Annotated in this window: 50 protein-coding genes and 3 tRNA genes (2 of these 53 cut by a window edge); 24 read left to right on the top strand and 29 right to left on the bottom strand. The window is 47.9% G+C overall.

The genetic code is table 11. The features are described from left to right. The 6 genes from J3P40_RS03475 to J3P40_RS03450 form a co-directional block, all read left to right on the top strand. On the top strand, positions 1–382 hold the 3' portion of the coding sequence (locus tag J3P40_RS03475; protein ID WP_256002995.1) for a porin family protein. It extends 230 nt beyond the left edge of the window; the window shows 382 of its 612 coding nt (coding positions 231–612); the start codon falls outside the window, past its left edge; it ends in the stop codon at positions 380–382. 97 nt (positions 383–479) lie between these two features. Beyond that, complete coding sequence (locus J3P40_RS03470; protein ID WP_256002993.1) at positions 480–2,180, top strand: glycoside hydrolase family 3 protein; 1,701 nt, start codon at positions 480–482, stop codon at positions 2,178–2,180. Next, positions 2,170–5,391, top strand: a complete 3,222-nt coding sequence (locus J3P40_RS03465) for a UvrD-helicase domain-containing protein (RefSeq protein WP_256002990.1) — start codon at positions 2,170–2,172, stop codon at positions 5,389–5,391. Before J3P40_RS03470 ends, J3P40_RS03465 begins: the two co-directional genes overlap by 11 nt. 10 nt (positions 5,392–5,401) lie before the next feature. Further along, on the top strand, positions 5,402–8,290 hold the full coding sequence (locus J3P40_RS03460; RefSeq protein WP_256002988.1) for a PD-(D/E)XK nuclease family protein: 2,889 nt from the start codon (positions 5,402–5,404) through the stop codon (positions 8,288–8,290). An 81-nt stretch (positions 8,291–8,371) separates the two neighbouring features. Then, positions 8,372–9,358 (top strand): pyruvate dehydrogenase complex E1 component subunit beta, encoded by a 987-nt coding sequence (locus J3P40_RS03455; protein WP_256002987.1) that lies wholly within the window; start codon positions 8,372–8,374, stop codon positions 9,356–9,358. A gap of 91 nt (positions 9,359–9,449) precedes the next feature. Then, positions 9,450–11,771: a Tex family protein gene (locus J3P40_RS03450; protein WP_256007049.1), complete on the top strand. Its 2,322-nt coding sequence runs from the start codon at positions 9,450–9,452 to the stop codon at positions 11,769–11,771. A gap of 3 nt (positions 11,772–11,774) precedes the next feature. On the opposite strand, the gene J3P40_RS03445 is transcribed toward J3P40_RS03450, so the two are convergent. Beyond that, entirely contained in the window at positions 11,775–12,248 is a 474-nt protein-coding gene (locus tag J3P40_RS03445; RefSeq protein ID WP_256002986.1) for an Lrp/AsnC ligand binding domain-containing protein, read from the bottom strand. 153 nt (positions 12,249–12,401) lie between these two features. Here J3P40_RS03445 and J3P40_RS03440 point away from each other — a divergent pair. Continuing rightward, a tRNA-Asp gene (locus J3P40_RS03440) sits at positions 12,402–12,513 on the top strand. Between the two features lie 56 nt (positions 12,514–12,569). Further along, positions 12,570–12,714 (top strand) — tRNA-Asp (locus J3P40_RS03435). Between the two features lie 50 nt (positions 12,715–12,764). On the opposite strand, the gene J3P40_RS03430 is transcribed toward J3P40_RS03435, so the two are convergent. From J3P40_RS03430 to J3P40_RS03410, 5 genes are all read right to left on the bottom strand, one after another. Continuing rightward, positions 12,765–14,033: an amidohydrolase family protein gene (locus J3P40_RS03430; RefSeq protein WP_256002985.1), complete on the bottom strand. Its 1,269-nt coding sequence runs from the start codon at positions 14,031–14,033 to the stop codon at positions 12,765–12,767. 43 nt (positions 14,034–14,076) lie between these two features. Beyond that, positions 14,077–16,803 carry an amidohydrolase family protein gene (locus J3P40_RS03425; protein WP_256002984.1) on the bottom strand — a complete coding sequence of 909 codons (2,727 nt, stop codon included), beginning with the start codon at positions 16,801–16,803 and terminating at the stop codon, positions 14,077–14,079. Between the two features lie 297 nt (positions 16,804–17,100). Next, a tRNA-Ser gene (locus J3P40_RS03420) sits at positions 17,101–17,188 on the bottom strand. A 45-nt stretch (positions 17,189–17,233) separates the two neighbouring features. Further along, positions 17,234–18,664, bottom strand: coding sequence for a pyruvate kinase (gene pyk / locus J3P40_RS03415; protein ID WP_256002983.1), 1,431 nt, complete (start codon positions 18,662–18,664; stop codon positions 17,234–17,236). A 76-nt stretch (positions 18,665–18,740) separates the two neighbouring features. After that, positions 18,741–19,160 carry an IPExxxVDY family protein gene (locus J3P40_RS03410; RefSeq protein ID WP_256002982.1) on the bottom strand — a complete coding sequence of 140 codons (420 nt, stop codon included), beginning with the start codon at positions 19,158–19,160 and terminating at the stop codon, positions 18,741–18,743. A gap of 161 nt (positions 19,161–19,321) precedes the next feature. On the opposite strand from J3P40_RS03410, the gene J3P40_RS03405 reads away from it, so the two are divergent. The 3 genes from J3P40_RS03405 to rnc are packed head-to-tail and all read left to right on the top strand — an operon-like array spanning position 19,322 to position 21,587. Continuing rightward, positions 19,322–19,558, top strand: a complete 237-nt coding sequence (locus J3P40_RS03405) for an acyl carrier protein (RefSeq protein ID WP_008508386.1) — start codon at positions 19,322–19,324, stop codon at positions 19,556–19,558. 28 nt (positions 19,559–19,586) lie between these two features. Next, complete coding sequence (fabF, locus tag J3P40_RS03400) at positions 19,587–20,840, top strand: beta-ketoacyl-ACP synthase II (protein WP_256002981.1); 1,254 nt, start codon at positions 19,587–19,589, stop codon at positions 20,838–20,840. Between the two features lie 18 nt (positions 20,841–20,858). Then, a complete protein-coding gene (gene rnc, locus J3P40_RS03395) occupies positions 20,859–21,587 on the top strand; it encodes a ribonuclease III (RefSeq protein ID WP_256002980.1) in 729 nt (242 codons plus the stop codon). Here rnc and J3P40_RS03390 read toward each other — a convergent pair. After that, the gene (locus J3P40_RS03390) at positions 21,576–22,343 is read right to left on the bottom strand and encodes a hypothetical protein (RefSeq protein WP_256002978.1); all 768 of its coding nucleotides are present in this window, start codon (positions 22,341–22,343) and stop codon (positions 21,576–21,578) included. The two genes, rnc and J3P40_RS03390, sit on opposite strands and share 12 nt — an antisense overlap. Before the next feature lie 114 nt (positions 22,344–22,457). Here J3P40_RS03390 and J3P40_RS03385 point away from each other — a divergent pair, with 114 nt between their 5' ends. Genes J3P40_RS03385 through nadD form a run of 3 tightly spaced genes read left to right on the top strand, consistent with a single transcriptional unit; the run spans position 22,458 to position 24,467 of the window. Next, complete coding sequence (locus tag J3P40_RS03385) at positions 22,458–23,321, top strand: YicC/YloC family endoribonuclease (RefSeq protein ID WP_256007048.1); 864 nt, start codon at positions 22,458–22,460, stop codon at positions 23,319–23,321. Further along, entirely contained in the window at positions 23,321–23,884 is a 564-nt protein-coding gene (gene gmk / locus J3P40_RS03380; RefSeq protein WP_256002977.1) for a guanylate kinase, read from the top strand. The genes J3P40_RS03385 and gmk overlap by 1 nt, the downstream gene beginning before the upstream one ends. A 10-nt stretch (positions 23,885–23,894) precedes the next feature. Continuing rightward, complete coding sequence (nadD, locus tag J3P40_RS03375; RefSeq protein WP_256002976.1) at positions 23,895–24,467, top strand: nicotinate (nicotinamide) nucleotide adenylyltransferase; 573 nt, start codon at positions 23,895–23,897, stop codon at positions 24,465–24,467. Here the strand turns inward: nadD and J3P40_RS03370 are convergent. Beyond that, positions 24,464–25,186, bottom strand: coding sequence for an SAM-dependent methyltransferase (locus J3P40_RS03370; RefSeq protein ID WP_256002975.1), 723 nt, complete (start codon positions 25,184–25,186; stop codon positions 24,464–24,466). The genes nadD and J3P40_RS03370 overlap by 4 nt on opposite strands. A 268-nt stretch (positions 25,187–25,454) precedes the next feature. On the opposite strand from J3P40_RS03370, the gene J3P40_RS03365 reads away from it, so the two are divergent. Then, positions 25,455–26,690 (top strand): DUF6600 domain-containing protein, encoded by a 1,236-nt coding sequence (locus J3P40_RS03365; RefSeq protein ID WP_256002973.1) that lies wholly within the window; start codon positions 25,455–25,457, stop codon positions 26,688–26,690. 92 nt (positions 26,691–26,782) lie between these two features. Further along, positions 26,783–28,363 (top strand): peptide chain release factor 3, encoded by a 1,581-nt coding sequence (locus J3P40_RS03360; protein ID WP_256002971.1) that lies wholly within the window; start codon positions 26,783–26,785, stop codon positions 28,361–28,363. 10 nt (positions 28,364–28,373) lie between these two features. On the opposite strand, the gene argH is transcribed toward J3P40_RS03360, so the two are convergent. The 9 genes from argH to J3P40_RS03315 all read right to left on the bottom strand — a co-directional run bounded on the left by argH (position 28,374) and on the right by J3P40_RS03315 (position 37,455). Further along, positions 28,374–29,705, bottom strand: a complete 1,332-nt coding sequence (gene argH, locus J3P40_RS03355; protein WP_256002970.1) for an argininosuccinate lyase — start codon at positions 29,703–29,705, stop codon at positions 28,374–28,376. A gap of 29 nt (positions 29,706–29,734) precedes the next feature. Further along, complete coding sequence (locus J3P40_RS03350) at positions 29,735–30,805, bottom strand: M20 family metallo-hydrolase (protein WP_256002969.1); 1,071 nt, start codon at positions 30,803–30,805, stop codon at positions 29,735–29,737. A gap of 5 nt (positions 30,806–30,810) precedes the next feature. Then, on the bottom strand, positions 30,811–31,629 hold the full coding sequence (gene proC / locus J3P40_RS03345) for a pyrroline-5-carboxylate reductase (protein ID WP_256002968.1): 819 nt from the start codon (positions 31,627–31,629) through the stop codon (positions 30,811–30,813). A gap of 6 nt (positions 31,630–31,635) precedes the next feature. Beyond that, the gene (argB, locus tag J3P40_RS03340; protein ID WP_256002967.1) at positions 31,636–32,424 is read right to left on the bottom strand and encodes an acetylglutamate kinase; all 789 of its coding nucleotides are present in this window, start codon (positions 32,422–32,424) and stop codon (positions 31,636–31,638) included. Positions 32,425–32,429: 5 nt separating this feature from the next. Beyond that, positions 32,430–33,392 (bottom strand): Rossmann-fold NAD(P)-binding domain-containing protein, encoded by a 963-nt coding sequence (locus J3P40_RS03335; protein WP_256002964.1) that lies wholly within the window; start codon positions 33,390–33,392, stop codon positions 32,430–32,432. Next, on the bottom strand, positions 33,389–34,522 hold the full coding sequence (locus J3P40_RS03330) for an aspartate aminotransferase family protein (protein ID WP_256002961.1): 1,134 nt from the start codon (positions 34,520–34,522) through the stop codon (positions 33,389–33,391). Before J3P40_RS03330 ends, J3P40_RS03335 begins: the two co-directional genes overlap by 4 nt. A gap of 64 nt (positions 34,523–34,586) precedes the next feature. Further along, positions 34,587–35,558, bottom strand: coding sequence for an N-acetyl-gamma-glutamyl-phosphate reductase (argC, locus tag J3P40_RS03325; protein WP_256002959.1), 972 nt, complete (start codon positions 35,556–35,558; stop codon positions 34,587–34,589). Further along, on the bottom strand, positions 35,548–36,741 hold the full coding sequence (gene argG / locus J3P40_RS03320) for an argininosuccinate synthase (protein WP_256002958.1): 1,194 nt from the start codon (positions 36,739–36,741) through the stop codon (positions 35,548–35,550). The genes argC and argG overlap by 11 nt, the downstream gene beginning before the upstream one ends. Before the next feature lie 12 nt (positions 36,742–36,753). Further along, positions 36,754–37,455: a GNAT family N-acetyltransferase gene (locus J3P40_RS03315; protein ID WP_256002957.1), complete on the bottom strand. Its 702-nt coding sequence runs from the start codon at positions 37,453–37,455 to the stop codon at positions 36,754–36,756. Between the two features lie 359 nt (positions 37,456–37,814). Between J3P40_RS03315 and J3P40_RS03310 the strand changes: the two genes are divergently transcribed. The 3 genes from J3P40_RS03310 to J3P40_RS03300 all read left to right on the top strand — a co-directional run bounded on the left by J3P40_RS03310 (position 37,815) and on the right by J3P40_RS03300 (position 40,062). After that, a complete protein-coding gene (locus J3P40_RS03310; protein WP_256002956.1) occupies positions 37,815–38,963 on the top strand; it encodes a M28 family metallopeptidase in 1,149 nt (382 codons plus the stop codon). 82 nt (positions 38,964–39,045) lie between these two features. Beyond that, positions 39,046–39,360, top strand: coding sequence for a YbaB/EbfC family nucleoid-associated protein (locus tag J3P40_RS03305; RefSeq protein WP_256002953.1), 315 nt, complete (start codon positions 39,046–39,048; stop codon positions 39,358–39,360). A gap of 24 nt (positions 39,361–39,384) precedes the next feature. After that, positions 39,385–40,062: a metal-dependent hydrolase gene (locus tag J3P40_RS03300; RefSeq protein ID WP_256002950.1), complete on the top strand. Its 678-nt coding sequence runs from the start codon at positions 39,385–39,387 to the stop codon at positions 40,060–40,062. Between the two features lie 2 nt (positions 40,063–40,064). Here the strand turns inward: J3P40_RS03300 and polA are convergent, their stop codons facing one another. Further along, positions 40,065–42,875 (bottom strand): DNA polymerase I, encoded by a 2,811-nt coding sequence (gene polA, locus J3P40_RS03295; protein WP_256002947.1) that lies wholly within the window; start codon positions 42,873–42,875, stop codon positions 40,065–40,067. A 77-nt stretch (positions 42,876–42,952) separates the two neighbouring features. On the opposite strand from polA, the gene J3P40_RS03290 reads away from it, so the two are divergent. Then, positions 42,953–43,729: a hypothetical protein gene (locus J3P40_RS03290; RefSeq protein ID WP_256002945.1), complete on the top strand. Its 777-nt coding sequence runs from the start codon at positions 42,953–42,955 to the stop codon at positions 43,727–43,729. Positions 43,730–43,799: 70 nt separating this feature from the next. After that, positions 43,800–44,462 (top strand): hypothetical protein, encoded by a 663-nt coding sequence (locus J3P40_RS03285; RefSeq protein ID WP_256002944.1) that lies wholly within the window; start codon positions 43,800–43,802, stop codon positions 44,460–44,462. Between the two features lies 1 nt (position 44,463). Here the strand turns inward: J3P40_RS03285 and J3P40_RS03280 are convergent, their stop codons facing one another. The 3 genes from J3P40_RS03280 to trmB are packed head-to-tail and all read right to left on the bottom strand — an operon-like array spanning position 44,464 to position 46,044. Then, positions 44,464–45,024, bottom strand: coding sequence for a DNA-3-methyladenine glycosylase I (locus J3P40_RS03280; RefSeq protein WP_256002942.1), 561 nt, complete (start codon positions 45,022–45,024; stop codon positions 44,464–44,466). Positions 45,025–45,041: 17 nt separating this feature from the next. Next, entirely contained in the window at positions 45,042–45,374 is a 333-nt protein-coding gene (locus J3P40_RS03275; protein ID WP_256002939.1) for an MGMT family protein, read from the bottom strand. A 19-nt stretch (positions 45,375–45,393) separates the two neighbouring features. Further along, entirely contained in the window at positions 45,394–46,044 is a 651-nt protein-coding gene (gene trmB / locus J3P40_RS03270; RefSeq protein ID WP_256002936.1) for a tRNA (guanosine(46)-N7)-methyltransferase TrmB, read from the bottom strand. Between the two features lie 113 nt (positions 46,045–46,157). Here trmB and fcl point away from each other — a divergent pair, with 113 nt between their 5' ends. After that, the gene (gene fcl, locus J3P40_RS03265; protein ID WP_256002935.1) at positions 46,158–47,087 is read left to right on the top strand and encodes a GDP-L-fucose synthase; all 930 of its coding nucleotides are present in this window, start codon (positions 46,158–46,160) and stop codon (positions 47,085–47,087) included. A gap of 39 nt (positions 47,088–47,126) precedes the next feature. Further along, a complete protein-coding gene (locus J3P40_RS03260; RefSeq protein WP_256002934.1) occupies positions 47,127–48,059 on the top strand; it encodes a hydrogen peroxide-inducible genes activator in 933 nt (310 codons plus the stop codon). Positions 48,060–48,070: 11 nt separating this feature from the next. Here J3P40_RS03260 and J3P40_RS03255 read toward each other — a convergent pair whose 3' ends face one another. From J3P40_RS03255 to J3P40_RS03240, 4 genes are all read right to left on the bottom strand, one after another. Further along, positions 48,071–48,598: an OmpA family protein gene (locus tag J3P40_RS03255; protein WP_256002933.1), complete on the bottom strand. Its 528-nt coding sequence runs from the start codon at positions 48,596–48,598 to the stop codon at positions 48,071–48,073. A 99-nt stretch (positions 48,599–48,697) separates the two neighbouring features. After that, a complete protein-coding gene (locus J3P40_RS03250) occupies positions 48,698–49,303 on the bottom strand; it encodes a superoxide dismutase (RefSeq protein WP_256002932.1) in 606 nt (201 codons plus the stop codon). A 147-nt stretch (positions 49,304–49,450) separates the two neighbouring features. Further along, the gene (locus J3P40_RS03245) at positions 49,451–49,924 is read right to left on the bottom strand and encodes a nucleoside deaminase (RefSeq protein WP_256002931.1); all 474 of its coding nucleotides are present in this window, start codon (positions 49,922–49,924) and stop codon (positions 49,451–49,453) included. 38 nt (positions 49,925–49,962) lie between these two features. Beyond that, the gene (locus J3P40_RS03240; protein ID WP_256002929.1) at positions 49,963–52,509 is read right to left on the bottom strand and encodes a hypothetical protein; all 2,547 of its coding nucleotides are present in this window, start codon (positions 52,507–52,509) and stop codon (positions 49,963–49,965) included. A 301-nt stretch (positions 52,510–52,810) separates the two neighbouring features. Between J3P40_RS03240 and J3P40_RS03235 the strand changes: the two genes are divergently transcribed. Further along, positions 52,811–53,995: a class I SAM-dependent rRNA methyltransferase gene (locus J3P40_RS03235; protein ID WP_256002926.1), complete on the top strand. Its 1,185-nt coding sequence runs from the start codon at positions 52,811–52,813 to the stop codon at positions 53,993–53,995. Positions 53,996–54,019: 24 nt separating this feature from the next. Here the strand turns inward: J3P40_RS03235 and J3P40_RS03230 are convergent, their stop codons facing one another. From J3P40_RS03230 to J3P40_RS03215, 4 genes are all read right to left on the bottom strand, one after another. Beyond that, positions 54,020–54,259 (bottom strand): DUF6814 family protein, encoded by a 240-nt coding sequence (locus tag J3P40_RS03230; RefSeq protein WP_256002924.1) that lies wholly within the window; start codon positions 54,257–54,259, stop codon positions 54,020–54,022. A gap of 9 nt (positions 54,260–54,268) precedes the next feature. Beyond that, on the bottom strand, positions 54,269–55,798 hold the full coding sequence (locus tag J3P40_RS03225; RefSeq protein ID WP_256002922.1) for an MFS transporter: 1,530 nt from the start codon (positions 55,796–55,798) through the stop codon (positions 54,269–54,271). A 96-nt stretch (positions 55,799–55,894) separates the two neighbouring features. Further along, positions 55,895–56,950, bottom strand: coding sequence for a nucleoid-associated protein (locus J3P40_RS03220; protein WP_256002919.1), 1,056 nt, complete (start codon positions 56,948–56,950; stop codon positions 55,895–55,897). After that, positions 56,950–57,671: the 3' portion of a TerC family protein gene (locus J3P40_RS03215; protein ID WP_256002917.1), read on the bottom strand. The gene runs 79 nt beyond the window's last position; the window shows 722 of its 801 coding nt (coding positions 80–801); the start codon falls outside the window, past its right edge; it ends in the stop codon at positions 56,950–56,952. Before J3P40_RS03215 ends, J3P40_RS03220 begins: the two co-directional genes overlap by 1 nt.

Raw genomic sequence — 57,671 nt, 5'->3', positions numbered from 1 at the left:
GAAAGGTTTTAAAGTTGACAATGCCTTGGGCGAGTACAGAACAACGACTCACTTTATTGACGTGCCGATCCTGGCATCAATTAATCTCGGCGGAAGTGGACTCAACTTGGTAGCTGGCCCGCAGGTGTCTTTCCTTTTGTCTACTAAAAACAAGTTCGAAAATGACTTCGGTTCGGTAGAGCAGGAAATTGAGGAAGATAGCGACCGCTTTAAGAAAAGCCTGCTAGGTGGTGTCATCGGACTTCGTTACGACATCAACAACCAGTGGGATATCCACGGCCGTTATGCGCTTGACTTCCAGAAAAATAATGAGGACGGCACCAGTCAGACACCTGAATTCAAAAATCAGGTATTTTCCATCGGTCTGGGACTTAAATTTTAAGACAATCCCAATCAACATCAAAAGCCGCCTGATCAGCGGCTTTTTTTATAAATTTGGATCAGGACAATTCCTACCCGTAACGACATCGACATACACAATGGATTTCAAATACATTATAGCCCTTTCCACATTAATCACTGCATTCTTTTCCGCTGGCGCTCAAAGCAGCTATCTGCAGGCCTTAGAGACGCCCAACCCCTGGGTCGACTCTGTCTTTAAAAGCTTAAACAAAACAGAAAAAATTGCCCAACTTTTCTTTGTCCGGGCACATACGAACCGTGGAAAGGCCTATGAAGACTCCGTGGCAAAGGTCATAAAACGCGAGCGTATCGGGGGGCTTGTCTTCTTTCAAGGCGGGCCAGGACGGCAAGCTGTACTCACCAACACCTATCAGTCTTTAGCCGAAGTACCCTTGCTGATTATGTCTGACGGCGAGTGGGGACTTGGTATGCGGCTTGACAGCACCATCGCCTATCCTTATCAGATGGCTTTAGGCGCTATCCAGCAACCTCAGCTGCTATACAGAATGGGTCAGGAAATCGCAAAAGATTACAAACGTATCGGTATGCACATGAACCTCGCGCCGGATGTTGACATAAATAACAATATCAACAATCCAGTGATCAATTACCGCTCTTTCGGCGACAACAAGTACCATGTCACCGCCCGGGCAGGCGCCTATATGAAAGGTATGCAGGATGGCGGATTACTAGTTACACTTAAACACTTCCCCGGCCATGGTGATACCGACGTCGATTCACATTATGACCTTCCGCTGCTCCCGTTTTCCAGAGAACGGCTCGACAGTTTGGAAATATACCCGTTCCGGGAACTCATTCAGGCGGGCGCGGCCGGCGTTATGATCGCACACATGAACATTCCTGCGCTAGACCCCACCAAGAATATTCCCTCCACGCTCTCCCGGCCTATCGTACAGGGCATTCTAAAAGACGGTCTGGGATTTAAAGGCCTCGTAGTTACGGATGCAATGGAAATGAAAGGCGTTGTGAAACATTTCCCCGAAGGAGAGGCTGATGTGATGAGCATTGTAGCCGGAAACGACATTTTGGAACTTTCTGAAAACAGCAGAAGAGGCATACGAATGGTCCGCCGGGCGGTTCGGCAGGAGCGTATTCCCATGGAGCGGATCGATGAAAGCGTAAAGAAAATCCTTACCGCCAAGTACTGGGCCGGTCTTCACACCAGAGATACTATAAACGAGCATCATGTTTATGATGACGTAAACCGTGCAGAGAGTATCCATCTGCGAAAGGAACTCGCCAACGCGGCAATGACCATGGTGAAAGGAAAAAGCTATATAAATACCCTCTCCTCGGCCAAACGGACCGTCATCGTCGCTGTCGGCACCCCTGACGAGACGCTGTTCCAGCGCGAGCTCCGCTCGTACTACAGCGGATCCACCACCTACCGGCTCGATAAAAATGCCTCCGCAAACCAGATTTCGGCCGTTATGAGGAACATCGGGACTCAGGACCAGATCATCGTTAGCATTCATGACACTCGAGTTAGGCCCGGTAACAATATTCCACTCAGCGCCGACCTTAAGATGTTCATCCGCGACATGGCCGCAAGGAAGGCATCGTTTGCTTTGTTTGCCAATCCCTATAACTTGGCCGTGCTTCCGGGGCTTGAACAGGCAGGAGCTCTTCTGCTCGCCTATCAGAAAGAGGATTTTATGCAACAGGCAGCGGCAGACGTGTTTAAAAATAAACTAGTGCCTACAGGTAAACTTCCGGTGACCATCAACGCTTATTTTAAAGCAGGCGATGGCGAATAAACCTCTAAAAATACTTCAGGCATCTGCGGGCTCCGGTAAAACCTTCAGCCTCACGGCACATTATCTCACCCTCCTGCTTTCTGGCGAAAACAAATACAGGGAAATACTTGCCGTAACTTTTACAAACAAAGCCACAGAGGAGATGAAAACCCGGATACTGGACGTACTTGAGGGCTTTGCCCGTGGAGAGCCCCGATACGACAGCTACCGTGAAATTGTGTTAAAAGCACACCCTAAACTGGACGCAGCAGAACTGCGCGACCGGGCCGACCGTATTTATCGCAAGATACTGCACGACTATAGCCGCTTCTCTGTCAGCACGATTGATGGCTTCGTGCAAAAGGTGATCCGCGGATTTGCCTTTGAACTCGGTCTCGATACATCCTACAACCTGGAAATGAACTATGAAAAGGTTAAGGAAGAGCTGGTCAGCAAGCTTGACGAAGCACTGGACCACAACAAGCAGTTGCTCCAATGGATTATCGATCTGGCTATCGAACGGATCAGTGATAACAAGAGCTGGAACTATAAGACGGAACTCTACAATCTCATCGGTGAGATATTTAAGGAACGTTTTCAGTCTTTCGAAGATGCGGTGTCTGCTATGGGTGACAATGAAATAGACGCCTTGTTTAAACGCTATATTGACGTCAATAAAGAAGCCATCAAAAACTTTGAGGGGGAACTCACGAACCTCGCCATAGAAGCGCAGGATATCTTCAACCGTTTCGGAGTTGAAAAGGAACACCTCAACAGGAAATCGCAGAGTCCGCTGGCCAAAATCCCGATGATTATTGGCGGTGACCTTTCAAAGATCGAGGCGCTTTTTAACTTTGTTGACGACCCGGATATATGGTTCCAGAAAAACACGAGGCTCGACGAAGTGTATGCAGCGCTGAACCCCGTACTCAAAAAAATTCAGACATATTATACGACCCACCTGCCGCAGTACACACTTGCCCTGGCGTTCAATAAAAACTTATATTACCTGCGCCTGATGCAGGAGATCGCCGTTTTACTGAAGTTGTACAGAGAAGAAAACGATAACCTGCTTATCAGCGACGCACAGAAATTGATCTCCGGTATAACCGACGATGCCGGCGACAATCCGTCATTTATCTGGGAGAAAGTGGGCACGCGCTACCGGAACTTTCTATTCGACGAATTTCAGGATACCTCGACCAGCCAGTGGAACAGCTTTCGCTCTTTGCTCACCAATGCGATTGCCACGCCGACAGAGCATCTGATCGACCACCTGATTGTTGGTGACACCAAACAATCGATATACCGCTGGCGCAATGGCGACTGGAATATTCTGCACAGTCAGGCCCGGCTCGACGTTGGGGCCGACAGGGTACTGGAAGAAAGCCTGGAAGAGAACTACCGCAGCGCTGAAAACATCATTACATTCAATAATTTCTTGTACGTGCAGGTGCCGCGCCTCCTGCAGGAGGACTTAAACGCTACTATACAAACTAGACCGTCTGCAATCTGCGAATGGTGGCAGCAGAAAGGGTTTGAGCAGATCATCACCTCCATATATTCAACCGCGGTACAGCAGACTGCCAAATCCACGCCTATGGGCGGCACCATCCGCATTCGCAAAATCGGGAAAGAAGATGCCGACGCAGGTCAGCGCTTTTCTGAAAGTGTATTCCGGGATATTGCGCTCGATGAGTTGGTAAAAGAGATCAGCCACCTAAAAACAGATCTGGGCTATGCAGCAAAAGACATCGCCATTCTGGTGCGGTCAAATACGGAGGCTGTACTGACCGTAAAAAAGCTCATGAGCCAGGGAATTGAGGTGATTTCCGGTGAAGCGTTGATGGTTTCGGCCAATTCAGCCATTCAGCTTATAGTCGAAACGCTAAGGGTGTTCACCGGCGTCGACACACAAACCGCTCTGCACAAAGCGAACTGCATTGCATTATATCATGCCCTTAAGGCTGAGAGCCTGAATGCGAGCCATTATATGGGCTTAAATAACATATCGCTTAGCAATTTGCATCATGTTTTGCCTGCCGCACTTTGCACGAACTGGCAAAGCTGGATACAGCTGCCACTGCCGGAGCTCGTTGAGATGCTCATAGAGGCGTATGGACTGAGCGAAATGGAAGAACATTTACCCTATTTGCTCGCATTTCGGGATCTGGCCGGCAATGCAGGAAAGCTAGGTGAAAAAGGGATTGTCGCTTTTCTGGAATGGTGGAGCCAGGAAGGCATCACAAAATCACTCCCCTCTCCGGAGACTGCAGACGCCGTCCAGGTCATCACTATCCATAAGTCGAAGGGACTTGCGTTCCGTGCTGTTTTTATTCCTTTCTGTACTTGGGAGATCAAGGGCAAAGCAAACAGTATCTTCTGGGTTTCTTCTACCAATACGGCCTATAGCGAACTAAGAGGTATCCCGTTGCGGTACAGCGAAAGCCTAAGCAACTCGGTCGTCGCGCAGGCCTATTACGAGGAACTCTTTTATAATTATATGGACGCGTTGAACATGCTGTACGTGGCCACTACAAGAGCGAAAGACTACCTTTCTATCGGCACCATGGTTAAAAAGGACACGGCTAAGTTAAGCACAGTAGGTGACGTGCTGAACAATATTTTTCAACACGAATTTGACGAGAACAACGTCTATGAAATCGTCGATGTGGTTCCCGAACGGGATACTCAAACGCACGATGCGACTAAGATCAAGCTCGACCATTATCCGGTGTCGACCCGTCTTTCGAGTTTGTACCTCGACACGCAGGAGCGGCACTTGAAGCATCTCCTGAATATGGATAAGTCCAGCAGGCGGGGATCGCTGCTTCATGATGTCCTGGCCAATGCCACGACCGCGCAGCAGGTTGAGGATTACCTGTCAGTGCTCGCGCTCGATGGGATCGTTCAGGAGACGGAAAGTGAAGAATTGAAAATGGCTGCGCAAAAGGTGCTGAGCAATCCTGATCTCCAGGCTATACTTAACAGGCCTTCTGAAAGTATTACCGAGAAAAATATCATCGACCCGCAGGGCAAGATACACAGGCCAGATCTTGTCCTCTTCAATGGGGATCAGGTGGTCATTCTCGACTACAAATTTACGCTGACAGAAGCGGCAGAACACCTGCAGCAGGTTTTGAAGTACAAGTCGCTCTTTACCCAAATGGGCTATTCCAAGGTCGACGGGTACCTATTTTATGCGGTAACCGGCCAATTAAGACCCATTTAGTTTGAACAGCATGAAACCATTTTTACAGGAAGTTGCAGAAGATCTTACTGCCCGTTTCCCCAACCAGTTGCAGCATTGCGCCATCATTTTCAACAATAAGCGACCTGCAGTATATATGCAGAAGTATATGGCCGACATCATCCGGAAGCCATTCTTTAGTCCCGCATTTTTCACAATACAGGAATTCTTTGCCAGATCGACCCAACTTAAAACGGCCGACTTCTATATGCAGTTTTTCACCCTGCACAGAATCTATAATGCGCTGCTGAAGGAAGAAGGTGTGGAACCACTCAGCGGCAGTAAGTTTTTCCCGCTTGGGAAGATCATGCTGGCCGACTTTGCGCAGATCGATATAGACCTTGTAGATGCGAATAAACTTTACAGAGATATGGAAGATATCTCTGTAATCAACAAAGAATTTGACTACCTCAGTCCGGAGCAATACCAATTCCTGGCACAATTCTGGACCTCTTATTCAGAAGGCAAACACAAAAAGCAACAAGAGCTTTTTATCAGAATGTGGCGCAGAATGCCTAAACTGTATCATCGCTTTCATGAAGCGCTTACGGCACAGGGTAGCATTACTACGGGGCAGGTGTACCGGCAGCTGGCTGAGGATCCTGCACTGATCGCCAGGCTTTGTCAGGATTTCCAGAAAGGACAGATTGTCTTCGCCGGATTTAACGCGCTAAGCCGTGCCGAGATGCAGATATTCAAGATCCTCCAGGACATGGAAAAAGCGCTCTTCTATTTCGATGCAGACCCCTATTACCTGGACGACACCCTGCAGGAGGCCGGATTGTTTCTACGCAGAAATATTCACCAGCTTGAGTTGAAAAATGAGTTTGCCAACAGCCCCGGAATGATAAACACGCAATCCCACGAAGTCAATGTATATCGGGTGCAGGGACAAAGTGCCCAGGCAAAAATACTCAACACCATCCTCGAGTCCGACTACCGCGATAACCGCGAGGTCGGTTCTACCGCTGTGGTGCTGGCGGATGAATCCTTGCTTATTCCGTCACTGCAGACAGTTCCGGCAGAGTTTGAGGGATCAACGATCGACTTGAATGTGACCATGGGATTCGCGCTCGCCGCCTCAAGCGTGTTTGGTTTGGCCGACCTCTGGTTGAGCTGCCAGTTGGAAATTCACAAATCCGGAGCGGTCTCCTATAAAAACCTGTCCGCATTTATGACTCATCCGCTTACCGGACTTAGTCAGACAATGCGCGATAAGATTAATACCGCCCTCCTGCTCGAAAAAGAAATCGAAGTTCCTCAGGAAAGGCTGCTTCGGCAAAAAGGGCTCTTTGAAGTCTTCTTCAGAAGTGTTCCCGGCCCTGAAACGCGCTCAGCAGAGATCCCGCCAGTAAATCTCATTACACCGCTTCTAGACATAATTAACTTTCTGCTACAGCGCCTTTCAAGTTCCGGGAGATTAAGGAAAATAGATGCGGAACTTTTCGTCAAAACCATCCAGGAGTTAAACAGATTACATGACACCTTATCAAAGTATCTGCAGGAGGAAGAGCTCAGCTTTACTGTTTCCTTGGTGCGTAAGGCACTAATGAGCATTTCCGTACCGCTCAGCGGTGATCCGCTGAAAGGCATACAAGTGATGGGGCTGCTGGAGACACGAAACCTCAATTTCGATAAAGTGGTGTTTCTGGGATTCAACGAAGGTATTGTACCCAAGGCGTCTACCGGGACCAGCTTCATTCCCGATAGCCTGCGAAGAGTCTACGGGCTGCCTGTCCTTGAAAATCAGGATGCGATCTCGGCTTATATGGTTTACCGGCTGATACAACGGGCTGGCAACATCAACTTCGTGTATAACAGCCTAACCGACGAGTCGGCTTCAGGCGAACCAAGCAGGATTTTGAAACAACTCGCTTATGAAAGCGGGTTTAAATTCAATTATTATTCGCTCGACTTGAATGTGCGGACTGAACCGCAGCGGGAGATACAGATTGAAAAACAAGGTAATGCCGCCATACAGGCTAGTCTGCAGCGGTATTTGAGTCATCAGCGCACGCTTTCGCCATCGGCGCTGACCCAATACATCCTCAACCCAATCGATTTCTTTTTTAACTATATCGCGGGCATCCGGGAGCCCAAAGAGGTCACCTCCGTCGTAGAAGCGAATGAGGTAGGCTCCATTCTACATAAGGTGATGGAATACTTCTATGAAGATGCGCTTGGCCAGGAAATAACTGCCGAAGTGCTTCAGGTAAAAAGAAAGCAAATTCCGGCGCTGACCGAAAAAGCCTTTGCCGCAGTTATTTTCAATGACCCGCGCAGAACTGTAGCGTTTAAGGGGATGCAAAAAGTCATTCTTGCTATTGTGGAGGCTTATGTCAACATCATTGCCGACCAGGATGCCTCCCAGGCTCCTTTTCACATCCTGAGTCTGGAACAAAAAGTAGAAGCTGAGATCAGCTTTTCCCTTCATGGCAAAGAAGCGAGTATCAAAATTGGCGGAATAATCGACCGGGTTGATTATAAAGACGGCGTAACCAGGATCGTTGACTATAAGACGGGCAGCGACAAACTGAGCTACAAAGACATTCCCGGGCTGTTTGATACGGACGGAAAATACGTCAACAAGGCACTGGTGCAGACATTGCTGTACACCTGCATCTATGAAATCTCCTCCGGCAAGAAAGCTGTCGAACCAAACCTGTACATCGTAAAAACGATGAGCCAGGAAGGTGTCTGGTTCAAGTCGGGCCGTCAGACCCTCACTGGCGCATACCTGGAAGAAGTTAAACAGCAATTCATGGAAGGCCTCAGGGAGAAACTCTCCGAACTGTTCGGCTCCCCTTATTTCCGGGTAAGTCTGATCGAAGACAACTACAAGTATTCGATCTACAAAACCCTGTTTGGCAGGCAGGTCTGAGCAAACGAAAAGCCTGTCTTGAAGCTTGCATTTGAAAGCAATTTTATCTAAGTTTGCCCACAATAAACATTTGAATATACAATGAGAGAGATTCAATTCAGAGAAGCTTTACGTGAGGCCCTTAGTGAAGAAATGCGTAAGAACGAAAACGTGTTTTTGATGGGTGAAGAAGTTGCGCAATATAATGGAGCTTATAAGGTTAGTCAGGGTATGCTTGACGAATTTGGCGATAAACGCGTAATCGACACCCCTATTGCTGAGCTTGGTTTCGCAGGTATTGGTATTGGTGCTGCAATGAATGGTCTTATTCCGGTTGTCGAGTTTATGACATTCAACTTCTCTCTTGTTGCTATCGACCAGATTATTAACGGCGCAGCCAAAATGCTTTCCATGAGCGGCGGGCAGTTTTCGGTACCGATCGTATTCCGCGGCCCTACTGGCAATGCCGGTCAACTGGGGGCACAGCACTCACAAAACTTTGAGAACTGGTATGCAAACTGTCCAGGTCTTAAGGTGGTTGTTCCCGCTACACCATATGACGCCAAAGGCTTGTTAAAGCAATCTATCCTTGATCCTGATCCGGTGATCTTCATGGAATCTGAGGTAATGTACGGTGACAAAGGTGAGGTGCCTGAAGGTGAGTATTACCTCCCACTCGGCAAAGCCAATATCGTTAAGGAAGGCAGCGATGTAACGTTGGTTACTTTCGGTAAAATGCTGAGCCGTGTGGTTAACCCAGCGGTAGAGCTGCTGACAAAAGAGGGCGTTAATGTTGAGGTCATCGACCTGCGTACCGTACGTCCTATTGACTACGAGACAATCATCAACTCTGTTAAAAAAACCAACCGTTTGGTTATTGTTGAAGAAGCATGGCCGCTGGCGTCAATATCTTCAGAAATCGCGTTCAATGTGCAAAAGAACGCCTTCGATTACCTGGATGCACCGGTGCTTCGCATCACCTGCGCTGATGTGCCGCTGCCATACGCACCTACACTCATCGCAGCAAGTTTACCTAACGCAGAGAAGGTAGTGAAGGCTGTAAAAGAAGTGATGTACGTCACTAAATAACGCCAATTACTTAAAGAAAATATAATCCCGCTGGTGCAAGCCGGCGGGATTTTTTCGTTAATTTTGGCGCCATCTTATGTCAATTGAAAAAATGAGCAATCACACCAAGATCATCGCAGCAGAACTGAATTTGACCGTTCAGCAGATTGAAGCGACTACCTCGTTACTAGATGAAGGGGCAACGGTACCCTTCATCTCCCGATACCGGAAAGAAATGACCGGTAGTCTGGATGAAGTTCAGATAGCGTTGATCCGCGACCGGGTGCAGCAGCTGAGGGATCTTGATAAGCGCCGCGAAGCCATTTTAAAAGCACTGACGGCATTGGATAAGCTGAGCCCCGAACTTGAAAAACAGATCAATGCAGCAGTAACCATTGCAGAAATAGAAGACATTTACCTGCCTTATAAGCCCAAGCGCAAAACACGTGCTTCCGAGGCAAGAAAGAAGGGTCTTGAACCCTTGGCAACACTGATATTTCAGCAGGGCAAACAGGATCCTGTAGCTGAAGCTGAAGGATTTATCAATGTCAACCTCGGCGTACCTGCTGCCGAAGAGGCTCTGGCCGGTGCACGCGACATCATAGCAGAATGGATAAATGAGGACGCCGAGGCCCGCTCCCGTATGCGCGCCTACTATCAGCAGCACGCCGTGATCAGGTCGGCCGTAGTTAAAGATAAGGCCGATACCGGCATTAAATACAAAGACTATTTTGAATGGTCTGAACCTCTGAAGTCTGCGCCCTCCCATCGCATTCTGGCAATGCGGAGAGGCGAACACGAAGAGGTGCTTAAATTGGAGATAGCGCCTGAAGAAGCGGGCGCTATCGATATCCTGAACAGACTTTTTATAAAGTCTGTTCATGCCAATTCCAGACAAGTAAAACTGGCTTTGGATGACAGCTTCAAGCGTTTGCTGGGTCCTGCCATGGAAACCGAGGTCAGAAACTTTTCCAAGGAAAAAGCCGATCGGGAGGCCATTCATGTATTTGCCGAAAATGCCCGTCAGCTTTTGCTGGCCGCACCCATGGGGCAGAGAAACGTACTTGCAATAGATCCTGGATTTAGAACCGGCTGCAAGGTCGTTTGCCTCGACAAACAGGGCAAATTACTTAAAAATGCAGCTATATTTCCGCACAACGGGCAGCGTGGCGTAGCAGAGGCCGCAAGTACAATTAAAAGGCTCTGTGAAGAGCATGACATAGAGGCAATTGCAATTGGTAACGGTACTGCCGGCAGGGAAACCGAAGCTTTCATACGACAGCTCGGCCTGCAAGGCGTTACCATAGTAATGGTCAATGAAAGCGGCGCTTCAATATACTCTGCCTCAGATGTTGCCCGGCAAGAATTCCCCGATTACGATGTCACTGTGCGTGGGGCGATATCAATTGGCAGAAGGCTTATGGACCCACTCGCCGAACTGGTCAAGATAGATCCGAAGTCAATCGGAGTTGGGCAATATCAGCATGATGTAGATCAGAATAAATTACAGCAATCTCTGGATGATACGGTGATGAGCTGCGTGAATGCCGTAGGCGTCGAATTGAATACCTCATCCAAACAGCTTTTATCCTATGTCTCCGGGCTAGGCCCGCAACTGGCGCAAAATATCGTGAATTACCGGAATGAGCATGGCCCTTTTAAGAATCGCGAGAGTCTGAAAAAAGTTCCTCGCCTGGGAGAAAAAGCTTTCGAACAGGCCGCAGGATTTCTGAGAATAAGAAATGCCGACCATGTGCTGGACTCTAGTGCCGTGCACCCCGAGCGTTATGCGCTGGTTGGAAAAATGGCACGCGACCTGAACTGTACCGTGGCACAGCTTATCCGCGACCAGGCCCTGCGCAGGCAAATTAAACTTGAGCAGTATGTAACTGAAGAAACCGGCCTTCCTACGTTGAACGATATCATAGCCGAACTCGACAAACCTGGCCGGGATCCTCGTGAACAGTTTGAGGCGTTCAGTTTTACAGAAGGGGTTAATAGTATAACGGATTTGAAGCCCGGAATGAAATTGCCCGGTATTGTAACCAACATCACCAATTTCGGCGCTTTTGTAGATATCGGTGTGCACCAAGACGGTCTCGTACACACCAGTTTGCTTTCCGACAAGTTCATCACGAACGCTTCCGAAGTCGTTAAAGTGCACCAAAAGGTTGAGGTGACAGTAGTTGAGGTAGACGTAGTTCGCAAACGGATCTCCCTTTCAATGAAGCCAGAAGCGCAGGCTAAGCCGAAAGCCAGATCTGAGAGGCATCAAAACAAGACGCCGCAGAGCAACAGCACCAGGCCTCACAGAAGCTCTGGCAAAGCACCGGCAAAACCTCAGCAACAGCGACAATCGGGCGGAAAAGAAAAGCTTCCCGACGGCGACCTACAATTAAAGCTTGCCGCATTGAAAGATCTTTTCGGGAAGTAAGACCTACAGCTCTATCTGACGTTTGATACTCTCTTCAAGGGAGATCAAGGTCTCTGTACGCTGTATGCCAGCTACCGCCTGTATTTCTTCATTCAGTACATGCCGGAGGTGACTGGTGTCGCGGCAAATGATTTTAGCGAACATGCTATACGCACCAGTTGTATAATGCAACTCCACAACTTCTTTGATCTTGCTCAACTGTGCCACAGCATCTTTATACTGAATGCCCTTTTCCAGATAAATACCTAGGAATGCAGTAATATCATACCCTGCTTTTTGCGGATCGATGATAAGGTGTGAGCCTTTAATAATGCCCATCTCGTGAAGTTTTTTCATTCTCACGTGAATGGTCCCGCCTGATACGATCAGATCTTTTGCGATTTCAGTATAGGGTTTGGTCGCATCGGCCATCAACTGCTTCAGAATCTCAACATCGAGGTTATCAATTTCTAAATTTTGACTTTCTTTTTTTAGCATGGTTTTTACATTTGATAATGATATGCAATATTAATTAATAATATAACAAAAATAAAATTAAATGTTTATAATATTTGCAACACTTTAAGGTTGTTATTACATTTGTATCAAGCAAGCAAATAAAACATGTTCTTTAAACACTTGCAAACATACTGTAGGGTGGTGAAATTGGCAGACACACCTCCTTGTCTCGGTGGTGGAGAGTTCAGGAAATACTGGTTTTGGTACCAACTGCTCCATGAAGGTTCGACTCCTTCCCCTACAGCAATTAAGTTGTATTAACTACCTAAATATACATACTTAATACGTACATATACATACTGTTGGGTGGTGAAATTGGCAGACACACCTTCTTGTCTCGGTGGCGGGGATCAATGGATAAACGCAGTTTATGGGTTGACCACAAATTAATTTTTGAACTGTAGCTAACTACCCCTTGGAGGTTCGAATCCTTCCCCAACAGCCAGTTTTTTTATGAATAATAAGTTAGTTAAAATCGAGTAACCCTGGATGGGGTTACTCTTTTTTCATTTTAGGCACTGCCCGATATTTGTCACTGAACTTTTTGTCCAGTTGCTTATGGAGATTGTCAAGATTGATGTCGCGGCCCTGAATGAAGGCTTGCTCCACACGGTTGGTGCGCATATCAAGTGCATCTCCGGCAGATATAAAAAGCGTCGCGTCCTTTCCAATCTCCAGACTTCCTGTTTTGTCGGCTATTCCCAGTATCTGTGCAGCATTTAAGGTAATCGTCTGAAGCGCCCGCTCTTTATTCAATCCCCAGGCCGATACGGTTCCCGCCATAAACGGCAGGTTTCGCTGCTGCCAGTATCCTTCAACGCTCAGGGCCACGGGTATACCCGCATCCATCAGCATACCCGCCTTTCTGTACGGTAGGTTTACGTCCTCATCCGAACCGGACGGCAAGGCATGAGGCTGACCGATCACTACAGAAACACCGCTAGATTTCAAAAAGTCAGTAATCAGGTAGGCTTCATCGGCACCGGTGATCACAGGGGTTATGTTAAACTTTTTGGCAAATTTTACAGCATCCATGATATCTGTTTGACTATTTGCTGCGATAAACAGCTGTTGTGTACCACTGAAGAGCCGTTTCATCGCTTCAAGCCTGGTATTCACCACCTCAGGCTTGGTCATATCTGCATAGGCCTTTGCTTCAATAAACAGCTGTTCAAGTTCAGCTATCCGGTTCCTGCTCACTTCTTTTATCGCGTCGGCTGCAGAGTTGCCACGCAAATTGTTTCCCCGGAGCCTTAGCGTCGCCGGCCAGTTCACATGCATGGCACCATCAGTGCGTATCGCTGCATCCTCCCAGTTCCAGGCGTCAAGCTGTACAACAGAAGAACTGCCCGTCACCAGGCCACCCTGCGGCGTGATCTGCGCCATAAGCACTCCGTTACTCCGCAGTGTCGCCGGAACCTTCGAATCAGTATTATAGGCCACCAACGACCGGATATGCGGATTAAAGTTTCCCATTTCAGAAAAATCAAGCGTCGCTTTTACAGACTCAAATTCTGCCAGCCCCAGGTTAGTAAGCGGAGCAATGAAGCCCGGGTAAATATGTTTCCCGTTCGCATTAATCAATGTAGATCCGGTCGGGTCAATCCGCACGACTGTAGCATCACCTACACCGGTGATCTTTCCTCTTTCGAAGATCAGGTAGCCATTGTCAATAACGTTACCATTGCCAATATGTAGCATCGCCCCCATAATAATCACCTTCTTATCTTGGCGCGGTGCCGGTGAGATGTTTGCCTGAGCCATACATAACGAACTTAACGAGACAAATAATAACGTATATAAATACCTATTCATGTGAGTGATCCCCTTTCAAATCTTCTTCGTAAAACTCATCCCCTATCGACTCGCAATGAAACAACCTCGAACGTTGCGCCTGCGGACGTTGGGTTTTGTTACCCTTATTTTTACTCTCCTTCATTTTCCCCATAAGCCTTTCCCGCTCCTCCAACTGTCGACGCCTCAACTGAGCATCACGATCTATATCCCAGTACGCAACACCATCTACAAAGGTCATCTCTGCCTTCGCATAAATCGACAGAGGATGGTCTGACCATACCACCAGATCCGCATCTTTCCCTGGTTTCAAACTCCCCACTCTGTCATCAATGTGCAGCATTCTGGCCGGATTCAGGGTAACAAACTTCAGCGCATCGGTTTCACTGACTCCACCATAAAGTACCGCCTTCCCGGCCTCCTGATTTAAGCGGCGCGCCATTTCGGCATCATCTGAATTGAACGCTGTTGTAATACCCACGTTGTGCATAATCTTGCCATTGTAAGGGATAGCTTCGGCAACTTCCATCTTATACGCCCACCAGTCTGAAAATGTAGAAGCATTGATCCCTTTCGCCTTCATTTTATCGGCCACCTTGTAACCCTCCAGAATATGCGTAAAAGTATTGATCCGGAAACCAAGACTATCAGCCACCTTCATGAGCATATTGATTTCAGACTGAACATAGGAATGACAGGTGATAAAGCGCTTGTTGTCCAGAATTTCGACGATGGCATCAAGCTCGAGGTCGCGGCGTACGTTACTGCCCTTCTGCGTCATTGCCTCCTTGTACGCCTTTGCGCGCGTAAACTGATCTACAAAAACCTGCTCTACTCCCATACGCGTCACCGGAAACCGTACACCCGTACCAAAATTGCTTTGCTTCACATTTTCACCCAGGGCAAATTTGATAAAATGATCGCCGTCTGTGTATTTTAGTTCTTCCGGCAGCTTCCCCCAGCGCAGTTTGATCAGCTGCGCCTGTCCACCCACCGGATTAGCCGAACCATGAAGTATATGAGAAGTTGTAACACCGCCAGCCAGCTGCCGGTAGATATTAATATCCTCGGAATTGATAATATCCGCCATGCGAACTTCCGCAGAAGAAGCCTGGGATCCCTCGTTGATTCCGCCTGTCCCTGCAATATGCGAATGCTCGTCGATCAGCCCCGGAGTAATGTGCTTGCCTGTGGCATCAATAACCCGGGCCCCTGATGCGTTCAATGCTTTTCCTACCGCGCTTATCCGGCCGTTCTGAATAAGCACGTCAGCATTCTGCAAGACTCCTTCCTGCTCGTTTGTCCAGACTGTCGCGTTCCGGAGCAGCACATGCTCCATTGTTGGTACAGTAGTATTACCGAAGGCTGTAAAAGGATAAATCATCGGCTCCCTTGGGCGAATCATAGCGGCTGCCAGCGTTGCTGGAGCTACACTCGCCGAATCCTTTTTAGCCGAATCATCCGCAAACACAAGAATGTGTCGCTTACCCTGCACCCAGTTCTCCTGGATAACATTGGCTCTCGTGAACAAACTGTCCGAAGTAATGATAAAATTTGCCAGCTTTCCTTTATCCAGCGTACCCACCTTATCTGAAACGCCAATCATCGCTGCAGGGATCTCGGTGAGCGCCAAAAGCGCCTGCTTTTTAGATAAACCGTGATCGATCGCAAGTAAAAGGTTCATCCAAAAATCTTTTATATTGTCTAGTCCGTGCCCAGTTATAGCGAACTGGATCCCGGCCTTTTCCACAATACCAGGATTAGCCGGCGCCATCTCCCAGCCCTTCATCTGAGCGAGGGTGATATGCCTGCTTTCCAAGGTATCATCCACGTCATAGGCCTTAACAAAATTTAACGGCACGATCAAAGCTGACCCTATAGCTTTCACGGCGTCAATCCGCTGGTATTCGTCGCCGCTGGTTTTAATCAGGTAACTGCGGCCAAATTCTTTCGCTATTTTGTGGGCCCGCAATACATTTTGCCAACCGTCTGCTTCAAACACCTGAGGCAACACCTGTTGTCTATTAAACTCCTGCAGAGAAATATTAAATTCCGAGGTCTGCTTACTATACCACAAACCGTCGTAATAGGTTTGTCGGAGCAGTGCTATGGATCCCATCAGGGAAGTAGGATAATCATTCTGGGAGCTCCCCTTACTGAAAGAGAAATTGGCCGCCGCCCGATCCTTAAGTATGGTGATGTTCTCCTTGTCGTCAGAAAGGGTTACCACCGTCGACGTCCCACGCACAATACCATCACGGTTTACCGCATGTACCGTTCCAAATCCAATTTTACGCAAGTCAGCAGCAGCTCTATTATCGGCCGCAAAAAAGGTATGTGCATTTGTTTCCGGCCTTATTGCTTCGTTCCATGCGTAGGCACCCCGCTTGGTCGACAAGAAAATGGATTGCCTGCCGGCACTAACGTTTCGCGCGGCGTCCGGCAGACCGTATCCGGTAAATGCATCGATTAATGAAGGATATATAAACCTCCCTTTCAGATCAATCACTACATATCCCTTTGGCACCGCTAAGTCAGATCCCACTGCTTGTATTGTCTGCCCTTTTATAAGCATAGTACCATTTGTAATAGCCCTTGAGGCGCTTACAACAATATTGGCATTAGTAAAGGCATACAACCCGGGCCTGATATCATAAGAACCGTTTACCGGATAGGTTTGCTGAGCGCATAGATGCATTGCAGACAATGCAAATGCCAGCAGAAATAGCGTTTTTTTCATGAAATTCCTGTTAATGTTCTAAATCTATTAAAAATCCAGTGTAACAGGCGTAGAAACTTTGCATTATCTCTTTGGAATTCAACAAACCTGTTAACCCTTATGTCAAAGAACTCCGAAAAAGCACTGGTCAGCACTTTTATCGGAGACAAAAATCATCATTCAAAATGCAAAAGGATCAGTGCTGCACAGGAATGACACGGTATGACATCCCTTTGTCATCACCTGTCAGAACAGCGCATAAAAACTACCCATAAACGGCAAAAGCCGTCTTATGGACGGCTTTCTTTTTCTGTTTTGCGGAGAGAGAGGGATTCGAACCCTCGATACCCTTTTGAGATATACACACTTTCCAGGCGTGCTCCTTCGACCACTCGGACACCTCTCCTTCTTTGCGACGCAAAAGTAGATTTTTTTTGGATAAATGCGAATATTAATCGATAAGGGATACCTTGAGCATATTCGTCCTGCCTTGGGCTTCCAATGGAATCGCAGCTGTGTTAATAATCACGTCGCCTTTCTTAATAAGCTTTTTCGCCTTTAAAAGGTCATTAACGTCCTGAATAGTGTCGTCGGTACTCTCAAATTTGTCATAATAGAATCCCTGGACACCCCATAATAGGCTAAGCGCATTCAAGAGGGAACGGTTGCTGGTAAAAATGTATGTAAATGCCTTTGGCCGGTGGCTCGAAATCTCGAACGCGGTATATCCGCTAACAGTCATGGAAACAATTCCTGTCGCACCCGTTTGCTTAGACAGCGTACAGGCAGAATCACAAACAGCATCGCTCAGGAAGCTTTCGGTTTTAGGCTTAAGGAACTTGTCAGGATGGAAAGGATAGTTATTCTGTTCAATGTTCTGTATAATTTTCTGCATTGTTTCAATAACGATCAGCGGAAATTCGCCTACCGATGTCTCGCCGCTCAGCATCACAGCATCCGCGCCATCCAATACCGAATTTGCGACATCGTTAACCTCTGCGCGCGTCGGCCTCGGCGTCGTGATCATGCTTTCAAGCATCTGAGTAGCAACAATTACCGGTTTGGAAGCAGCGCGGCACTTCTGCACAATCATCTTTTGTAGCAAAGGGACCTCTTCCATAGGCATCTCCACACCCAGATCGCCACGCGCCACCATAACACCGTCTGCTTCCGCTATGATCGCATCGATGTTTGCAATCGCCTCTGGCTTTTCGATCTTGGCAATTACCCTTGCATTTTTATTTTGTGCTTTGATAATGTCTTTCAGTTCCACGATGTCTTCAGCATTTCTTACAAAAGACAAACCGATCCACTCCACATCATTTTGGAGCACAAAGTCCAGATTCTTACGGTCTTCGGGAGTTAGTGAAGGAATAGATACTTTTGTGTTCGGCAGGTTTACGCCTTTCCGCGAAGTCAGGATACCGCCGTGGACAACCTCGCAGACAACCTCATCTACATAATTTGTCTCAACGACACGCATCTGCAGTTTCCCGTCATCCAGAAGAATGATCTCCCCCGCCTTTACATCTTTGGGAAACGCTTCGTAAGTAATATATATACGTTCTTCATTACCGACACATTCCCTTGTTGTTATAACGGTTCTGGCGCCATTTATCAGATGGATACCCCCATCTTTAACCATACCAATCCTGATCTTAGGACCCTGTAAATCAGCAAGTATACCAACGTTGTAATCATATTTCTCATTGATAGCCCGTATCGTGTCCAACACAACCTGGTGATCGGCCTGCGAACCATGGGAAAAGTTCAGACGGCAAACGTCTAAGCCGGCATTGAACATACTATATAAAACTTCGGGTTTGGCTGATGCAGGGCCTAGTGTGGCTACGATCTTTGTTCTAGAATGAAAGGGTTTCATTTATCTTGGTTAATGTAATTCTGTTTGTTAAAGCAAACCAAATATAGTGTATTTCATACACGTTTTAAGATAAAATTTACATAATCAGGTTTTGTTTAGACTTCAATCTTGCCGGCTCGATCTGTACAGCCACCTGAATATCAGCAAGTTTATTGAGTCCGCTAATGATGTAATTAAGGTCTTCCTGGTCTATAAACTGATGGATGACCATGAAGAAATCTACTTTATTCATTTCAGGAATCAGAAAGCCTTCAGAATTCCTGTTGCTGACAATATAGAATTCCGTTTCTCCCTCTTCCGCTACATGATAATATTTTGAAAAAAGCACAGGAGGCTCGTCGATGTTGAAGAAAACCTCATGATCGGCTACCTTTTCAAAATTGAGGGACAGGGATGTATTGAGTTTGTGACAAAACATATAGTCCTTCATTGGTGCTGTAATAGCAACCAGGATAAAGTCAAGATCAAGTGATAATTTTAAGTAGGTTTTGTTCAAAATCTGTCGCCTTTAGGCGATTGCGAAATTATAAAACTATTTTTTTACTTTCATGTTCAGATAAAAAACATTAACATTGGTTGAGAAATAAAAACATTTGAAATGTGTTAGAATTTATTTTTCTTTGCACTGAATTATTTAACCATTAAATTATAAAGATTATGTCTGATATTGCTTCAAGAGTTAAGGCTATTATCGTTGAAAAATTAGGTGTGGATGAGAGCGAGGTTACCCCGGAAGCTTCTTTCACAAACGACTTGGGTGCTGATTCTTTGGATACAGTAGAACTGATTATGGAGTTTGAAAAAGAATTCAATGTAGCAATCCCTGATGATCAGGCTGAGACCATTGGTACAGTTGGTCAAGCAATCGCTTACTTGGAAAAAAACGTTAAGTAAAAATACGGTCTCCGTATAATCCGTATAAATGGAATTAAAAAGAGTAGTAGTTACAGGGTTAGGTGCGCTCACTCCAATAGGCAATACTGTTCCTGATTTTTGGGAGGGATTGATTAACGGTGTGAGCGGCGCCGCGCCTATTACGAGTTTTGATACAGAAAAATTCAAAACCAAATTCGCCTGTGAACTGAAAAATTTCAGGGCCGAAGATTTTCTGGACAGAAAAGAAGCACGTAAGCTGGATCCGTTTGTTCAGTATGCACTTGTGTCTACAGATGAGGCCGTCAAAGACAGTGGCCTTGACTTTTCGGCAGTTGACACCAACCGAGCAGGAGTAATCTGGGGAGCTGGGATCGGCGGATTGAAAACTTTTCTGGATGAGGTAAGTAACTTTGCAAAAGGCGATGGCACACCACGCTACAACCCGTTTTTTATTCCTAAGATGATTGTTGATATTGCCGCCGGGCATATCTCGATCAAATATGGCCTTCGCGGGCCAAATTTTTGCACGGTGTCCGCCTGTGCATCATCAACCAATGCAATGATCGACGCATTCAATTATATTCGTCTTGGTGTCGCAGACCTGATCATTTCGGGTGGTTCTGAAGCGATTATAAACGAAGCAGGTATCGGCGGTTTCAATGCCATGCATGCGCTTTCGACCAGAAACGACGATCCGACTACTGCTTCGCGTCCTTTTGATAAAGACCGGGATGGCTTTGTAGCAGGTGAAGGTGCCGGCACAATCATACTTGAAGAGCTCGAGCATGCAAAAAAACGCGGGGCTAAAATTTATGCTGAACTTGTCGGTGGCGGCATGAGCGCAGACGCAAATCACATCACAGCCCCCCACCCTGAAGGCCTCGGTGCCAGAATGGTTATGTCAAATGCATTAAAAGACGCTGGTCTTTCCGTAACGGACATTGACTACATCAATGTACACGGCACCTCCACCCCGTTAGGCGACATATCCGAAAGCACAGCAATTGTTGATCTTTTTGGTGAAAATGCTTACAAACTGAACATAAGTTCGACCAAATCAATGACAGGCCACCTACTTGGGGCGGCTGGCGCTGTGGAAGCGATTGCGTCTATCCTGGCGGTTAAAAATGATGTTGTTCCTCCTACAATTAATCATTTCACTGATGATCCGGACTTTGACCCTAAATTGAATTTCACGTTTAATAAGGCTCAGAACAGACCTATCCGTGCTGCATTAAGCAATACCTTTGGTTTTGGGGGTCATAACGCATCCGTGATTTTCAAAAAATACGAAGAGTAAGAGCCATTCCAGCATTTAATGCCATTATTTGACCTATATAAGTTATATCTATCATCAGATAAAGACTTTATAAGAAAGTTAAACAATATTTTGGGGTTTGTGCCTCGAAATACTGTCTTATACAAAATGGCATTCCGACACCGTTCCGTGGCTAAGGTTCTCAAAAACGGAACCCGGAGCAGCAATGAACGGCTGGAATTTCTGGGCGACGCAATATTAGGCTCTGTCGTAGCAGAACTCCTCTTTAAAAGTTACCCTTATAAGGAAGAAGGTTTTTTGACTGAAATGCGGTCCAAGATTGTAAACAGAAACAATCTGAACCGGCTTGCCAAAAAAATGGGTTTCGACCAGTTGATCGTATTTGACCAACGAACCGTAAACATGCAAACCAAGCATCATTCTATGTTAGGTGACGCATTCGAAGCATTGATCGGGGCTATCTATCTGGACCGGGGATATAATTTCACCAAAGAATTCTTACTAAAACGAATTGTCAAGCCATACATTGATATTCATACGCTGGAGCTAACTGAAACCAACTTCAAAAGCAAACTTATAGAGTGGTGTCAGCGCCATGGAAAGGATATCTCGTTCGATATGATTCAGAATGAAGAAGGAGAAAGTGCTAAGCTCTTTACTGTACAGGCGGTGATAGACGGCGAAAGCTGCGGCATTGGCAGGGATTACAATAAGAAGAACGCCGAAAAACTAGCCGCTGAAAAGGCCTGCGAACTCTTATCTATTTAATCTTATTGACGTATCAGGCTTGAGTCGGGGCAAGCTGTCTAACTTGGTAGGCGAATCAAGATATTGTTTGCTTGAGTCTTTAATATACTTAATTGCATCATACATAGTCCAGCTTTTGGCGCGCTCATAACTTGGTCTGTAGAAAAACATATACTGCTCCAGATCTTTGCCGCGCAAAGTAGTGTTCGACTGAATGATCGACTCATTAAACAGTCCATCGACATGCGTTTCCTCCATTTCATTGGTGTAATAACGACCAAATCTCCGGGCATTTTTCGGCGTCTTTCCAAGCAGTTCATATATAGCCGTAAGCGGGGTAAACAGAAACGAGAGTGCCGGCGGTTTCCCCTCATAAAAAGAACCATTGCGCTTGTGGTCACGCTTTACATCCTCCAATTCGCTTTTCCTCGACTGCCCCACAATAGTTACCTCCTTCAGCATCTGGTTGCGACTAAGGTTAATGATCATATCCGTTTTATCACTGTTAACCGCGGCCGTGAAGTCCGTAAATCCTGATTTGATAACCAGCAGGGTGTCGCCTGCCACCGCCTTTATCTGGAAAAGCCCAAGTGCGTCGCTTGAAACAGTCGCCCGGGTCCTTTGGTTAACGATCTGCGCGCCTGAGACGCGGCCCTGGCTCTCCTGATCCTTTATAACACCTCTAAGCACAAAAGCTTCCTGTGCCAGCGCGGAAACGGCCGTCATCATGAAAAGGGCTACACTCACCAGACCGGAAATACGAAAGGGCATCTTCATCGTCAACACAAAAAGTCAGGTAAACATACCCATTGTTTCCCAAATCCTTTAGTTAAAAAAAGTTAAATACGATGGAAAGATCAATAAATGATATCTTTGCACATGATAAAATCAATGACTGGATATGGCCTGGCCACTACAGATTATAACAACGTAAGATTTATAGTCGAAATCAAGTCGCTAAACAGTAAGTTCCTGGAACTTAACCTCAAACTTCCGAGAGCTTTTTCAGACAAGGAGCTGATGCTGCGCAATTTATGTAGCAAAGATATCGAACGCGGCAAATCAAGTGTAACCATTACGATCGAACGCAGCGATGAAGCGCTTAAGGGAGCCGTGATAAATACCGTTCTCCTAACTCGCTATTATCAGCAACTGGAGAAACTCAACGCCGAACTAGGCGCAAACTCGGGCAATCTATTTCAGACTGCACTGAATATGCCGGAGGTCATCAGCTACACCGAGGAGGACGCTGATGAGGGAGAGTGGGATATGCTACACGATACCTTTCTAAAATCGCTCGAACGCTTTCAGGAATTCAGAAAGACAGAAGGGCAGGTCCTCAAAGCAGATCTTGAACTCCGGATAAGGAACATTCTGCAGTTGTTCAGCCAGGTCGAAACGATTGAGCCGCTTAGAATCCCAAATATCAAATCGAGGCTCATGCAATATCTGGATGAACAGGTAGGTAAAGCTGGTGTCGACCAGAACAGGCTTGAACAGGAGCTGATCTATTACATTGATAAACTTGACATTACAGAAGAAAAGATCCGGCTGAAAAGTCACTGTGATTATTTTATCGAAACACTGAAGGCCCGGGATGCTAATGGAAAAAAGCTTGGCTTTATCTCACAGGAGATCGGCAGGGAAATTAATACCATGGGCGCCAAGGCAAACGATGCGCAAATTCAGCAACTGGTTGTAGGAATGAAAGAGGAACTCGAAAAGATTAAGGAGCAATTATTGAACGTACTGTGATGCAAGGCAAACTGATTATATTCTCTGCGCCATCTGGCGCCGGCAAAACCACCATTGTCAAACATCTGCTCGAGACATTCCCTGCCCTGAATTTCTCCATTTCGGCCACAACACGTGCGCCGAGAGGGGATGAGAAGCACGAACAAGATTACTATTTTATCAGTAAAGAGGATTTTTTACATCGCGTTGCCCTGCACGAATTCGTGGAATTCGAAGAAGTCTACAACGGCACTTTCTACGGAACACTTCGCAGCGAAATCGAGCGGATCTGGAGTTCCGGCAAACACGTAATTTTCGACATCGATGTAGAAGGAGGGCTGCGCCTTAAGCGAAAATATGAAGATAACGCACTGGCCATATTTGTCCAGCCCCCCTCACTCGAGGTACTCAAAGAGCGTCTTACAGGCAGGGGCACAGATAGTGCTGAAAAGCTCGCCGAGCGGTTCAAGAAGGCAGAGAAAGAACTTGGCTATGCAGACAAGTTTGACGTCATCCTCAAAAACTATGACCTTAAAGTCGCCTGTGCTGAGGCAGAGAAACTCGTAGGCGACTTTCTTAGTTAATCGCGAACCAATGAAAACGGGATTATTTTTCGGTTCCTTTAACCCCATTCATACCGGCCATTTGGTTATTGCCAATTATATGGCGGGATTTACCGGGCTGAAAGAGGTCTGGCTGGTCGTTTCGCCTCATAATCCGCTGAAAAAGCGAAGCAATCTGGCAAACATGTACGACAGGCTGGAGATGGCGCGGCTGGCGACTGAAAATAGTGAGCAGCTCAAAGTCAGCGATATCGAGTTCGGACTTCCCCAGCCCTCCTACACCATTGATACGCTAACATATTTAAGGGAACGCTACCCTGGAAAGGACTTTGTTCTGATCATGGGAGCAGACAATATGGCTTCTTTCAAAAAATGGAAGAATTACGAGCTTCTGCTTAGGGATTACCAGATTTTTGTGTATCCGAGGCCAGGAGCAGACCTATCGGTGTGGAAAGGTCATCCCTCCGTAACGATAACCGATACACCTCAAATGGACATCTCATCTACCTTCATCAGGAATGCGATCAAAGAGGGCCGCAACGTACAGTTCTTTGTACCCGACAGTGTACTGGACTTTATAGACGGAAAACAGATGTACCGTTAGGTATTCCTGTAAATCAGAAAAATCGCCGGACGTTTGTGAAGATCCGGCTTTTCCTTTCTCCACAGTGCAACCGACTGTGTTTTTATATATTCGCTTTCAGCGGTAAGGTCGCATGCTACACAAAAGGCAGTGCTGGGTTGACAGGTCTTCAGCACTTCTTCAAAAAGTTGATTGTTTCGAAAAGGGGTCTCTATAAACAGCTGCGTCTGCCTATTTCGCTCGGCGAGCTGTTCAAGTTCCCTGAGCTTCCTCGAACGCTGAGCCTTATCGATCGGCAGGTAGCCATGAAAAGTAAAGCTTTGCCCACTAAAGCCTGAAGCCATCAATGCAAGCAGTATAGAACTTGGCCCTACAAGCGGAACTACCCGCACGCCACGTTTATGCGCTTCAGCAACAATGTCCGCCCCGGGATCAGCCACACCAGGACAGCCGGCTTCGCTCATAAGCCCTACATCTTTACCGGACAACAGTTGTTTAAAAAAGTTACCTACGGGGCTATTGCGGTTATGCTTTCCATAGTCGTGTATAATAAGTTGCTGCTGAGGCAGCCTAATTCCCGCCTCCTTAAGAAATTTTCTTGCCGTTTTTTCGTTCTCAACAATATAAGTATCAATACTATTGATGGTGTCGACCAGGTAAGGGGTAAAGGATTTCTGCGCTGCAGCATCGGCAAGGGGTACGGGAATCAGGAACAGTGTGCCTGGCTGGGTTTTATTCATGTAGCAAAAGAACTATATTTTAGGTACTTGAACTATTTTTCTGAGAATTTTTATGGAATCAGGACAAATAATGCATCCTGATATAAGGTAAAGACGAGTTGAGTCGTCTCATCGAAACTAAATATTTTAAAAAGTTTGAACAACGAACTAATATTATGCTTTAACTACACTAGTCAATGTAATATTTCTCAGACAAATTAAACTTTGTCGCCATTTGGAACTCATATTGACATATAAAGAGCGTTAGGTAAATTAAACACACACACAAATGAACAACATGATCAAATTACCGGCAATCGTGCTGGGGCTACTGCTCCTGCTGACCGGCAGCACACAACAGGTTATGGCTCAGGACGAGGAGGTTTCGCTCCAATCCTTCTATGATGAGCTGTCACCTTACGGGACCTGGATCCAGGATCCGCAGTATGGCTATGTTTGGCGCCCCGATGTGGATCAAAGTGATTTCCGGCCATATTATTCTAATGGCCGATGGGTGATGACGGAGTATGGCAACACCTGGGTGTCTAATTACGACTGGGGATGGGCACCGTTTCACTACGGTCGCTGGGTATATAACCGCTATAACCAATGGGTATGGATACCTGATACCGTCTGGGGACCGGCCTGGGTAAGCTGGAGAAGCGGCGGCGGCTATTACGGCTGGGCGCCTCTGGGTCCCGGCATGCATGTAAATGTAAGCGTTAATATTCCATCTTTATGGTGGGTATTTGTTCCACACAGAAACATCTATTACGACAATTTCCCAAGGTATTATTCACGCAGAAACGTGACCATCATAAACCGGACGACGATTATCAACAATACCTATGTTCGGAACAACCGCACATATTACAGCGGACCGAGGGCCGCTGAAATCAGCAGGTATACCGGACGTGATGTAAATGTATATTCGGTAAACCGTACAAGCAGACCGGGCAGAAGTGGCATCAGCGGCAGGAACCTGGAGGTCTATACACCTTCAAGAAGCAGTCGCGATAACGGCCGCACGGCCGCTGCCCCAAGAACCTCGGTAAGGGGCGAAGGATACACTGCAACCCGCCCTGAACGCAGTACACGCATCGAGGCTGGCGAACGCTCATCAAGACCGCAGGGCAGGGAGACTATCTCTCGCGGAAGTGATAACGACCGCAGCGGACGGGCTGTTGAAAGCCGCAGTGCTGAAGGACGTGTGTCGAGAAACAGGACCAATGAAGTGCAGGAATCGAGGCCTCAGCCGGCAGAACAACCGCGCGTGATGAGGCAGGCACCAAACGAATCCCAGCCTGCACCACAGCGTATGGAACGCCCTGCACGCCAGGAGCGGCAGGAACGCCAGCCACAGGCACAACCGCAGCGTCAGGAAAGACGTGTTGAACCAAGGCAGCAGGCGCAGCCGCAGCGGATCGAACGCAGTGCACCTTCGAGAGGCCCTGAAAGCCGCGGAAGCCAGCAAGGTGGCGGAAGAGAGCAATCTTCCCGTTCTTCGCGGGGCGGAAGGGGTTAGAAATTCCGCTGGTCAATCATTAAACTGGTGTCCCTTAAAAAGACACCAGTTTTTTTTATCTTTGCAGCCTTTTGTCACAGGCTTAACCCTTTATGATCCATCCGGAAATAGAAAAACGTAAAACATTTGCCATCATCTCTCACCCCGATGCCGGTAAAACGACGCTTACTGAAAAGTTCCTGCTTTTTGGGGGAGCCATAAATACCGCCGGCGCGGTAAAGCGCAACAAGGCCAACCAGAGCAATACCTCCGATTTCATGGAAATTGAAAAGCAGCGTGGCATCTCGGTGGCAACTTCAGTGATGGGCTTTGAATACAGTGGCAAACGGATCAATATACTGGATACGCCCGGGCACAAGGACTTTGCAGAAGATACCTACCGGACTTTGTCGGCTGTCGACAGTGTTATCCTGGTGGTCGACTGTGTTAAAGGCGTGGAGGAGCAGACAGAGAAGCTGATGTCGGTTTGCCGCATGCGGAATACTCCAGTGATCATCTTTATCAACAAGATGGACCGGGAAGGTAAGGATGCATTCGATCTGCTTGACGAAATTGAAAATAAACTCAATATCAGTCTGTGCCCGCTTTCCTGGCCAATTGGCCAGGGCCATACATTCAAAGGGGTTTACAGCATCTATAATAAACACCTGAACCTTTTTGAACCGGATAAATCGAAAATCAGTGCTCCGGTTATAGAGGTGAGTGATCTGGACGACAAAAACCTGGTCAACTTTTTAAAGGAAAAGGAACTGGATACGCTGAAGGGCGACCTGGAGCTTGTTGAGGGCGTTTATGGCGAACTGGATCAGGAACTGTATAAAGAAGGTCTGCTTGCCCCGGTGTTCTTCGGCAGTGCCATCAATAACTTTGGAATCAAGGAATTGTTGGACACCTTCATTACCATAGCACCAAGTCCGAAAAGCCGCGAGGCTGAACAGCGGGAGGTAATGGTCGAGGAAAAGAACTTCTCTGGTTTTGTCTTTAAAATCCACGCCAACCTTGATCCGAAACACCGCGACCGTATTGCTTTTCTCCGCATTTGCTCAGGTAAGTTCGAGCGCAATAAATTCTATTATCATACGCGCCAGGACAAAAAGCTGAAGTTTTCGAACCCGATGGATTTCATGGCGAACGAAAAAAGCATCGTGGAAGAGGCCTGGCCGGGCGACGTCGTAGGCTTGTACGACAGCGGAAACTTTAAAATAGGCGACACGCTGACCGAAGGCGAGAAACTCCAGTTTAAGGGCATCCCAAGCTTTTCTCCGGAAATATTCAAGGAGCTGGAGAACAGAGACCCGCTTAAGACCAAACAGCTGGAAAAAGGCATACAGCAGCTTACAGAAGAAGGCGTGGCGCAGTTGTTTATCATGCAGCCGGGCAACCGTAAGGTGGTTGGCGCTGTAGGGGAACTCCAGTTTGAGGTAATTGCATTCCGTCTTGAACATGAATACGGTGCTAAGGCTGCTTTCAGGATGCTGAGCTATACGCGATCATCCTGGGTTACGTCGACCGACAAAAAGAAACTGGAAGAGTTCCTGAAGCGCAAACAGCAGCATATCGGCGAGGACAAAGACGGCAATCCTGTGTTCCTGTCAGACAACGACTTCATGATCAGTATGACCATGCGCGATTATCCGGATATTCAGTTCCACAAGACCTCGGAGTTCAAATAGTTACACGCACCTAGGCAAGCAGCTCCTGGATAGCGTTATTAACCTTCTCAAAGCCAAACTGGGAAAGTACCTGGCCCATCATGCCTTCAATCTCCGCATTGCAGAGATTGCCCAGACTGCCCTCGTGCGTATGGCGCAGATCGGTATCTGGTTTAAAGCTGCCCTGTTCTATCGCTTCACCAACGATCTTATAGGCCTCCCTGAAAGGCGTTCCTTTCAAAACCAGCTCGTTAACCACCTCTACGCTAAACAGGTAATCGTATTTTTTGTCGTTTAAAATGCCATCCTTGACGGAGATATGCTGCAGCATAAAGGCCGTCATCTCCAGGCATTCATTGAGCGATGTGATGGCTGGAAACAGGTTTTCTTTCAACAACTGCAGGTCTCGGTGATAACCAGAGGGCAGGTTCGTAGTCATCATCGCAATCTCATTGGGCAATGCCTGTATCTTATTGCAGCGCGAACGGATCAGTTCAAATACATCCGGATTCTTTTTATGCGGCATAATGCTCGATCCGGTGGTAAGTTCTGCCGGGAAGCTGATGAAATTAAAGTTCTGGTTGATGAACAGGCAAACGTCCATCGCCATTTTGGCGAGCGTTGCAGCGACTGAAGACATCGCCTGCGCAAGGATACGCTCGGTCTTGCCCCTGCCCATCTGTGCATAGACCACATTGTAATTCAGCGTTTCAAATCCGAGCAGCGCGGTGGTCATCGTCCGGTTGAGCGGAAAGGAAGATCCGTATCCTGCTGCAGAGCCAAGCGGGTTTTTGTTGCAGACCTTCCAGGCGGCAAGCATCAGTTCCATATCGTCGACCAAACTCTCCGCATATGCACCAAACCACAAGCCGAAGGACGAAGGCATGGCAATCTGCAGATGCGTATATCCCGGAAGTAGCTTGTCTTTATGCGTATTGCTCAGTTCAATAAGTTTACCGAAGAGCAGCGCCGTGTTACCAACCAGCTGCTCTATACTGCTTCTGAAGAACAGTTTGAGATCGACCAACACCTGGTCATTCCGTGAACGTCCACTGTGAATTTTCTTGCCTGCCTCACCGATACGTTGAGTAAGCAGCCATTCCACCTGTGAATGCACATCCTCCACACTGTCTTCAATCTGGAATTTTCCGGCAAGGATATCGGCATAGATCTGCTTCAATTCGCCTTGTACAAGCCGGAGATCCTCAGGTGTCATCAAGCCAATGCTTTCCAGCATCTGCACATGTGCCAGCGAACCCAGCACATCAAAAGCGGCCATCTGCAGGTCCAGCTCACGGTCTTGACCCACCGTGAAGGTTTCAATATCCTTGTTTACGTTTACGTTCTTCTGCCAGATCTTCATACCTCAAAAATACAATAAATTATAGCCAATCATTCTCCTGCCTGAATTACAGGCCCGAGCATCCTGATATACAGGTCAATTCCCTCGCTGATCTCGTCTACATAAATAAACTCATCTGCCATGTGCGAACGGCCGGAATCACCTGGGCCCACCTTTACCGAGGGGATACTTAGCAAGGCCTGATCGGAGGTAGTTGGCGAGCCGTAGGTTGTCCGCCCCAATGCGATGCCGGACCGGACAAGAGGGTGATCTTTGTCGATAGAAGAAGGCTTGAGCCGGATCGATCTCGGCTTAACATCGCAGTCTACATTGTTGCGGATGATCTTAAGAACTTCCTCGTTTGTGTACGCGTCTGTGACACGCACGTCAACCGTGAATGTGCAGGTCGCGGGCACCACATTGTGCTGCGACCCGGCGTTGATGATCGTGACGCTCATTTTCAGCGGCCCGAATACTTCCGAGACCTTCGAAAAGCGGTAGTTTCTAAACCATTCAATATCTTTAAGCGCTTTATAAATAGCATTATCGCCTTCCTCACGTGCGGCATGCCCGGCTTTACCGGTCGACGTGCAATCCAGGACAAGCAGGCCGCGCTCAGCGATCGCCAGGTTCATTTGTGTAGGCTCTCCTACGACCGCGAATTCTAGTTCGCCAAGATCAGGAAGCACAAGTTCCAGGCCGTTGTTTCCCGAAATCTCCTCCTCGGCCGTAGTGGCCAGACAGATGTTGTACTCCAGATCCGCCCTATCATAATAATACAGAAATGTCCCAATAAGCGAAACGAGGCATCCTCCGGCATCATTGCTGCCCAGTCCATATAACTTGCCGTCTTCCACCGCAGCATCGTAGGGATCGCGCGTATAGCCCGAATTGGGCTTAACCGTATCGTGATGGGAGTTCAGTAATAATGTGGGCCGGGCCGGATCGAAATGCTTGTTATATGCCCATACGTTATTTAGTTTCCTGTGGGTTCGGACACCGCGCTGCTGCAGGAACTGCTCAATAACATCGGCGGTCTTATCTTCCTCTTTGCTAAAAGATTGGATACGTATTAATTGCTTGAGCAACTCCAGGCATTCCGCCTGTATTTGTTCTATCATAAATGCTATTCTTTGGTGTATAAGGCGCCTGCTTTCTGGGCAGACAGCTTGATGCCTTTGATCAGGGATGAGCTGAACCCGTTATGTTCCATTTCGTTCAGTCCCGCGATGGTACAGCCTTTTGGCGAAGTCACTTTATCGATCTCCTGTTCCGGATGCGATGCCATTTGCAGGAGCAGATCGGCTGCACCTTTTGCAGTCTGAACAGCCATCTTCAGCGCCTCGTCGGCATGGAAGCCGATCTCCACTCCGCCCTGCGATGCGGCGCGTATCGCCCTCAGAAAGAAGGCAATGCCACAGGCGCAGAGCGCAGTTGCAGAGGTCATTAGCTCCTCATTGATCCTGACTACCGAGCCCACAGTTTCAAACATACTGGTTACCTCAGCTATATTTGACGCAGTTGCGGAATCGCTGGCTACGCAAGTCATCGACTGTCCGATGGCTATGGCCGTATTCGGCATTGCTCTGATCACCTGCACCTCATCGCCGAGCTTGGCGCGGATGTCAGCACAGCTTACACCTGAGGCGACGGATATAACGACATGCCTTCTGGCGGAAATGACCGGCTGGATCTGATCGAGTAGTTGGTTTAACTGCTGCGGCAGTACGGCCAGCACAATGATCTCGGCGGCCTCGGCCGCCGCCGCATTGTCTGCACTTACCACAAAACCCTGCGCCGCAAATTCGCCCAGATGAGCAATATTACGTCTGGTCAGACTGATTTGCTCCGGTCGCGCATAGCTGGCTTTCACCAGGCCTTTGGCCAGTGAGATTCCGATGTTTCCGCTTCCGAGAATGGCGATATTGCCTGCAAATTTTTTCATCTGTTCTTATTTTGTTAACCGTGTTCCAAAGCCCTGCTGCGCCAAATGCGACAGTTCATCGGCGTTGCCTATATATACATTGCTTACGCCGCTTCTAATGGCTTCAAAAGCGTTGTGCAATTTAGGAATCATTCCTCCGGAAACAATGCCCTCCTGCTTCAATCCTTCGAATTCATCCATTCTGATCTCAGATACCAGCGAATTATCATCGTCTATGTCGCGCATAACGCCCCTCTTCTCAAAGCAATAGATCAGCGATGTGTCGTATCGGGCCGACATAGCAACGGCTACTGCCGAGGCGATCGTGTCGGCATTGGTATTTAGCAGCTGCGAATCGCCGTCATGCGTGATCGCACAAAGCACGGGAACCATTCCGGCCTCGAGTAAGCTGCTCAACGCAGTCGCCGATACCGAACCCGTATCAAGATCGCCCACAAAACCATAGTCGATCTCCTTCACCGGACGTTTAACCGCTTTGATGACGTTACCGTCGGCACCAGTCATCCCTATCGCATTGCAGGCCCGGGCTTGTAGCTGGGCAACGATATTCTTATTAATCAGTCCTCCATAAACCATCGTCACGATCCGCAGTGTCTCAATATCGGTAATGCGGCGCCCATCCACCATCTTAGCCTCGATACCCAGGGAGTGACCCAGTTCGGTGGCAATCTTACCACCACCATGCACCAGTATCTTATCTCCCGGTAATGCGGTAAAGTCGGTCAGAAATTCATGCAGTTTTTCCGAATTGTCGATAACGTTTCCACCTATCTTAATGACGCTGAGCTGTTTCATATACCTTAAAGTTTTTCGAGCATTTGCTTTAAAACTGCCTGCGCTGCCCAGAGGCGGTTGCCGGCTTCATGGATTACGAGCGAGCTGGGCCCGTCGAGCACTTCGGCCGACAATTCCAGATCACGGCGAACGGGCAGACAGTGCATCACCCTGGCGTCGTTGGTCACCGTAAGCTTCTCATTGGTCAGCATCCAGCCCTCCGGATAAGGCAGCACCTTTCCGTAATCTTTATAGCTCGACCAATTCTTCACATAGATATAGTCGGCTCCGCTGAGTGCTGCGTCCAGATCGTAACTGATCGCCGCACCTTTGCTGAAGTCCTCACTCAACTCATATCCTTCCGGCTGGGCGATCGTAAAATCGAGCATATCGAGTTCCTGCGCCTTGCACATCCACTCCGCAAACGAGTTTGGCACCGCCTGTGGCAATGCTTTAATATGCGGTGCCCAGGCAAGAACCACTTTCGGCTTGCCTGCGCCCTGCCAGGTTTCTTTGATTGTCACCAGATCAGCCAGGCTCTGCAAAGGATGCCGCGTGGCACTTTCCAGACTCACTACAGGAACTTTGCTATAGGCTATAAACTTGTTGAAAAAATCTTCACTGTAATCCTCTTCGCGGTCGGCCAGCTTCGGAAACGACCGTAGCCCGAGGATGTCACAGTATTGCCCCATTACCGCTGCAGCCTCACGGATATGTTCTACAGTGGTGCCGTTCATCACAACGCCATCCTGGGTTTCCAGAGCCCAGCCTTCTTTGTCCATGTTCATAACCATAACGCTCATGCCCAGGTTCAGCGCCGCTTTCTGGGTGCTAAGCCTGGTACGCAGACTAGGGTTCAAAAATACCAGTCCGAGTGTCTTGTTCTCACCAAGGCTTTTATGCGCATAGGGGTTTTCCTTTAAAGCCAGCGCATCGCGGAGCAGCTTACCGATGTCTTGCACATCGTGTACGGAAGTAAATTGGTTCATCCTTTTAAAGCAATTTTAAATTCGTTTAAAAAATGATCTGCCTGGGCCTTGCTAAGATTCAATGCAGGCAACAGCCTGATCACATTGGGCTTAGCCTCTCCGGTAAAGATCTTATGCTTGAACAGCAGGTCTTTCTTTATGTTTGACAACGATTCAGGTAATTCTATCCCGATCATGAGTCCGCGTCCCCTCACCTCCTTTACGCCTTCTATCTTATGCAGTTCGGCGATCAGGTAACTTCCTATGTCCTCTGCGTTCTTCATCAGTTCGTCCTGCTCAATAACTTCGAGCACGGCAAGCGCAGCTGCACAAGCAAGGTGATTTCCCCCGAATGTCGTGCCCAGCATGCCATGCCATGGACTAAACTTAGGCGATATCGAGATTCCTGCAACGGGAAAACCGTTTCCCATACCCTTGGCCATCGTATAGATATCGGCATTTACGCCTGCGTAATCGTGGGAATAAAAAAGCCCGGTACGGCCATACCCACATTGCACGCTGTCGGCTATATACACGGCATTGTACTGATCACAAAGCGAACGGATCTGTTGCAGGAAACTTACCGAAGCCTCCCTGATTCCGCCAACACCCTGAATACCTTCTATGATGACAGCAGCGATCTCGTTGCCGAATTCTGCGAAGGCTTTGGCCAGTGCACCTTCATCGTTATGCGGCAGAAACACGACGTTATCGGTTTCGTTGACCGGCGCAATGATCTTCGGGTTATCTGTGGCAGCAACCGCGAGGGATGTCCTGCCATGAAAAGCGCCTTTAAAGGCGACAATCTTTTTGCGGCCATTGTAAAACGAGGCCAGCTTCAACGCGTTCTCGTTTGCCTCTGCGCCCGAGTTGCACAAGAAAAGCTGGTAGTCTGTTTTACCGGAAACCTGGCCCAGCTTTTCAGCCAGCTCTACCTGGAGGGGAATCTGAACAGAGTTGGAATAAAAACCCACCTTGTTCAGCTGATCTGTCAGTCGCCCTACATAATGCGGGTGTGTATGACCAATAGAGATCACCGCATGTCCGCCATACAGATCCAGATATTCTTGTCCCTCAGCATCCCATACGGTACTGCCCGAAGCTTTGGCTATTTCAATATTGTTTAAAGGGTATACGTCAAATAAATTCATGTTGTTGTCGTTAATGCCGGTTAAGGCAGATAAATAAATACAGAAAGGTCTTGTTGGCCCCGGTCTAGAAAGCCTGGGCCTTAAGCCGTAGCCCTTCGCTTTCAGGCAATCCGAACATAAGGTTCATGTTCTGGACGGCCTGTCCGCTTGCACCTTTCAATAAATTATCTATAATACTGACCACAAACAGCTTGCCGCCATGTTTCTCGACATGCACCAGCGCCTTATTGGTGTTCACGACCTGCTTCAGGTCGATATTTCTCGGGCTGACATGCGTAAAAGGATGACCCGAATAATACTCCGTATACAGTTTTTCGGCCTCCTCAGCTGTTAACGAACAGTCGAGATACATTGCTGCAAGAATACCCCTGGTAAAGTCGCCACGCTGCGGAATAAAGCTGATCTCGCCGTCAAATGAAGCATCAAGCTGCTTGAGGCTCTCCCCAATCTCGTTCAGGTGCTGATGTCCGAAGGCTTTGTAGACCGACAGGTTGTTGTTTCTCCAGCTGAAATGTGAAGTGGCCGACAAGCTCTGTCCCGCTCCGGTTGAGCCCGTGGTGGCATTGATATGGATCTCACGGTTCAGCAGCCCATTTGCTGCCAGTGGCAGGAGGCCGACCTGGATGCAGGTGGCAAAGCAGCCCGGATTCGCAATTTTCCCGGCTTGTCTAATGGTTTCCCTGTTCAGTTCCGGCAAACCGTAAACCCAATCGGCGCCCGCATTCACTTTCAACCTGAAATCCTGACTGAGGTCGATGATCTTTACGGTATCGGCTATTCTGTTCGCATCCAGAAATTTTTTAGCGTCGCCATGGCCTACACACAGGAAAAGCACATCGATGTTGTCAGACAAGCCCGCCGCAAAACGTAGCTCAGTATCACCAAAAAGGTCGGTATGTACATCTGAAACCAGGTTGCCTGCGTTGCTGCTGCTCTGCACAAAGATGATCTCTACCGAAGGGTGGTTGACCAGCAAGCGAAGCATTTCGCCGCCGGTGTATCCTGCGCCGCCTACTATCCCTGCTTTAATCTTCATTGCCATTCACTTTATGCCAAATCATGACCTGGTTGCCAAAAATCTTCGAAAAGCCTTTAACGTCTTCACCGCTCCAGGCATTGTTCATCTCGCCGTAGCTGCCGAACTTGTTGCTCATCAGGTCGTGTGCCGACTCGATACCGATAATATTAAAGCGGTATGGAAGCAGCTCCACGAATACTTTCCCGCTCACCACCACCTGTGTATCTTTCAGGAAGGCTTCAATATTGCGCATAACCGGGTCGTGAAACTGCCCTTCATGCAGCCAGTTGCCGTAAAACGATGCCAATTGCTCCTTCCATGACAGCTGCCACTTGGTAAGAATATGCTTCTCCAGCGTATGGTGCGCTTTTATGATCACCATCGGTGCCGCAGCTTCAAAGCCTACGCGGCCCTTTATCCCAATAATGGTATCTCCAACGTGGATGTCCCTGCCAACACCAAAAGGCTGTGCAATGGCCTGAAGTTTCTGAATCGCCTTAACCGGGCTCATCGCTTCCCCGTCTATACCAGTAAGTTCGCCCTGCTCAAAAGTCAGCTCCAGCCTGCGTGGTTCGGTTTCAGTGACCTGGGTCGGCCATGCCTCTTCCGGAAGGGTGTCGTGAGAAGTCAAGGTTTCTTTCCCGCCCACTGAAGTCCCCCAAAGCCCCTTATTGATGGAATATCTGGCTTTCTCGGCACTATATTCTACGCCATGCTTGGCCAGGTATTCTATTTCTGCCTCACGCGATAGTTTCAGATCCCTGATCGGCGTGATGATTTCCACCTCAGGAATCAGAATATTAAAGATCATATCGAAACGCACCTGATCGTTACCTGCGCCTGTGCTGCCGTGGGCAACATAGTCGGCCCCGATTTTTTTCACATAGTTTGCAATTGCCGTTGCCTGGCTCACACGCTCGGCACTCACAGAAAGCGGATAAGTCGCGTTCTTGAGCACATTACCAAAGACCAGGTATTTAATACAGCTGTTGTAATAGTTGGTGGTATCATCAACCACCGCATGAGAAGCAACGCCCAGCGAATAAGCCCGCTTTTCGATCTCCTGAAGTTCTTCATCCGAAAAACCACCGGTATTTACGATGACCGAGTGTACTTCTAATCCGCGGTCCTGGGCCAGGTAAATGCAGCAAAAAGAGGTATCTAATCCTCCGCTAAATGCTAAAACTACTTTCTTCTTCATTGGATATTACAGCTATTTAAATAAAAAGGTAAAGATCGGCAGCAGGGATTTCAGTCCCTTGCTCTGTGGTTTTGTTTTAAGTACCAGCTTTTGTTTGATGCGCATAAAGCGTTCGTACAAACTCGGGTTCTTATGTAATTCTTCAGCAAACTTCTTGGCAGCGTCATGCTTTTGCACAACCGGATCATAGAGCATAGCCGTGCACATGCAGTTCTTGCGTTCCTTCATTTTAAGAATTTCGAAGTTCACACAACTCTGACAGCCTTTCCAGAACTCTTCATCCTGTGTAAGTTCGGAGTAGGTGACTGGCTCATAACCCAGATCGGAATTGATCTTCATAACGGCAAGCCCGGTGGTAAGGCCAAAGATTTTTGCCTTCGGATATTTCTGTCTGGAAAGTTCAAATATTTTATGCTTGATGGCGTTCGCAAGGCCGGCCTTTCGGTATTTGGGACTTACGATGAGTCCCGAATTGGCCACGAACTGTCCGTGGCTCCAGGTCTCAATATAACAGAAGCCTGCCCAACTGCCATCCTTGTGGAAGGCGATCACGGCCTTACCGTCGGCCATCTTAGCGGCTACATAGTCGGGAGAACGTTTAGCAATACCTGTTCCTCGTGCTTTTGCAGATTCTGCCATTTCTTCACAGATCTCCTCTGCGAAGACACGATGTTCAGGAAGTGCTACCTGCACTATAAAATCGTTTATATTCATTAAGAGTTAACGAAAAAATATAAATGTTCTGATTAATTGTTTTTTGAGAGGCAATCCTCTTCGTAAAAGACCTGAATTAGGATTTTACTCAGATCCGCGGCGTGTAGGTACGCCGGTTCGTAGTCACAAAAAACACGGGCTCGGAACGTTCATTAAACAGACATCTCAGGACCATAGTGCTGGCCTCTTGAAGAGTCGGTTTATGCGCTGCGTGTTTGATCATTTCTTATGTGTAAATAGTTATTTGAATGTATTGAGGCGCAAAGGTTTAAATAAATATTGAGTTGTGCAACAGGTTTTATGTTTTTTTACACTTTTTAAGGGATGATGAAGGTCGGGTTTATTACCTTTAAACGCATATGAAAAGCCTGGCCTGTATTGTGTTCATTCTGCTGACTGGCTTGTGCCGCGCACAGGATCCTGATGGTGTCAAACATACCGTAGCAGAACTCTCCTCTGCAGCCATGTGGGGCCGTGGTTATACGAAGGGCGGCATGGCTCGCGCGGCCGACTACATTACCGAGATGTTAAAGCGCCATGGGCTCCAAGCGGTCGACAGCACCTACCGGCAAACATGCACTTTCCCGGTCAATACATTCCCCGGCAAGATGGAAATGAGTGTAGATGGGCGGCGACTGGTTCCCGGGCGCGACTTCATTGTACACCCCGCTTCCAGGGGACTTACTGCCTCGGGCAAACTGGTGCAGACCGACAGTCTTACGTTCATAAACCCCGAAAACCGGATCGCGCTTGTTCTGAAAGACAAACTGACATGGTCGGTGTCGCAGGAGCTGGCGGATTATACGGCGTTGGAAGTGAAAAAGTCGGCCGCCGGACTTGATCCAAAGGAGGTATCGGTCGATATTGAGAACATGTTCATACCGGAATTTAAGGCCGACAATATCAGCGCTCTCGTTAAAGGCACCCGTCGGCCCGATTCGCTCATTGTGCTGACCGCACATTATGACCACCTGGGCGGAATGGGCAGCGACACCTTTTTCCCGGGTGCCAATGATAATGCCAGCGGTGTGGCTTTCCTGCTTAGCCTGGCCGGGTACTATGCCAAGCATCCGCAGCCTTATACCATCATGTTTATCTTTTTTGCCGCAGAGGAAGCCGGACTGGTCGGCTCGAAATATTTCACCGAGCATCCGCTGGTGCCGTTAGAGCATATCCGGTTTTTAGTGAATGTCGACATGGTCGGAACCGGCGAGGCCGGAATAACCGTGGTAAATGCTACGTTGCATCCGCGGGAGTTTGGCTGGCTGACAGCGCATAACGAGCGTAAACGTTACCTCAGCAAAATCAACGCAAGGGGCGAAGCGGCAAATAGTGACCATTATTTCTTCACTCAAAAGAATGTACCTGCTTTTTTTATCTATACTCAAGGCGGCCCTTCAGCCTACCACGATATCAATGATGTTGCCGCAAAGCTGCCGCTGACCGAATACAGCGATCTTTTCCGGCTGTTCCGTGATTTTACAAAGGCGCTGATGGAAATTAGATAGTTTCACCGACAGATTTTAAACCAATTTGCTTTAATTTCGTTTCCTTAATAACGCGTAACGTATTACATAAAACCCGTTAACTATGTTCGACAAACTCATGGCCGCTCAGCAAAAAGCTGACGAGATAAAGAAAAGACTGGACACCATTTCTGTTTATGGTGAAGTTGAAGGCGGTAAGATCCGCGTAACCGCTACTGCGAATAAAGCGCTTACTGCAATTGAAATAGATGAAAGCTTCCATAAGGAGGCCGACAAAGAGGAACTGGAAGAACTTCTGCTTACGGCGGTTAATAAGGCGCTTGATCAGGCCGAGCAGGTAAGCGCGGCAGAGATGCAGAATATGACCAAGGATATGCTTGGCGGATTGAGTAACCTCGGTGCCATGTTTGGTCAGTAACCGTTAAAGTAAAGACATTTAGAGATGAAATACACCTATTACGGCCAGTCCTGCTTCCTGCTCGAAGCAGAAGGCAAGAAGTTTCTGTTCGATCCCTTTATCAGCGGCAACCCTTTGGCAAAAGATATCGACATTGATGCTATCGAAGCCGATTATATTTTGGTGAGCCACGGTCATGGCGACCACGTCGCGGATCTTGCGCGTATCGCTAAGCGGACCAATGCCCGGGTGATCGCCATGGTAGAGGTAGCCGAATGGATCAGCAAACAAGGCGTAGAGAACGTTGTGGATATCAACTTCGGGAAGTCAAAACACGACTTTGGAGCGCTCAGAACGGTATGGGCCGTACACAGCAGCGCCAATCCCGACGGCAGCTACGGCGGCAACCCGGCCGGATTTGTACTGGAGCTGGAAGGAAAAAGCATTTATTTTGCCGGAGATACGGCTCTGACCCTGGAAATGAAGATCCTGGCTGATCTTTACAACCTGAGCTATGCGATCCTGCCGATCGGCGGACATTACACCATGGATGTAGACGATGCCTTAATCGCAACAAAGTATCTGGAGTGCAACACGGTGATCGGTGTGCATTATAATACTTTCCCGCCAATCACTATCGACGAAGAAGAAGCTGCAGCGAAATTCAAACGGGAAAACAAGACCCTGCTGTTACCTGCAATCGGAGAAACGATCGAGTTGTAAAATTAATGCGCTAAAAGCCAGTTTTCACCTTCCCCGATCTCAACCTCAATGGGAACAGCCGTCTTAATGGCTGTTTTCATTCTGTAGGTGATGATCTCTTTCATAACCGCAACCTCAGAACGCAGGACGTCGAACACCAATTCGTCATGTACCTGCATGGTCAATTTTGACTGCAAACCTTGAGAAGCCATGTCGCGGTGGATATTGATCATCGCCACCTTAATCATGTCGGCAGCCGAACCTTGTATCGGCGCATTGATCGCATTTCGTTCCGCATAACCACGAACCGTCTGGTTGGCGGAGTTAATGTCCCGCAGATAACGCCTGCGGCCCAGAATGGTTTCTACATAGCCATTCTCGCGGGCAAAATTCATGGTGTCTGACATATATTTCTTAATGCCGGGATACTGTTCGAAATATTGTGCGATGATTTCGGCGGCTTCTTTCCTTGGAATACCGAGGTTCTGTGAAAGACCAAAGGCCGACTGTCCATAGATAATGCCGAAGTTGACCGCCTTGGCGTTTCTCCTTTGTGTCGCATCTACCGCAGCGATATCAACACCATACACCCGAGCTGCCGTTGCGGTATGGATGTCTATTCCTTTGTCGAATGCGTCCAGCATGTTCTCCTCCTTACTGATATCCGCGATGATGCGCAGCTCAATCTGCGAATAATCCGCAGAAAGCAGAATATGATCGGCGTCGCGCGCAATAAAAGCTCGGCGAACCTCCCTGCCCCGCTCCGTGCGGATGGGAATATTCTGCAAATTCGGGTTATTCGAACTAAGGCGTCCGGTGGCTGCTACCGCCTGGTTAAAACTTGTATGCACACGGCCTGTTTTAGGGTTCACCATCAGCGGCAGCGCATCCACGTAGGTCGACTTCAGCTTTTGAAGTTGTCTGAACTCTAAAATATCCTGTACAATATCGCTCTTGGTGGCCAGTGCCAGCAGTACGTCTTCTCCGGTCTGGTACTGACCAGTCTTTGTCTTCTTCGCTTTAGGATCGAGTTGCAATTTATCAAACAGCACCTCTCCCAGCTGTTTCGGCGAGGCTATATTGAAACATACACCACATTTGTCGTGCACATTCTGTTCGTATTTTCTGATTTCCAGCTCCAGCTCTTTCGAGTAGTTTACAAGCGTATCCATATCAATGCGTACGCCTTCCTTTTCCATATCGGCAAGTACATAGATCAGCGGGTTCTCCACCTCTACGGCAAGTCGCTCCGCGTTAAGCTCTCTCAACATAGGCTTGAACACATTAGCAAGCTGTAACGTGACGTCTGCATCTTCGGCAGCGTAATCTACTACCTTGTCGACAGGTACATCACGCATCGTGCCCTGGTTCTTGCCCTTTGCGCCAATAAGCGAGGTGATGGATATCGGCGAATAACCAAGGTAGTTCTCCGACAGTACATCCATGCTATGGCGCGTATCCGGATCGATCAGGTAATGTGCCAGCATGGTATCAAACAGTTGACCTTTGACCTGCACGCCATACCATTTAAGTACCAGCATATCGTATTTGATATTCTGGCCGATCTTAGCAATCGCTTCATTCTCCCACACCGGCTTGAACTCCTCAATAATCAGCATAGCCTCATCCCGGTCCGCCGAAAGCGGAATGTAATAGCCTTCGCCAGGAACAATACAAAACGAAATACCTACCAGATCGGCGGCATTGGCATCCGTACCCGTGGTTTCTGTATCAAACGAAATGCTTTCCTGGGCGAGCAGCAATCCGATCAGTTCCTTGCGTAATTCCGAGGTGTCGACCAGTTTATAATGGTGCGGTGTGTTTTCAATGGTTTTCGCAGCAGGCTGCTCAAACATAGCGGGCGGCACCACGAAGGTGGTCGACTGACTGCCAGCGTCTGTTGTTGCATTGCCAAACAGGTCTGTCTGCTGGCCAGCGCTGCCTTTGGCTTCGTTTACGTTGAAGCCCTCGCCAAATACCCGCTTGCCAATGGTACGGAACTCGAGCTCGGCAAACAGCGGCTCCAGCAATTCGCGACTGGGTGGTTCCAGCTCAAGTGCCTTTTCGTCGAACTCGACCGGCACGTCGAGCAGTATCGTGGCCAGCTTTTTTGAAATGATTCCCTGCTGCGCATACATCTCCACGTTCTCCCGCTGTTTACCCTTCAATTCATGCGCGTTGGCGATGATGTTCTCTACTGAACCATATTGTTTGATCAGTAACTTCGCGGTCTTCTCGCCAATCCCGGGTATTCCCGGAATATTGTCGACCGCGTCACCCCAAAGGCCCAGAATATCGATAACCTGCTCTACACGTTCTACTTCCCATTTCGCAAGTATTTCCTTCACACCAAGCACCTCCATATCGTTACCCATACGGGCGGGCTTATAAATGAATATGTTATCGGAAACAAGCTGTCCGAAATCCTTGTCCGGCGTCATGCAGAACACCTGAAATCCTGCACGCTCAGCCTCCTTAGCTAGTGTCCCAATGATATCATCAGCCTCATAACCGTCTTTGGTGATCACCGGAATCTTAAATCCCTCTATCAGCTTGAACACATAAGGCAGCGCCCTGGCCAGATCTTCCGGCATCGCCTCCCTGTGGGCCTTATAACCTACAAACTCCGTGTGTCTGTCGGTCGGCGCATCCGTATCGAACACAACCGCAATATGTGTAGGCTTTTCTTTTCTAAGTACCTCAAGCAAAGTATTGGCAAAACCCATCACTGCCGATGTGTTAATGCCTGTAGAGGTAAACCTCGGCGTCTTGCTTAATGCAAAATGCGCGCGGTAAATCAGTGCCATGCCATCAAGAAGGAAGAGTTTTTTCATAGGTAATATCTGAATTTGCCTTTAGGATCGGCATAAAGATAAAAAATAACTTATATTTAAGCATTTGACGCGAATTTATGAAAACCAAACTAACGCTTATCTTCCTTGCATTGTGTCTAACAGCCAGTGCACAGTTGCCATCAAAGGCCCTATTAGACATGGTCACACTCACTGGTCTTAAAAATGAAATAAAGCCAGGGTACGGTACAACCTTACAAGACCCCATATGCACAGGCGCGTTTCTGGATATCAGCAATACGACCGCTGTCCGCGAAAAGATGTTCAGACTAATGAACAGTTATCGCTGGGCTGACGGCAGTAAACTGAATTTTTCGAAGCGGGTAAGCTATACAAGGCCGGATGGCTCGGGAATAACGGACTGTTACATGATTCCAAAACCAGGAACTTCAGATACCCTTCGGCTCTACGTAGATCCTTACAAAAACACAGATATCCATTTCATACCTGAAGGCCTCGCCATGCTGTCGCTCGCCACAATTGGCAAAGAAATCTCGCCGTACGTTGAGGAGATCAAAGCAATTGAAGCGGCGAGCGATGCCTTCATCCTAAAGGAGGCCTCTGGAAAAATATTGCAATACATCAGCAACACCTTCGCTCTGGCTGGCTTTCTGGACCGGGATGCTCTGCAGATTATAGCGGACGACAAGCAGGCCAATGCCGAACTGAAAGGATTTCTTGTACGCGCATACATTCTGAACAAATTTTACGCCTACGCGCATAACCTACCCGAGCCACAGAAATATGCTTTCGAGAAAATGAAGGAAAACTTTGCGGAAATTACGAAAGCACATCCTGATCTTACAACCGGTAATCTTAGTGCTGCTTTGAGATAGACAGTTTGAACAACATTGTCTATCTTGGGCCGTTTAATGTCATATGAAACACCGGTATCTAATCCTTTTCTTGGCACTTCTATCTTCTCTTGCATTAAGAGCTCAGGACGTTGTCCTCATCTCCGAGGGCAACTATGTACGGGGAACCATTCAGGGCACAAACTATGCTTCTGTTATTTTGAAAACAGAGGACGGTAAAGTAAGCCAGTATGAGGCCACCAAGATCAAAGAATTTATCTGGAATGGGCAAACCTACGTAAGTAAGCCGATCATCATTAAAAAGAAGATGGAGCATCGCTTTTTCAGGCTTCTGGAATATGGGGCGGCCAATCTGTATGCCATTGGAGGTACCGACGCCGGCATCGATGAGCCGCAACCGAAAGCGGCCCCCAGAGTGCGTCCCTCAATCGCTATTGGAGGCGGAAGCGGTGGAATGGGCGGTCTGGGCGGCGGCGTGGGCATCAGCATTGGTAGCGGTCGCAGGTCTGAGCCCGGAAAACAGAAACAGAAAATGCCGGAATCCTATTTTATTGAAAAGCCGGGAACCGGGCCTATGATTGAAATCCCGGTAGAAGGCGGCAACTCGGAAAGCAAGAACCAGCACATTAAAAATGCGCTGCTGCAAAAACTAACGAACGACGAGGACCTGGCAGAGCGGATTAAAGCAACGGAAAATTTTGATGCCAAACTGATCCGGGCATTTGTTGCTGCCTACAACGATATGAAAAAATAGGCTACCTGCTGATACAATCTACCCGGTGATCGTTCACCATTCCGGTGGCCTGCATATGGGCGTAACATATCGTTGTACCGAAAAATTTAAAGCCCCGCTTTTTCATGTCTTTGGCAATCGCATCGGAAATAGTGGTCCTGGCCGGAACATCCTTCATACCTTTTACCTCATTCAACAATGGCTTTTTGCCCGGCAGAAAGCCCCAGATATAGTCCGAAAAGGAACCGAATTCTTTTTGTACGTCTATAAAAAGCCGGGCATTGGTGATGGCGCCATTCACCTTGAGGCGGTTTCTGATAATTCCGGGGTCGTTCATCAAGCGCTCAACGTCCGTCTCATCAAATGCCGCAACCTTTTCAACATCAAACCCCGCAAATGCCTTCCGATAGTTTTCCCGACGCCTCAGGATCGTAATCCAGCTTAGACCGGCCTGTGCGCCTTCCAGGATCAGGAATTCGAATAAGGTCTTATCATCATAAACGGGCTTACCCCATTCTTCATCATGATACTTCACATAAAGCGGGTCTGTTCCGCACCAGTCGCACCGGATAATCTCTGCCATATTTGATTGTTTTGCTTTTAACCATTTAACTCCATAAGCGGATCCCAAAACACCGCTTTAAAGTTCTGCACCTTATTGTTCTTCACCACAATTCCCTCTGCTTCGAGAAGCTCCTGCATCCGTTCCGGTGTTTCGAAATGAAATTTGCCGGTTAGCAGGCCACTGCTATTAACCACACGCTGCGCGGGAACCGGAGGATGCGCTTTTCCTGCATGTGCCATGGCATAACCGACCATTCTAGCAGAACCTCCAGCGCCTAGACTTCTTGCTATGGCCCCATACGAGGTGACCCGCCCTTCGGGCACCAGCCGCACCAGCTCAAACACCTGATCATAAAAGCTTTGCTCCATCCGCATAGGCTATCCACTTTTACTCGAAAGAGAACTGTATGTAATTGATATTTTTATCGTGTTTCAAATAAATACGCTCGTAGTGCGTCTTAATGCGCAGCACCTCATTGTCAAATTCCGACTGATACAGGTGATCGGTCTGCTTATGGCAAACCAGCCCGAGTTCGGCGACCTTCTCAGCGGTATAGGCGTATAAGCCGTCATTGTCTGTCTTAAGGTTGATCTTGCCGCCCTTTTTCAGGAAAGTACGATACTTGTCGAGAAAGCCGGGAAAGGTAAGCCGCTTGCGCTCGCGGCTCAACTGCGGCTGCGGATCGGGGAAGGTGATCCAGATCTCATCCACCTCTGCTTCTCCAAAATAATCCATGATATCTTCGATCTGGATTCTTAAAAAAGCCAGATTAGCGATATTCTCATCAATGCCCGTCCGCGCACCACGCCATATCCTGTTTCCTTTGAGGTCTACCCCTATAAAATTCTTTTTTGGAAACAGTTTGGCGAGACCCACAGAGTACTCTCCCTTGCCGCAGGCGAGCTCCAGCACAACCGGATTGTTATTCTTGAAATGTTCAGCTGCCCACCTGCCCTTTAAGGGCTTTCCGGCGTCGAGCTGGTATACGTTGGCGAAAGTATCGATCTCCGCGAACTTCCTTAATTTGTCTTTACCCAATGCAATAGTATATTGTCATACAAAAATATACAAACTTTAGATTCTTTGCCGCTTGCCCCAGCACTTATCCGTCGTCATTTTGTATTTTTGCACCCGCATCATAGCATTTAATCGTGGAAAAAAACGCAAAAGTATATATCGCCGGCCACCGGGGGATGGTGGGTTCGGCCATTTACCGCAAACTGGTCAAGGAAGGTTTCAGCAATATCGTCACCCGCACATCTGCGGAACTGGACTTGAGAGATCAGCAGGCTGTTGCCAGTTTCTTTGAATCTGAGCGGCCCGAATATGTCTTTCTTGCCGCTGCTAAGGTTGGCGGTATCGTAGCTAATAACACCTACCGTGCCGATTTCCTTTATGAAAACCTGGCCATTCAGAACAACGTGATTCACCAGTCGTATCTGAACGGGGTCAAAAAGCTGATGTTTCTGGGTTCAAGCTGTATTTATCCCAAACTAGCCCCTCAGCCTTTGAAGGAAGAGTATCTGCTTACTGGGCCGCTGGAGGAAACCAATGAGCCTTATGCTATCGCGAAGATTGCAGGCATCAAGATGGCCGATGCCTATCGCGACCAGTATGGCTGCAACTTCATTTCGGTGATGCCAACAAACCTCTATGGATATAATGATAACTATCACCCGCAGAACTCGCATGTGTTGCCTGCCTTGATCCGTCGTTTTCACGAAGCTAAAGTGAATAACAGTCCCGAGGTTGTTATCTGGGGTTCGGGCTCACCCATGCGGGAGTTCCTCTTTGCTGATGACCTGGCCGAGGCCTGCTATTTCCTGATGGAAAGCTATAACGAATCCGGACTGGTAAATATCGGCACAGGCGAAGACCTGAGCATCAAAGACCTGGCCGGCCTCATCAAAAAGGTGGTCGGCTATGAAGGTGAACTAAGATTCGACAGCTCTAAACCCGATGGCACGCCGCGCAAACTGATGGATGTGTCTAAGCTGCACGCCCAGGGCTGGAAGCATAAAATCGAACTTGAAGAAGGCATAGCGCTGGCGTATCAGGATTTTCTCAAAAAGCATAGTTAAAAACAATATATTTGCTAGAGACCAATCAGCTTTAGCTATATGACCTTAGTTCAGCTCGAATATATTGTGGCGGTTGATACCTACAGAAGTTTTGTGGGCGCTGCAGAGAAGTGCTTTGTAACGCAACCTACGCTCAGTATGCAAATCCAGAAACTGGAAGAAACACTAGGCGTAAAACTGTTCGACCGCAGCAAACAGCCTATTGTCCCTACCGAAATCGGGGCGCAAATTATTGATCAGGCCCGGCTGGTGCTGCATGAAAGCAATAAGATCAAAGAACTGATCAACACCCAGCAAAAAGACATCAGCGGAGAGCTGCGTATAGGGATTATTCCGACAATTGCCCCCTATCTTCTGCCAAAGGTTATTGCGGCCATGATGGAGAAGTACCCCGACCTGCGCCTGCTGATCTGGGAGTACACAACAGAAGATATTATGCATCACCTGAAGACTGGCGTACTTGATTGTGGTATTCTTGCCACGCCCCTTGCCGATCCGGGAATCGAGGAATATCCGCTATACTATGAAGATTTCGTAAGCTACATTAGCAAGAACAGTCGCCTTTACAAGAAGAAAGCGGTAGAAGCCGAAGACCTGGAGACAGAAAATATCTGGCTGCTTAACGAGGGCCACTGCATGCGCTCGCAGGTGCTTAACATCTGCCGGTCCACCAAGCAAAACCGCCTGCAGGGGCTCACTTATAACACAGGCAGCGTGGAGACCCTGATACGCATGGTAGACATGAACGATGGCGCCACATTACTGCCCGAACTGGCGCTGGAAGAACTAAGCAACAAACAACTCAGCAAAGTCCGGCATTTCAAATCGCCGCAACCGGTGCGGGAAGTTAGTCTGGTGACCAATAAGAACTTCATAAAAAAGCGAATGCTGAATGCACTCGCTGAAGAGATCCTGAATGTGGTGCCCAAGACCATGAAGCAGAAAAAGAAAAAAGATATTGTGGGCATATAGCCCACAAATCCTTATTTCTGCACTTCGAATTCTACACGTCTGTTCTTCGCACGTCCTTCTTCAGTACTGTTTGAAGCAGTCGGCTGTGTAGACCCGTGGGCTTTAATGGTCAGGTTGTTTGCGCTGATGCCGGCATTGATCAGGTATGACTTCACAGAATTGGCCCGATCATTTGAAAGCGACATATTGTGTTCTGCAGAACCTTCCACAGACGAATGTCCGTGTAGGATAAACTTCACGGAAGGATCTTTCTTCATCTCCCTGGCAATTTGATCAAGGGTTTCAAAAGAAGCCGTTTTAAGCACTCCCGAATCAAACTCAAAGAGCACATTTCTAAAATTATAATTTGGCTTTTCCGGTGCTGGGGCTGGTTTCTCCGGCGCCGGAGGTGCTGGCGGGACCGGTCTTACGGGTTCTGGCTTAGTCTCTGCCACCGGCGGCGTTGGCTTAGCGGCAATCTTCTTCGTTTTGCAAGCCTGCAGTGAAACAGCCATAAGACCGATCATCATGAAGGTTAGCGGGTTCTTTAACATTTTCATTTGTTTGTGTATTGGTTTATGCGTGAAAAATACGAAAATTAATAAAAAAGAGGACCACCCGAAAGCATCCTCTTCACCATTTTGAATTATAAAGTGCTATTATGCTTTTTTGAAGCGCTCAGCTACAGCATCCCAGTTTACCACATTCCAGAACGCTGCGATATAATCAGGACGTCTGTTCTGATACTTCAGGTAATAGGCATGCTCCCATACATCCATACCCAAAATAGGCGTGCCTTTCACTTCAGCAACATCCATTAGCGGGTTGTCTTGATTTGGTGTAGACGAAACGATCAGCTTTTTATCAGCGCCAACGCTTAACCAGGCCCAGCCAGATCCAAAACGGGTAGCGCCTGCTTCGGCAAACTTGGTTTTGAAATCAGCAAATGATCCGAAGGCGGAATTGATCGCCTCAGCAAGCTCGCCAGTAGGCTCTCCGCCCTTGTTCGGCCCAATAACCTGCCAGAAAAGGGAGTGGTTATAATGGCCACCGCCGTTATTTCTAACCGCTGCCGGGAACTTTGAAATATTTTTGATGATCTCTTCGATGCTCTGATTGGCCTCAGGCTTACCTTCTAAAGCTTTATTTAGGTTGGTTACATAAGCCTGGTGGTGCTTGCCATGGTGAATTTCCATGGTTTGTTTATCGATATGCGGTTCTAATGCGTCGGTTGCGTATGGTAACGCAGGTAGTTCAAAAGCCATAATAAATGATTTAAGGTTTAAAATTATATTTCCAATTTCTGCTCAGCACGGCCGGTAAAAATTGTTTGAGAACAAACTTAGGCAATAACGCTAAGCTTAACAAAGATAACATACCAAGGTTAAAAATTGTTCAACACTTTGTCAACTTTAACCCCTTTTGTTCAGGAAAAATTGCTTCATCAATGTAGCACACTCATCTGCGAGCACCCCGCCCTTCAGGAGTGTCTTAGGATGCAGCAGCTTATCGCCTTTAGAAGTAAAACCGCATTTAGGCTCAGAAGCGCCGTACACCACCCGGCTGATCTGTGTCCAGTAACTTGCTCCCGCACACATGACACAAGGTTCTACGGTTACATAGAGTGTACAGTCACGCAAATATTTTCCGCCAATGGTTTGCGAGGCTGCAGTAAAAGCCTGCATCTCGGCATGAGCAGTGACATCATTAAGCTGTTCGGTTAGGTTGTAGCCCCGCCCCACGATCCTGTTCTTGCATACCACAATTGCGCCGATAGGGATCTCTTCTGCCTCGTAAGCCTTTTTCGCTTCCTGCAAGGCCAGCCGCATATAATGTTCGTCTTCCGCTTCGGGCTGTGTTTCTCCTGAAAAATTGTAAAATGTCATCGGCCCAAAGATACGATATTCCCTACATCTGGATGGGACTAACGGCGTATTATACCGAAGTAACTTGCCAATCTACCGTTGACATCAATTCCCTGTACGCTAAGGTGCAATTCAGCGTCTACAACATTTTCAGGCAAAGTCAGGCTCGCGTTGCCATACTGATCTGTGATGAGTCGAGGTTCCCAAAACAGTGTCGCGTAGCCGGAAACCGAATCGCTATCTTGAAACCTCGGCACAAAAAATTTTCTGGGGAACACTATGGCCATTGGATTGGGGTCTGGTCTAAAATAACGAGAATACGTCAATTCAATTATGGCAGACTCCTCTTCCTGTGCCAAAGGAGCCGGAACACCAGCTTTTGCAAAAGCTTCAACAGTCTTTCTGGTATGACCATGTGTGAATTGCTGCGGTATCTTGGAGGGATTATAAGCATGAAGATACTTTTGGCTGTACATCACCTCAATCAAACTAAGACCCCGTGCGTCGAAGACGTTCAGTTTATCTTTCAATGCCTGCGGAGTATCCCCAAGGAATAGCCAGGGATTTCGTCCGAACTTGCCCGACAGGTCGTTAGCCCAAAAGGTTACCCACCGGTCGCCTATTTTTAGCGCATAGCCGCTTCTGTTTTCTAATTTAAGATACCTGCGTTCTATTTTAAGGTCCGGAACTTTCATACTGAGCAGTTGATAAAGGCCTATCGCCTTTGAGCGGACTATATCAACTGAATCCAAGACAACATCTGCAAAGCCCACACCATTGCGGTTATGACCGCTATAATCTCGTTTTTTCCGTTGCTTAATATTTACCTCCTGGAGGAAATTTCCGGTCAGATTAAGTCTGTCTTCCTCCCCTACCGGAATGGCCACCGACAGCCCTGGTTGAAGATTCACATACCGGGGTACGACCTGAAGATCCTGGACATTGGTGAAAGCTAAGTACTTCACATCAACTATCCGGGTCGATGTATCGGGTTCTACTTTCCGAACGGCCGGCCTCTCCAGGTCCTTCCACTCAAAATCGGTCCAGCCCTGCGTAAGCATAAGCAAATCCAGGTCGCCAGCCACTTTATCTCCTCCCTTGATGTAATACCCCGGATTGTTTATTTTACCCTTCAATTCAGAACTAAGCAGAAAATGGGTAACCAGATCGTAACTTCCTGATGTATCAGGTTTGGTGAGGCGACCGTTTGTAACTGCAACTGAAAACTGTCCCATTACCGGGTTGCCGTCTTTGTCTTTTACGGTTAGCTTCAAGCCATTCCCTGTTATGCTTAACTGATACTTCATTCTAAGCTGGTCATGATGATTAATAAACACTGCCCGCTCAGCTAGAGGGCGACCGTTGTATAGCATGACGATCCGCGCAATACCCGTAGGAAAAAGTTTCTTATCGATCATAACACTTGTTTTCTTCGTGTCCAGCTTTTGCTGATAATAGAAGACGCCATTTAGTGTGCCTAATATGCTGAGATCGCCATCATTTGCCAAAACTTGCGCAGAGACATTGTAGCAAACTTTAAGCGTGTCGGGATCCGATACGTCCACCTGCATAGACAAACCGTTTTCGGCTATCGCCGGGAGTTCAAAAGTTTGGCTGACCCCGAGCGGCTTGGTTATTTTAACGGTGTATTTCGTTTTAATGTCCGGAACCATCATAAATTTGCCCATCCCGTCATGCGAGCTCGTAAAGGTGGCGACCTGTCTCTTCGCTTCATTATACACTTCACCAGCAAGATCAACTGCCTTACCATCTACGTTAACGGCCTTGAAAGCGACAACCGCAGGTAGGCCGTTAATCAGTTTCCCGCCTTCGGGGAGAAACTGCAGATCGATTTCCGAGTTCCTTTCAAGCTGCATCAGCGGTAGTTTTGTGATGTATCCGGGCGAGCCACTGCTTATATCCTGCAACTCAATATAAAAGTTGCTCAATTTTCGCCGGCGGTTCAGCTTGTAGCTGAAGTTGAGCTTACCTTCCCGGTCAGTTTTTATCTTCTCATCAACCACGGGTATGTTGGGCGACCGCGACATAAGCTTCACATGGACATCCCGAAGGCCTATAGGCGCATGGCTAACATCCTTTACTTGCAACGCAACATCGAGTTGCTCTCGGCCGCCCTGAGGACTGGCACGTACATCTGAGTTAATGAACCATGAGTGCTGACTGGGCTTCCCGATGTAAAAGGATTTGCTAAAAGCGTGTTCGGTGCTAAAGTTATTGGTCCAATGCGTATACGCATACAACGAAAAAGTACCCTCGCTAAAGATTGCACTATCTATTGCTATCTGAGCAAATCCCAAGCCCTGTTTAATTTCAACGCTTTGTCGGCTAACCATATCAGAACGTTCATTGTAAAACTCTAGAAACAGCAACTTACTCGTGTTACTCGGGCCATAGTTTGAGGCATCGACCACATATGCTTTAAACCATAACGTATCTCCAATTTGATACGCATGCTTGTCTGTGTGCAGGTAGATCTTTTCCCGAGGCAAAAGTGCCAGATTTCGCCTGACCTGTGCAATGGAGCTATCCGCAGAATGAACATCTTCCTGTGCGAACGTAGGCCTGACGATAAAACCGACTGACATCGAAAAAAAAATAAAAAATAGCCGACTGGGCGCTAATATTGCATTGATGAGTGCATAAGGATATAACATGAGAACATTCGTTAATAACCGAATATAACAAAAATCCCAATGTATTTCTCTTACGCTCCACCTCGTTCGGGCTTAATCCGGACTTAATGGCACACTTGTTCGCAAAATGGGGTACCTTTTGCGAACAAGACCCGAATAAATACCAGATCATTTGCGAAGAGAGTGGAACCGAAAATTGGGTATGCTATCCCCGAAATTCTCCCTTAAATCTTTTTTACGCTATTTTTGTGGCATGACTGACGTGATACTAAAGAAAGGCAAAGAAAAGGCGGCATTGCTGCGTCATCCCTGGATATTTTCCGGCGCGCTCGAGCGGTTAAAAGGGAAACCGGAGAACGGTGAGGTTGTAACGGTAAGGTCGGCAGCGAACGAGTTTCTTGCCTATGCATATTACAATGATCAGTCGCGCGTTGCGCTCCGGCTGCTGGAATGGAAAGAAGACGCGGTGATAGACAAAGCCTGGTATTCCGACAAACTAAGCAAGGCAATTGCTGCCCGCAAGCCCTTGCTGGATGAAAATACGGATACCTGCAGACTGGTATTCAGTGAGGCCGACTTCCTGCCGGGCCTGATTGTCGACAAGTACGCTGATTTCCTGTCGGTACAGATCCTGAGTGCTGGAATTGAGCTGGTTAAACACGACCTGATCGATATTCTTGTTGAACTGCTTCAGCCCAGAGGTGTATTTGATAAGAGCGATGCCGGTGCCCGCAAACACGAGAACCTGGCGGCTGATCAGGGTCTGCTTTGGGGTGAACACCCGCCTGAGTTTCTTGAGGTAAAAGAGAACGGTATTAAATACCATATCAATATTGCCGGGGGACAAAAATCCGGCTTCTATTGCGATCAGCGTGATAACCGGGCGATCCTTGCGGCACACGCAAAGGGTAAAAGGGTTTTGGATTGCTTTTCTTACAGCGGCGGTTTTTCACTTAATTGTATTAAACAAGGTGCTGCCGAGGTTACGAGTGTCGACAGCTCGGCATTAGCCATCGAAACGTTACAGCATAATATCAGCTTGAATGGTTTTGATAAGGAGCATCAAAGGAGCATCCAATCGGATGTTAACAAACAACTCAGGGCTTTTAAAGACGAAGGCAGAAAATTTGACGTACTGGTACTCGATCCGCCAAAGTATGCCCCCTCACGGTCGGCGCTCGACCGGGCTGCACGGGCTTATAAGGACCTGAATCGGTTGGGTATGCTTATCCTGGAGCCGGGGGGCTTGCTGGCCACGTTTTCCTGCTCTGGTGCTGTGGATATCGAGACTTTCAAACAGATCATTGCCTGGGCCGCGCTTGATGCCGGCCGGGAGGTACAGATCATCGGACAATTTTCTCAGCCGGAAGATCACCCGGTGCGGGCTTCATTTGCAGAGGGGGAATATCTGAAGGGCTTGCTGCTCCGCGTTTTATAGCGGATCTGATGCTGTGTGACAGAGCTACTCGTCGGGAAGCCTGTTGTACTCGCCTTTAAGCGCATAGTAGCCAAAAACAACCAGTCCGGCGCTGATCGGGATGAATATACAAAGGATAATTCCCCATTGAAGTGCCGTGTTGGTTCTGGCCACACCATCCGGAGCCAGCCCGGTTTTCTCAATAGCCTGAGCAAACAGGAAAATGATCGATGCTGGTCCGAGCAGGATCCAGAATATGCCTAATGCCTTTTTTAATGCGTTCATATGGCTCAATTAATGATCGGCTTCGCCGTGATCGGGTTTACGATTGGACAGATAGACGGCGCCTATAACAAAACTTAAAGCGGCTATGCCTATAGGATACCACAAGCCTGATAGCGGCGTGGAACCAGGGAAACTAGCGATTAAGGTAGCAACGAAGGGCACCAGTCCGCCAAACACCCCGTTGCCTATATGATAAGGAAGCGACATGGAGGTGTATCGGATCTTTGTGGGGAAGAGTTCTACGAGGAATGCTGCAATTGGGCCGTAAACCATAGTGACCAGCAGGATCTGGAAAAACACAAGTGCAACGAACTTCCAAAAGACGGGGGAAGATAATTTTTTGTCTTTGTATACCGGCTCTGCGGTGCTCATCCAGTTGTCCGGCTTCTTGGTGATCAGCTGTTCTTTCGTAAAGGCCGTGCCATCATGCAGCTCATAATGCGTTTGAATCAAGGTAAGGCTATCGCCTGTCTTCACATCCAGCGACTTGGTAACAGCGCCTTCGAGCCGACTACGCACTTCTGTTTGCGGAATGTTACTGAAGTCCGTGTCGTTAAGGAAGATCTGGTATATGGGCCTGTATAACACGACGCCCAGGAGCATGCCAGCCAGCATAATCCATTTCCGCCCTACCTTGTCGCTCCATGACCCGAAGACAATAAAAAATGGCGTCGCAAAGGCGATGGCCCAAAGCAGGATATAACGGGAGTCGTTGAAATCGAGTTTGCAGGTATTCTCCAGAAAGGACTGGGCGTAAAACTGCCCGGTATACCAGATCACACCTTGTCCCATCGTAGCGCCAAACAAAGCCAGCAGAACCATCTTGAAATTGGCTTTGTTCCTGAAGCTCTCCTTAAGCGGATTTTTGGAAACCTTGCCTTCGGTCTTGAGTTTGGTGAACATGGGTGACTCGTGCATCTTCATCCGGATATAGATGGAAACACCGACAAGCAGGATGGAGAGCAGGAAAGGCACACGCCAGCCCCAGTCGGAAAACGCTTCTGCACCCAGCAGGTTTTTGGTAAACACGATGACACCCAGCGAGAGAAAGAGTCCACCCGTCGCCGTGGTCTGTATCCAGCTGGTGAAGAAGCCCCTTTTATTAGCGGGCGCGTGTTCGGCAACATAAGTAGCCGCACCTCCGTATTCTCCTCCAAGGGCAAGCCCCTGCACCAGTCGGAGTATGAGAACGAGTATAGGAGCCGCATATCCAATGCTGGAATACGATGGGATAAGACCAATGAGGAAGGTTGACCCGCCCATGAGCACCAGCGTAAGCAGAAAGGTATATTTACGCCCGATCAGATCGCCCAGGCGACCAAACACAAGCGCTCCAAAGGGCCTGACTATAAATCCAGCGGCAAAGATCGCCAGGGTGTTGATCAGCGCCGAGGCGCCCGCATCAGCAGGGAATAATTGCGTGCCTATGATGGTGGCCAGACTTCCGAAAATATAGAAGTCGTACCATTCAATGAGGGTTCCGAGGGAAGAGGCCCCGATAACTTTAAAAATATTGTTCTGTTTGCTTTCGCCGTTCATTTGGTTAAAATTGGTTAGCAGGCTGGGGCAACCGGGTTGCCGCAAACCTAAAGCTACAATTTATTCCGAATTTAAGGCAGGTGGCCGACGGATAATTTATTGTTCTTCGCGGAAGTAAACCTTGTAGTAGTTCATGGACTTATCATCGTCAAAGCCCTTTTCGATAAGCTCTTTGTCGCCATGAATATAAATGTGGAAGTTTTTGTCAAGTTTAAGTACACTCTTGTATACCCGCGCCTGCTTTTTCACAGCCGCGCCCGAGATATCAAAACTGTCTGGAATTGCAGTTTCGAATTCTTCCTCGTAACTCCGTTTAAAGTTTTTGAAAGATTCGATCCCTTCGGCATTACCGATCACTTCATTGGAGAACTCATCGAGATCAAAACTCTCCTTTTCTTTGAAGTACTTCATCGACTTATTGAGCAGGTCGATCTTGTCGGCCTTGGAGATCTCAAACTCTTCATCGAGCTTTTCGGTAACAAAGCTCTTATAAACGCCCAGTACGCTGTTGGTCTGGTTGAAATTGTCGTTACGAACCCGAAGCTTTAGAAATTCATCTTTCCAGTACACGGCTTCGCTGCTACGGTTGGTCTGGTCGATGACCGCAACGCGATAACCTTCTTCCTTGTCGGTATTGAAAATCAGGCAGCCTTTGTCGAGCTTACTGATGTTGATAGCTTCCTGTTCATAGCTTAGCCCAAAGCCACTGTTTTCCGGGTACACCTTTAGGTAAGTTTCCTTGGTCTCAGATTTAAATATTCCGATGGCATCATGAAGCCCGCCTTCTATTTGAACGTTTTCAAAATAGGCGACATAAAGTTCTCCCGACTTGATCTTGGGGTGGCCCGATACCTCGTACAGGTGTTTGGCTATTTCCTGACTGTGGCTGTGGAATTGCTGCCCGTCTTCAAATATGCTTGCGACGAAGTGGTAAACCTCGTTCAGGTTCAGATCGGCGTTCGGATGGTAGAACCTGTAAATCTCATTGACCTTTTCGAACTGCCCGAGGAAGTATTGCTGCAACAGATTGTTTAGCAAATTGTCTGAAATTGAAACGGATTGCTCCGACAAAACGTAAAACTCGTCCTGCGATTTATTTCCTATCCGGTGTATAGACAGTTCGGATAAGGAGGCCTCAAAAAATGAAATCATTACTGTGCCTGCTCCTTAACATCGCCCTCGTTTGGCATATTACGTAATGTTACAGGTCGCTCCGCATTTTTCTTCATCTTCAGGTTAAGCATCTCTACAAGTACAGAAAATGCCATGGCAAAATAAATGTAGCCTTTTGGAATATGCTGATCCAGACCCTCTGCAAGTAAAGATACCCCTATAAGAAGAAGGAACGACAGGGCAAGCATTTTGACGGTGGGATGCTTATTTACGAAGGTACTGATAGCGCCAGCGGATACCATCATGATCACGACGGCAATGACAACTGCGGCGATCATGATCTCCACGTGGTCGGCCATACCTACAGCGGTAATCACCGAGTCGAGCGAGAACACGATGTCCAGAATAAGAATCTGAGCGATGACACCGGCAAAACTGTGCACTTTACCCTTGACTTCTTTTTCTTCTTCGCTTTCAAGCTTGTCATGGATCTCATGGGTACTCTTATAGATCAGGAAGAGCCCACCCAGGATCAGGATCAGGTCGCGCCCCGAAATGGAGAGCTTTTGCAGCCACTCTGTACTGCTTACCCCAATCAGGCTGCCAAGGTTGAATATCTCTGCGGTAAGGGTCATAACCCAGCTCAACGATAGCAACAGGAGCACACGGGTGATCATGGCCAGCGCCAGTCCTACCTGTCTGCCCTTCTTTTGCTGGTGAACAGGCAGCTTGCCGGATAAGATGGAAATAAAAATGATGT

Origin of the sequence: Pedobacter deserti (assembly GCF_024436415.1) — a bacterium.
Classification (GTDB): Bacteria; Bacteroidota; Bacteroidia; order Sphingobacteriales; family Sphingobacteriaceae; genus Pedobacter; species Pedobacter faecalis.
The sequence above is the reverse complement of the archived record's forward strand: the minus strand, read 5'-3'. Positions and strand labels throughout refer to the sequence as shown.

Bases quoted from the DNA above. Each gene is read 5' to 3' on its own strand.
- J3P40_RS03470 (WP_256002993.1), top strand. From the start codon at position 480: ATGGATTTCAAATACATTATAGCCCTTTCCACATTAATCACTGCATTC.
- J3P40_RS03465 (WP_256002990.1), top strand. From the start codon at position 2,170: ATGGCGAATAAACCTCTAAAAATACTTCAGGCATCTGCGGGCTCCGGT.
- J3P40_RS03460 (WP_256002988.1), top strand. From the start codon at position 5,402: ATGAAACCATTTTTACAGGAAGTTGCAGAAGATCTTACTGCCCGTTTC.
- J3P40_RS03455 (WP_256002987.1), top strand. From the start codon at position 8,372: ATGAGAGAGATTCAATTCAGAGAAGCTTTACGTGAGGCCCTTAGTGAA.
- J3P40_RS03450 (WP_256007049.1), top strand. From the start codon at position 9,450: ATGAGCAATCACACCAAGATCATCGCAGCAGAACTGAATTTGACCGTT.
- J3P40_RS03445 (WP_256002986.1), bottom strand. From the start codon at position 12,248: ATGCTAAAAAAAGAAAGTCAAAATTTAGAAATTGATAACCTCGATGTT.
- J3P40_RS03430 (WP_256002985.1), bottom strand. From the start codon at position 14,033: ATGGCTCAGGCAAACATCTCACCGGCACCGCGCCAAGATAAGAAGGTG.
- J3P40_RS03425 (WP_256002984.1), bottom strand. From the start codon at position 16,803: ATGAAAAAAACGCTATTTCTGCTGGCATTTGCATTGTCTGCAATGCAT.
- pyk (WP_256002983.1), bottom strand. From the start codon at position 18,664: ATGAAACCCTTTCATTCTAGAACAAAGATCGTAGCCACACTAGGCCCT.
- J3P40_RS03405 (WP_008508386.1), top strand. From the start codon at position 19,322: ATGTCTGATATTGCTTCAAGAGTTAAGGCTATTATCGTTGAAAAATTA.
- fabF (WP_256002981.1), top strand. From the start codon at position 19,587: ATGGAATTAAAAAGAGTAGTAGTTACAGGGTTAGGTGCGCTCACTCCA.
- rnc (WP_256002980.1), top strand. From the start codon at position 20,859: ATGCCATTATTTGACCTATATAAGTTATATCTATCATCAGATAAAGAC.
- J3P40_RS03390 (WP_256002978.1), bottom strand. From the start codon at position 22,343: ATGAAGATGCCCTTTCGTATTTCCGGTCTGGTGAGTGTAGCCCTTTTC.
- J3P40_RS03385 (WP_256007048.1), top strand. From the start codon at position 22,458: ATGACTGGATATGGCCTGGCCACTACAGATTATAACAACGTAAGATTT.
- gmk (WP_256002977.1), top strand. From the start codon at position 23,321: ATGCAAGGCAAACTGATTATATTCTCTGCGCCATCTGGCGCCGGCAAA.
- nadD (WP_256002976.1), top strand. From the start codon at position 23,895: ATGAAAACGGGATTATTTTTCGGTTCCTTTAACCCCATTCATACCGGC.
- J3P40_RS03370 (WP_256002975.1), bottom strand. From the start codon at position 25,186: ATGAATAAAACCCAGCCAGGCACACTGTTCCTGATTCCCGTACCCCTT.
- J3P40_RS03365 (WP_256002973.1), top strand. From the start codon at position 25,455: ATGAACAACATGATCAAATTACCGGCAATCGTGCTGGGGCTACTGCTC.
- J3P40_RS03360 (WP_256002971.1), top strand. From the start codon at position 26,783: ATGATCCATCCGGAAATAGAAAAACGTAAAACATTTGCCATCATCTCT.
- argH (WP_256002970.1), bottom strand. From the start codon at position 29,705: ATGAAGATCTGGCAGAAGAACGTAAACGTAAACAAGGATATTGAAACC.
- J3P40_RS03350 (WP_256002969.1), bottom strand. From the start codon at position 30,805: ATGATAGAACAAATACAGGCGGAATGCCTGGAGTTGCTCAAGCAATTA.
- proC (WP_256002968.1), bottom strand. From the start codon at position 31,629: ATGAAAAAATTTGCAGGCAATATCGCCATTCTCGGAAGCGGAAACATC.
- argB (WP_256002967.1), bottom strand. From the start codon at position 32,424: ATGAAACAGCTCAGCGTCATTAAGATAGGTGGAAACGTTATCGACAAT.
- J3P40_RS03335 (WP_256002964.1), bottom strand. From the start codon at position 33,392: ATGAACCAATTTACTTCCGTACACGATGTGCAAGACATCGGTAAGCTG.
- J3P40_RS03330 (WP_256002961.1), bottom strand. From the start codon at position 34,522: ATGAATTTATTTGACGTATACCCTTTAAACAATATTGAAATAGCCAAA.
- argC (WP_256002959.1), bottom strand. From the start codon at position 35,558: ATGAAGATTAAAGCAGGGATAGTAGGCGGCGCAGGATACACCGGCGGC.
- argG (WP_256002958.1), bottom strand. From the start codon at position 36,741: ATGAAGAAGAAAGTAGTTTTAGCATTTAGCGGAGGATTAGATACCTCT.
- J3P40_RS03315 (WP_256002957.1), bottom strand. From the start codon at position 37,455: ATGAATATAAACGATTTTATAGTGCAGGTAGCACTTCCTGAACATCGT.
- J3P40_RS03310 (WP_256002956.1), top strand. From the start codon at position 37,815: ATGAAAAGCCTGGCCTGTATTGTGTTCATTCTGCTGACTGGCTTGTGC.
- J3P40_RS03305 (WP_256002953.1), top strand. From the start codon at position 39,046: ATGTTCGACAAACTCATGGCCGCTCAGCAAAAAGCTGACGAGATAAAG.
- J3P40_RS03300 (WP_256002950.1), top strand. From the start codon at position 39,385: ATGAAATACACCTATTACGGCCAGTCCTGCTTCCTGCTCGAAGCAGAA.
- polA (WP_256002947.1), bottom strand. From the start codon at position 42,875: ATGAAAAAACTCTTCCTTCTTGATGGCATGGCACTGATTTACCGCGCG.
- J3P40_RS03290 (WP_256002945.1), top strand. From the start codon at position 42,953: ATGAAAACCAAACTAACGCTTATCTTCCTTGCATTGTGTCTAACAGCC.
- J3P40_RS03280 (WP_256002942.1), bottom strand. From the start codon at position 45,024: ATGGCAGAGATTATCCGGTGCGACTGGTGCGGAACAGACCCGCTTTAT.
- J3P40_RS03275 (WP_256002939.1), bottom strand. From the start codon at position 45,374: ATGGAGCAAAGCTTTTATGATCAGGTGTTTGAGCTGGTGCGGCTGGTG.
- J3P40_RS03260 (WP_256002934.1), top strand. From the start codon at position 47,127: ATGACCTTAGTTCAGCTCGAATATATTGTGGCGGTTGATACCTACAGA.
- J3P40_RS03255 (WP_256002933.1), bottom strand. From the start codon at position 48,598: ATGAAAATGTTAAAGAACCCGCTAACCTTCATGATGATCGGTCTTATG.
- J3P40_RS03250 (WP_256002932.1), bottom strand. From the start codon at position 49,303: ATGGCTTTTGAACTACCTGCGTTACCATACGCAACCGACGCATTAGAA.
- J3P40_RS03245 (WP_256002931.1), bottom strand. From the start codon at position 49,924: ATGACATTTTACAATTTTTCAGGAGAAACACAGCCCGAAGCGGAAGAC.
- J3P40_RS03240 (WP_256002929.1), bottom strand. From the start codon at position 52,509: ATGTCAGTCGGTTTTATCGTCAGGCCTACGTTCGCACAGGAAGATGTT.
- J3P40_RS03235 (WP_256002926.1), top strand. From the start codon at position 52,811: ATGACTGACGTGATACTAAAGAAAGGCAAAGAAAAGGCGGCATTGCTG.
- J3P40_RS03230 (WP_256002924.1), bottom strand. From the start codon at position 54,259: ATGAACGCATTAAAAAAGGCATTAGGCATATTCTGGATCCTGCTCGGA.
- J3P40_RS03225 (WP_256002922.1), bottom strand. From the start codon at position 55,798: ATGAACGGCGAAAGCAAACAGAACAATATTTTTAAAGTTATCGGGGCC.
- J3P40_RS03220 (WP_256002919.1), bottom strand. From the start codon at position 56,950: ATGATTTCATTTTTTGAGGCCTCCTTATCCGAACTGTCTATACACCGG.